At 59.8% G+C, this 57,671-nt stretch carries 41 protein-coding genes and 1 pseudogene (1 of these 42 running past the window's edge); 19 read left to right on the top strand and 23 right to left on the bottom strand.

Annotated features, from left to right (window positions below; translation table 11 throughout):
- Window positions 1-317 carry the beginning of an AraC family transcriptional regulator gene (locus tag KCG87_RS06720; RefSeq protein WP_210557378.1) on the bottom strand. 781 nt of this gene lie to the left of the window's left edge, so only the first 317 of its 1,098 coding nucleotides appear in the window; the start codon lies at window positions 315-317; its stop codon lies beyond the left edge, outside the window.
- 210 nt (window positions 318-527) lie between these two features.
- On the opposite strand from KCG87_RS06720, the gene KCG87_RS06715 reads away from it, so the two are divergent.
- The 3 genes from KCG87_RS06715 (at window position 528) to KCG87_RS06705 (ending at window position 2,197) form a co-directional block, all read left to right on the top strand.
- Window positions 528-1,475 carry a transporter gene (locus KCG87_RS06715; protein WP_210557379.1) on the top strand — a complete coding sequence of 316 codons (948 nt, stop codon included), beginning with the start codon at window positions 528-530 and terminating at the stop codon, window positions 1,473-1,475.
- A 253-nt stretch (window positions 1,476-1,728) separates the two neighbouring features.
- Entirely contained in the window at window positions 1,729-1,923 is a 195-nt protein-coding gene (locus tag KCG87_RS06710; protein WP_095136765.1) for a stability determinant, read from the top strand.
- Entirely contained in the window at window positions 1,829-2,197 is a 369-nt protein-coding gene (locus KCG87_RS06705; protein WP_349237876.1) for a type II toxin-antitoxin system RelE/ParE family toxin, read from the top strand. The genes KCG87_RS06710 and KCG87_RS06705 overlap by 95 nt, the downstream gene beginning before the upstream one ends.
- 48 nt (window positions 2,198-2,245) lie before the next feature.
- Here KCG87_RS06705 and KCG87_RS06700 read toward each other — a convergent pair whose 3' ends face one another.
- The 9 genes from KCG87_RS06700 to gspG all read right to left on the bottom strand — a co-directional run bounded on the left by KCG87_RS06700 (window position 2,246) and on the right by gspG (window position 24,907).
- A complete protein-coding gene (locus KCG87_RS06700; RefSeq protein WP_210557380.1) occupies window positions 2,246-14,743 on the bottom strand; it encodes a filamentous hemagglutinin family protein in 12,498 nt (4,165 codons plus the stop codon).
- Between the two features lie 191 nt (window positions 14,744-14,934).
- Complete coding sequence (locus KCG87_RS06695; protein WP_210557382.1) at window positions 14,935-16,044, bottom strand: substrate-binding domain-containing protein; 1,110 nt, start codon at window positions 16,042-16,044, stop codon at window positions 14,935-14,937.
- A gap of 489 nt (window positions 16,045-16,533) precedes the next feature.
- Window positions 16,534-17,745 (bottom strand): type II secretion system inner membrane protein GspF, encoded by a 1,212-nt coding sequence (gene gspF, locus KCG87_RS06690; RefSeq protein WP_003225634.1) that lies wholly within the window; start codon window positions 17,743-17,745, stop codon window positions 16,534-16,536.
- Window positions 17,745-19,151, bottom strand: coding sequence for a type II secretion system ATPase GspE (gspE, locus tag KCG87_RS06685; protein ID WP_210557384.1), 1,407 nt, complete (start codon window positions 19,149-19,151; stop codon window positions 17,745-17,747). Before gspE ends, gspF begins: the two co-directional genes overlap by 1 nt.
- Window positions 19,152-19,386: 235 nt before the next feature.
- Window positions 19,387-21,768: a type II secretion system secretin GspD gene (gene gspD, locus KCG87_RS06680; RefSeq protein WP_210557386.1), complete on the bottom strand. Its 2,382-nt coding sequence runs from the start codon at window positions 21,766-21,768 to the stop codon at window positions 19,387-19,389.
- On the bottom strand, window positions 21,765-22,313 hold the full coding sequence (gene gspM / locus KCG87_RS06675) for a type II secretion system protein GspM (RefSeq protein WP_210557388.1): 549 nt from the start codon (window positions 22,311-22,313) through the stop codon (window positions 21,765-21,767). Before gspM ends, gspD begins: the two co-directional genes overlap by 4 nt.
- Window positions 22,306-23,490 (bottom strand): type II secretion system protein GspL, encoded by a 1,185-nt coding sequence (gene gspL, locus KCG87_RS06670; RefSeq protein WP_210557390.1) that lies wholly within the window; start codon window positions 23,488-23,490, stop codon window positions 22,306-22,308. The genes gspM and gspL overlap by 8 nt, the downstream gene beginning before the upstream one ends.
- Window positions 23,487-24,440 (bottom strand): type II secretion system minor pseudopilin GspK, encoded by a 954-nt coding sequence (gene gspK / locus KCG87_RS06665; protein WP_210557391.1) that lies wholly within the window; start codon window positions 24,438-24,440, stop codon window positions 23,487-23,489. Before gspK ends, gspL begins: the two co-directional genes overlap by 4 nt.
- 8 nt (window positions 24,441-24,448) lie before the next feature.
- Window positions 24,449-24,907: a type II secretion system major pseudopilin GspG gene (gene gspG, locus KCG87_RS06660; RefSeq protein ID WP_282597928.1), complete on the bottom strand. Its 459-nt coding sequence runs from the start codon at window positions 24,905-24,907 to the stop codon at window positions 24,449-24,451.
- 148 nt (window positions 24,908-25,055) lie between these two features.
- On the opposite strand from gspG, the gene gspI reads away from it, so the two are divergent.
- A complete protein-coding gene (gspI, locus tag KCG87_RS06655; protein WP_210557392.1) occupies window positions 25,056-25,430 on the top strand; it encodes a type II secretion system minor pseudopilin GspI in 375 nt (124 codons plus the stop codon).
- A gap of 232 nt (window positions 25,431-25,662) precedes the next feature.
- Here gspI and KCG87_RS06650 read toward each other — a convergent pair whose 3' ends face one another.
- Window positions 25,663-26,022, bottom strand: a complete 360-nt coding sequence (locus KCG87_RS06650) for a hypothetical protein (protein WP_007968533.1) — start codon at window positions 26,020-26,022, stop codon at window positions 25,663-25,665.
- A gap of 554 nt (window positions 26,023-26,576) precedes the next feature.
- On the opposite strand from KCG87_RS06650, the gene KCG87_RS06645 reads away from it, so the two are divergent.
- Window positions 26,577-26,963, top strand: a complete 387-nt coding sequence (locus tag KCG87_RS06645) for a hypothetical protein (RefSeq protein WP_210557393.1) — start codon at window positions 26,577-26,579, stop codon at window positions 26,961-26,963.
- Between the two features lie 423 nt (window positions 26,964-27,386).
- Here KCG87_RS06645 and KCG87_RS06640 read toward each other — a convergent pair whose 3' ends face one another.
- The 6 genes from KCG87_RS06640 to KCG87_RS06615 all read right to left on the bottom strand — a co-directional run bounded on the left by KCG87_RS06640 (window position 27,387) and on the right by KCG87_RS06615 (window position 34,390).
- Window positions 27,387-28,517 carry a PIN domain-containing protein gene (locus KCG87_RS06640; RefSeq protein WP_210557394.1) on the bottom strand — a complete coding sequence of 377 codons (1,131 nt, stop codon included), beginning with the start codon at window positions 28,515-28,517 and terminating at the stop codon, window positions 27,387-27,389.
- Window positions 28,518-28,945: 428 nt separating this feature from the next.
- Window positions 28,946-30,994 (bottom strand): hypothetical protein, encoded by a 2,049-nt coding sequence (locus KCG87_RS06635; protein ID WP_210557395.1) that lies wholly within the window; start codon window positions 30,992-30,994, stop codon window positions 28,946-28,948.
- The gene (locus KCG87_RS06630; RefSeq protein WP_210557396.1) at window positions 30,981-31,463 is read right to left on the bottom strand and encodes a hypothetical protein; all 483 of its coding nucleotides are present in this window, start codon (window positions 31,461-31,463) and stop codon (window positions 30,981-30,983) included. The genes KCG87_RS06635 and KCG87_RS06630 overlap by 14 nt, the downstream gene beginning before the upstream one ends.
- Entirely contained in the window at window positions 31,460-32,368 is a 909-nt protein-coding gene (locus KCG87_RS06625) for a hypothetical protein (RefSeq protein WP_210557398.1), read from the bottom strand. Before KCG87_RS06625 ends, KCG87_RS06630 begins: the two co-directional genes overlap by 4 nt.
- 346 nt (window positions 32,369-32,714) lie before the next feature.
- Window positions 32,715-33,611: an EcsC family protein gene (locus KCG87_RS06620; RefSeq protein ID WP_210557400.1), complete on the bottom strand. Its 897-nt coding sequence runs from the start codon at window positions 33,609-33,611 to the stop codon at window positions 32,715-32,717.
- 347 nt (window positions 33,612-33,958) lie between these two features.
- The gene (locus KCG87_RS06615) at window positions 33,959-34,390 is read right to left on the bottom strand and encodes a type II secretion system protein N (RefSeq protein WP_210557401.1); all 432 of its coding nucleotides are present in this window, start codon (window positions 34,388-34,390) and stop codon (window positions 33,959-33,961) included.
- 133 nt (window positions 34,391-34,523) lie between these two features.
- On the opposite strand from KCG87_RS06615, the gene gspH reads away from it, so the two are divergent.
- Both gspH and KCG87_RS06605 read left to right on the top strand, forming a co-directional pair.
- The gene (gspH, locus tag KCG87_RS06610) at window positions 34,524-34,976 is read left to right on the top strand and encodes a type II secretion system minor pseudopilin GspH (RefSeq protein ID WP_027613110.1); all 453 of its coding nucleotides are present in this window, start codon (window positions 34,524-34,526) and stop codon (window positions 34,974-34,976) included.
- The gene (locus tag KCG87_RS06605; RefSeq protein ID WP_210557403.1) at window positions 34,973-35,581 is read left to right on the top strand and encodes a prepilin-type N-terminal cleavage/methylation domain-containing protein; all 609 of its coding nucleotides are present in this window, start codon (window positions 34,973-34,975) and stop codon (window positions 35,579-35,581) included. Before gspH ends, KCG87_RS06605 begins: the two co-directional genes overlap by 4 nt.
- A 402-nt stretch (window positions 35,582-35,983) precedes the next feature.
- On the opposite strand, the gene KCG87_RS06600 is transcribed toward KCG87_RS06605, so the two are convergent.
- From KCG87_RS06600 to KCG87_RS06590, 3 genes are read right to left on the bottom strand one after another with little or no spacing between them, the layout of a single operon-like run.
- A complete protein-coding gene (locus KCG87_RS06600; protein WP_210557405.1) occupies window positions 35,984-36,922 on the bottom strand; it encodes a FecR domain-containing protein in 939 nt (312 codons plus the stop codon).
- Between the two features lie 31 nt (window positions 36,923-36,953).
- A complete protein-coding gene (locus KCG87_RS06595; protein ID WP_027613107.1) occupies window positions 36,954-37,505 on the bottom strand; it encodes an RNA polymerase sigma factor in 552 nt (183 codons plus the stop codon).
- Window positions 37,502-38,167 carry a secretin and TonB N-terminal domain-containing protein gene (locus KCG87_RS06590; RefSeq protein WP_348983735.1) on the bottom strand — a complete coding sequence of 222 codons (666 nt, stop codon included), beginning with the start codon at window positions 38,165-38,167 and terminating at the stop codon, window positions 37,502-37,504. The genes KCG87_RS06595 and KCG87_RS06590 overlap by 4 nt, the downstream gene beginning before the upstream one ends.
- 207 nt (window positions 38,168-38,374) lie before the next feature.
- On the opposite strand from KCG87_RS06590, the gene KCG87_RS06585 reads away from it, so the two are divergent.
- Window positions 38,375-38,719 carry a hypothetical protein gene (locus tag KCG87_RS06585; RefSeq protein WP_210557409.1) on the top strand — a complete coding sequence of 115 codons (345 nt, stop codon included), beginning with the start codon at window positions 38,375-38,377 and terminating at the stop codon, window positions 38,717-38,719.
- A gap of 218 nt (window positions 38,720-38,937) precedes the next feature.
- Here KCG87_RS06585 and KCG87_RS06580 read toward each other — a convergent pair whose 3' ends face one another.
- Window positions 38,938-39,378, bottom strand: coding sequence for a carboxymuconolactone decarboxylase family protein (locus KCG87_RS06580; protein ID WP_139053756.1), 441 nt, complete (start codon window positions 39,376-39,378; stop codon window positions 38,938-38,940).
- A gap of 313 nt (window positions 39,379-39,691) precedes the next feature.
- Between KCG87_RS06580 and KCG87_RS06575 the strand changes: the two genes are divergently transcribed.
- The 4 genes from KCG87_RS06575 to KCG87_RS06560 all read left to right on the top strand — a co-directional run bounded on the left by KCG87_RS06575 (window position 39,692) and on the right by KCG87_RS06560 (window position 43,096).
- A complete protein-coding gene (locus tag KCG87_RS06575; protein WP_210557411.1) occupies window positions 39,692-41,125 on the top strand; it encodes a PLP-dependent aminotransferase family protein in 1,434 nt (477 codons plus the stop codon).
- A 123-nt stretch (window positions 41,126-41,248) separates the two neighbouring features.
- Window positions 41,249-41,542: a putative quinol monooxygenase gene (locus KCG87_RS06570; protein ID WP_003225668.1), complete on the top strand. Its 294-nt coding sequence runs from the start codon at window positions 41,249-41,251 to the stop codon at window positions 41,540-41,542.
- Window positions 41,543-41,739: 197 nt separating this feature from the next.
- Complete coding sequence (locus KCG87_RS06565) at window positions 41,740-42,141, top strand: cupin domain-containing protein (protein ID WP_210557413.1); 402 nt, start codon at window positions 41,740-41,742, stop codon at window positions 42,139-42,141.
- A gap of 241 nt (window positions 42,142-42,382) precedes the next feature.
- Window positions 42,383-43,096, top strand: a complete 714-nt coding sequence (locus tag KCG87_RS06560) for an ATPase (protein WP_098964257.1) — start codon at window positions 42,383-42,385, stop codon at window positions 43,094-43,096.
- Window positions 43,097-43,261: 165 nt separating this feature from the next.
- Here the strand turns inward: KCG87_RS06560 and KCG87_RS06555 are convergent, their stop codons facing one another.
- Entirely contained in the window at window positions 43,262-48,157 is a 4,896-nt protein-coding gene (locus tag KCG87_RS06555; protein ID WP_095136367.1) for an NAD-glutamate dehydrogenase, read from the bottom strand.
- Window positions 48,158-48,662: 505 nt separating this feature from the next.
- Here KCG87_RS06555 and KCG87_RS06550 point away from each other — a divergent pair.
- From KCG87_RS06550 to KCG87_RS06520, 7 genes are all read left to right on the top strand, one after another.
- The gene (locus tag KCG87_RS06550; RefSeq protein WP_098964262.1) at window positions 48,663-49,016 is read left to right on the top strand and encodes a hypothetical protein; all 354 of its coding nucleotides are present in this window, start codon (window positions 48,663-48,665) and stop codon (window positions 49,014-49,016) included.
- 268 nt (window positions 49,017-49,284) lie between these two features.
- A complete protein-coding gene (locus tag KCG87_RS06545; protein WP_003218556.1) occupies window positions 49,285-50,244 on the top strand; it encodes a MoxR family ATPase in 960 nt (319 codons plus the stop codon).
- Window positions 50,245-50,249: 5 nt separating this feature from the next.
- A complete protein-coding gene (locus tag KCG87_RS06540; protein WP_027613096.1) occupies window positions 50,250-51,194 on the top strand; it encodes a DUF58 domain-containing protein in 945 nt (314 codons plus the stop codon).
- The gene (locus tag KCG87_RS06535) at window positions 51,191-51,688 is read left to right on the top strand and encodes a DUF4381 domain-containing protein (RefSeq protein WP_027613095.1); all 498 of its coding nucleotides are present in this window, start codon (window positions 51,191-51,193) and stop codon (window positions 51,686-51,688) included. The genes KCG87_RS06540 and KCG87_RS06535 overlap by 4 nt, the downstream gene beginning before the upstream one ends.
- The gene (locus tag KCG87_RS06530) at window positions 51,681-52,760 is read left to right on the top strand and encodes a VWA domain-containing protein (RefSeq protein ID WP_098964263.1); all 1,080 of its coding nucleotides are present in this window, start codon (window positions 51,681-51,683) and stop codon (window positions 52,758-52,760) included. The genes KCG87_RS06535 and KCG87_RS06530 overlap by 8 nt, the downstream gene beginning before the upstream one ends.
- A complete protein-coding gene (locus tag KCG87_RS06525; protein WP_210557414.1) occupies window positions 52,757-54,493 on the top strand; it encodes a tetratricopeptide repeat protein in 1,737 nt (578 codons plus the stop codon). Before KCG87_RS06530 ends, KCG87_RS06525 begins: the two co-directional genes overlap by 4 nt.
- Entirely contained in the window at window positions 54,490-56,127 is a 1,638-nt protein-coding gene (locus tag KCG87_RS06520; RefSeq protein ID WP_210557415.1) for a BatD family protein, read from the top strand. Before KCG87_RS06525 ends, KCG87_RS06520 begins: the two co-directional genes overlap by 4 nt.
- An 88-nt stretch (window positions 56,128-56,215) precedes the next feature.
- On the opposite strand, the pseudogene KCG87_RS06515 reads toward KCG87_RS06520, so the two are convergent.
- Window positions 56,216-57,671 (bottom strand): annotated as a pseudogene (locus KCG87_RS06515) (hypothetical protein); the annotation flags it as partial.

The raw sequence follows: 57,671 nt of genomic DNA, 5'->3' as shown, positions 1-57,671 counted from the left end.
AAGGCATCGCGCAAGGTCTTGCACAGCGACAGCACATGCCCGAGCAGCCCCAGCGTACCCAACACATTCTGCGCGCCGACCCACAGCCCCAGGCCCTGATTGGGCAGCACTTTGAGCGCCCGTTGAATCATCGCCACGGCCTGGCGGTAGGAAATCCGCTGCGCCGGATCCTGCAGATCTTCGAGGGTGAAACCCAGGCCACGACACAGGCTTTCGGGGTCGATGCCTTTGTTGTGCACGACTTCAGCGAGGGTTTGCAGGAGAAACGGCGAAACCAGCGCCAATTCAAAAGTGGGGTCTTGGACTTTTACGTTCATGGGGGCTGACATTCCGGATCACGCTTGATTGTTATTTTTGTAACCGGTTATGTCGAAGGAAGTTAGCACAGGGTTGGCCGACTGTCCGCAGAAGTCCCCCTAACTGTCCGCCAATACCCTGCCCCAGCGGGCGCCAAGCGCTTATTTCTATGGTGCCGGACGTTCTGCGTACCGGCGCCACGTCCCACCACAATAATAATGAGGACAGCCATGAGCCCGAACCGCGCCACTTTCCCCTTGCGTCTGGCACTGACTTTGCTCGGATGCACCGCGTGCCTGCCGGCCCTGGCCACCGAAGCCGGCGTCGACAACATCGGCCCCGGCACCGACGGATTTTTCATGCTGCCGCTGGAAGTCGACAGCCTTCCGCAGAACATGGTCGCGTTCAACCTCTACTACAACCATTACAAGTCGACCAAGCTCAACATCAGCTCGTTGGGCGGCAAGGTGCCGAATGTCGAAATCGAATCCACGGCGGTGATCCCGCGTATTGATTACCTGAGCCCGGTGCGCGTGTTCGGCGGACGTCTGGCCGGCTACATCGCCCAGCCCTGGCTGAAGCAGGAAGTCTCGGTCTACGGCGTCAGCGATACCCGCGAAGGCATGGGCGATACCACGATTGCGCCGATCATCCTGTGGGACATGGGCAAGAACCTGACCCTCGGCGCAGCCATTGAAGTCACGGTGCCCACGGGGGAATACAGCGTCGATCGGCTGGCCAACACCAGCAACAATTTCTACACCTACAAGCCGCTGTTCTCCTTCACCTGGTTGCCGACCGACAAGACCGAAGTGTCGATGAAGACCACCTACAGCTTCAACGAGAAGAACAAGGACACCGACTACAAGTCCGGGCAGATCTTCCACTTCGATTACTCGGCCAGCTACAAGATCACCGACGATGTGATGCTCGGCCTCAACGGCTACTACCTCAAGCAGACCACCGACGACAAACAGTACGGCCACACTGTGCAGTTCGCCGGGCAGGATGTGGACGACGGCGTGCGCGGCAAAGTCTTCGCGATTGGCCCGGCGTTGCATTTCACCTTTCTCAAATACGCCAGCGCGGAGATTCGCTGGGCCAAGGAGTTTGACGTGGAGAACCGGCCAGAGGGGGAAATGTTGTGGGCGAAGGTGAGTATTCCGTATGCGTTCTGAGTGCATTTGTAGGAAGGTGCGCGCGGATTTGTAGGCTGGAAACCTGAAAAACAGAGTGGAGGAATAGGCCTACAACGGCGGTCGAGATTGCCGGACAACGGAGGGAAACGTCCGGCAGACTCCAAAGGGTCGATTGCAGATACTGGGCTTCGTTATCCCATGGTTCTTCGAGAGCTCATGGGGTACATCGTCTGCCAGTGATGACAATGGGCCATTCCCCCTTAAACTGCTGAGATTGATCACGGAGATCACTATGAGCTTATTACTTTCCCCGTTTTACTCTGACTTCGAATCCGAAGAAGAGGCAGAGAGCTACGATCGCTGGTTTCGTGCCAAGGTACAGGAGGCACTCGATGACCCCAGCCCTGGCATTCCCCATGATGAAGCTATGGCAATGCTTGACCAGATGCTGGAAGAGATGCGCAGGAAGCGCCGCGCTGCTGCTTGAATGGAGCGCTCAAGCTCTGAACGATCTGGCTGACATTATCGATTACGTTGAACAATACAATTCCAACGCTTCCGTGGCTCTACAGCACAAGGTTGGTGCAGCAACGCAAAGGCTTTCATCAATCCCCTATGGTTACCGGGCCGGTCGAGTGCCAGGCACTCGGGAAATGGTGGTCAATCCGAACTATCTGCTGGTCTATCGAGTGAACAGGCGCATCAAAATACTGACGTTAGTCCACACCCGACGACAATACCCACGAACCTCATCAACATAAAAAAAGGGCGGCCAAAAGGCCGCCCGAAGCGTACTACACGAGAGTCTTTTACAGCGTCAGTTGCCCCCGCTCCTCCTCGGTCAACTGCTGCTTGGCCTGTTCATCCAGCGCGCCGGCACCCAGTACCTGCACCGGGCTATTCGGGTTGTAACCCGGCGCCGGCGCACGACTGGCACCATCACGGCTCGGCGCCAGTTGTTCGTTGCCGAAGCTCAGCACCTGCACGGTGAACACCGACGCCTGGTTCTGCCGCGCCGCTGCTTGCTGCTGACGCGCCACGTCCTCAGCGGCCTGGGTTGCCGAAGATGCCGCCGAACTGGCCGAGGTGATCGCCCCGGTGTTCACCGCAGCCACCACCGGTACGCCACTGGTCTTGCCTTGCACGGCGATGTTGGCGGCATTGACCACGGTCAGCGCGGCGATGTTGACGTTGCCCGAGACGCGAATGCCCGCCTCGCCCGCATCAATGGTGCCCAGCGGCGCGATCAGGTCGATGTCTCCCGGCGCCACTTCGGCAATCGGGTTAAGGGTGGCGATACCCGCACCGGTGCTCGGCACCGAAGGCGACAGGGTTACATTGCCCCAAGTGTCGTAAACCCGTTTCGGCGGGGTGTAGACCACGGTGGTTTTCGAGCCGCGACCGGCGTTGATGTCGCCCTCGGCCGACCAGCCGAGGATCGAGCCGCCGAAGGTGGTCATGATCCGGCTCTGGCCGAGCAGAATGCTGCCCTGCGAGTAGAGCTGAATGTTGCCCGAACCCTGGGTGATAATCCCGGCGGTGGACGGTGGTGCTGCGCCTTCGATGCCGAACACCTGACCGCCGCCCGGCGTGAGCATCTGGATATCGCCGCCGAACAGCGTCTTGACCCCTGCTCCGCCATACAGCGTGATGTCGCCGTCGTAACGGAGTGGATTGCCCGCCACATCGGTGCTCGGGAACAGTGCGGCAATGGCGTTGCGACCGCGCACATAACTGCCTTTGCGCGGACCGTCAGCGTCGTTGTATTCCAGGCCGCCGGCGCGCAGTTCGGCGAAGTACACCTGGCGCGCAAAGATCGCCTGCTCGGCACTTGGCAGCGCGGTATAGAACGCCTGTGCCTGCTCTGCGTTGCCGCTGAAGCCGTAGCCGAGCGTCAGCCAGCTCTGCAACTCGTCGAGGTAGGTCTTGACCACTTTGCCCGGCTGGCCGTTGAGAGAGGCATTCGGGTCAGCAAGGTTCTGCGGGGTCAGGTAACGCGCGATGAACCTTGTGTAATCCGGCCCCTGCGCGCCCACGCCCGCCTGCAATACCACGCTGGCGCCAGGCCGCGAATCCCCGGCCACTATCGCGCCGAGGCTGGTAATGCTGGCGCGGTTTTCCATCAGGATGTTGCGCCCGGCATTAATGTCCAGCGTTCCAGGTCCGGCGATATCGAAGCTGCTGTAGAGAATGTCGCGGCCCGCCGAGACGCGCGATACATCTCGCAGGTCATTGTGGACGAACAGGTTGCCGGTGGAAAAAATGTCCTCCTTGCCGCTACTCATTTCCACTGTCGGCACGGTCGCAGGCTGCCCCAGGGCAGTGCCAGAGGCAACGATGTCGCGTCCGGCGATCATCCACACAGGCCCCGCCGCTTCGTACCAGGTGCGTCTGGAAGTAGAAAAGCTCAACGTTTCGCCACTGCGAATGCCCACCAGGTCCCCCGTCAGCGCATAGAATCGCGCCGGCCCCTGTACGTCGTTCGATCCCGAGTAGGTGTTGGGACCATAGGCAAACAGCGGATATCGCACGTTGCCCTCTGCCGCCACGCCATCGTCGCTGTAGTTGGTGCGCAGCGGTTTTCCGGCGTTGCTGTTGGTGTAAGCATTGAATGCCGGGTTGAACGGGGTAGCCACGGCCATCGGGCTGGCCCCCGACTGGTTGATCGCATAGCCACCGGCGTAGATAGAGTCACCTGCCAGCAGTTCAAGCTGCCCCGACTTCGACGGCGCCAGAAGCAGTGAGTAACCTTGCAGCGGGTAGTTGTTTACGCCAATGAATGTCGCGGATGGCCCTGCATAAACGGACCCTTGGCCCGCCACCGCGCGCAGAATCGATGGGTAGACAAATCGGCCGTCGGTAGGCGAGGTATTGCGGCCCGTGATCAGGCCGTTGGATGTACTGAATTCTGCTATCTGTGTGCCCGGCGTCAGGTTCCCGCCAGCCGAGAACAGATCGATTGCCGTGTGGTCAGTCCACAATGAAAAGCCACTGAGGATACCGCCCTGCTCAACGCTTGCGTCGGCCGCCATGATCGGGCTGGCGTTCATCAGACTCACTCGCCCAGGATCCGCGGCACCGCCCAACACCAGATCACCGCGGCTGCTCAGGCTCATGCCCGAGTCACCCGGAATCAGCACCACGCCTCCGGAAGCACTACCGGTGGTCGAGGTAAACGGATCAAGTGCGCGGGTTTCCCGAAGATCATTGAACACAGCGCCGGCGCCGTACTGCAGGTTGATGCCGCCGAGTGCTCCACCCGTCATGTGTGCCGCGCCGCGCAGGTTGATCAGCGCGCCCTGCAGATCATGATTCGGTTGGCCGAAGCCGGTTTCTCCGGCCCGCGCTTGCAGCGAAGGGTTGAGCGTGCCGCCGATACGAATGTCCATGTCACCACCACCGGTCATCTGCACGCTGCCATCGCTGGCGACTCGACCGGTGCTGCCTACCGCGACGATCAGCCCCTGACCGCGCGGGTAGTTAACGGCATCGCCTAGCGGTTTGAGCATGCCGGCATCACCACCAGCCCGCAGGCTGATATTGCCACCGCCCAAGGTACCGAAACCGGTGAAACCCACCAGGTAGGGTTCAGTGTTGATCACCCGATCTGAGTTCATTTGGGTGGAATAACTGCCGAAGTTGATCCACCAGGCCGTGGGCACATCCGGGTTTCCCGTGCCTTGACGCCACAGCCAGTTGCCCACTGCCACACTGGCCATCTGCTCGCGGAACCCGCTCGCTGTCGATTGGGCTTTCGTCCCGACCGAATCACCGGAAACCGAGCCACCGGCATTGATTGTCAGGTTGCCGCCCATCTGCGGATACCAGGCCTGATAGAGGCTGTCGCTGCCGCCGTCGACCCATTTTTCATAAGCGGCACCGGCCGTACCCAACACCGAATCGTTATCCGAAAGATGCCCGCGCGGCAGGTTATAGAGCGGATCGATATTCGTTGATTGGGTGCCGGCGGTGTATACGCCGAACGGTGAATCCATGCTCAGATTGCCGGCGGCGATCAGGTCGAGATCACCCGTGCCGGTGCGCAGAACACTGAACATCTGCATATGGGCCTTGGCCGTTTTCCCGGGATTGTTGCCGATGCACAGTTCCGGCTGCAGATCACAAATGAATTGGGCCTCCTCGGGAACCGGTTCGTAGTCCGGCCCCATTCCACTGCCTGGCGCCCAGACCCAACGGGCCATGGGTACGCACAAGTCGGCAATCTGCTGGCAGTACTCGAGCATGTCATCAGGGACCGGCTCGTAGGGCGTAAAGAAGGGATTATCCGGAGCCCAGACCAGCTTGCCCGCCGCCGTGGTGATGTTGACGCCGTAATGACTGTCCGCCAGCCGCAGATTGCCATCGGTGGTGACAGGCTTCACGGCACGACTATCGGCCGCAGCCAGATCTGCACCGGCGACCACGCGCATCGACCACGACGCACTGCCCGACGGCAGCATGCTGGCCAGCGCCCAGTTCTTGCCTTGTTGTGTGCCGTTGAGCGGCCGCAACTCGATCAGCGAAGTGCCTTCGGCGAGCTTCACATCGGTCATCGACGGAATCAGCGAACCGCGCAGCAAGGCCAGTTCGCCCTTTAATTTCACCCCGGCGAACGTAGTCAGATCTGCATCGTAAACGCTGGGCAACGGCACACCCTTGGGCCAGTTCATCGCTTGCAGGGCGGTGGCCTTGTTCAAACGGATCCCGGCACCCAGGCGAGTGTCGGCAGGAAACGTCACGCTGTCGCTGAGCAGCGTACCGGCGGCGTACAGCAGATGACCGTTGCTGTCGTGAATCGCCCCCGCCAGCACGGTGCCGGCGCTGAAGGTATACGCCTCAGCCAACACTGCCTGAGTCGGCAGCAACGTGCCGCTGGCCAACACCGCGCCCTGAAGGGTCACGTCGTAATTGAGCGTGGCGCCTATCGGGAACTGCGTGCCTTCGGCCAGCGAAACACCGCTGCCCGGCACAATCAGGTCGCCACCGAATGGCTGCACACCGGCAATCAGTTTCCAGCCGGCATCGTCCTGGGTTTCCGGCGGCGGCGCGAACCCGTCGTTGATGCTGCCGTAAATATCGAGGTTGCCACCGGCGCGAATCACCAGGCTGCCAGCTTCTCCGGAACCATATACGGAGGGGTTCAGCTGCGTGTGCGGATTGAGACTGGCGTAGCGGTAACCGGACAAATCCAGATCGCCCTCCACCACCAGATCACCGTCGGCAGTCTTGCTGGCGATCTCCACACCGGGCCGCAAATGGAACGCATCGGCATACGTGGCGTTGTTCAACCCGGCGAGTTTGCGTTGCAGCAGATCGTTATTGCCCAGTGCGGCGTTGATAAAGTCATTGCTGTCGCCGTGAATACGTTCGAGCATGGCCTGATCAATCACCTGATACGGTCGGCCACTGACCGCCGGATCGACGCCATCGCGGGCATCGGTATAGCGGCGCAAACCGTTGAGGCCGATGGAGCGAGCGCCCTGAATGGTCAACACACCACTGGCGTCGATGGCGATGTCATTGCTGCCCAGACGCGGCGCGTTCAGCTCCAGCGTACCGCGCAGCATTCCATCGTGTTGCCCGGCAAGGAAACCGGGCACGGCATCAGTGCCGTGGCGCAAATCGATCCGCACGCCGTTGCCCAGCATGAGCAAACCATCGCCGGAACTCAGTTCAACCGTGGCACGGTTCGGCGCATCGATGATCTCGCCGTAGCTGTCGACCCGCAGCACGCGACCATGGGCATCGAGCACGCTGCTGCCAGTCAGCGTCAGGCCATTTTTCGCCGACAGACGAATGCTGCCGACACGTTCGCCACTGGCGTCGATCAGACCAGCCACCGTCAGGCTGCCATTGTCCACCGAGACATTGATTTCGCCGGCCTTGAGACCGTCGCCGATCACCAGATTGCCTTGTTTGAGTTGCAGGCTGCGGCTGCCGTACACCTGCCCGGCATTCAAGCGCTGGTTGAGCGCGGCAAACTGCTCAGTGGCGTCACCGCCCAGGCGTTGCGCGCGAATGTCCACGCCACCGGCCTTGTACGGCACCAACGTGCCCCCGGCGTCGTAGTAACCGCTGCTGCCGCCGACAATCTCGCCTTGCAGATCGACCATCCCGGCCGCATCGGCCAGAGCGACGACGCTGAGGTTACCGACCTGATTGTTCTTCGCCGACAGGTCGATCCGCGAGCCCGCAGCCTGACGGATATTGCCGTTGGCGCTGTACAGCGAGACATCGCCGCCCCAGCTGTATTTGCTGACATCGTTGAACGGCAAGGTCCGTCCGGCCATGTCCAGCACGGCACTAGTGCCCAGCGTCAAATCGCCCTCGGACTTGACGGTCAGCTTGCCGCTGCCCAAGGCGATACGGCTGTCCAGCACGATATTGCGGGCTTCAAGGTTCAACTCCGCCCCCAAGGCATTGGCCACCCCGGCAGCCCCGGCGCCGCTGAGCGTCAGGCTGTTGCCGGCCTTGAGCAGGCTGACCGATGCCGCCTCACCGGTGAGCAACGGCGTGCGCAGGTTCAGATTGCCGCCGCTGTAGCGGTAACCCGTGAGCGGATCGTAGGCGCCCTGCTCCTGATACACCGCCAGGCTGCCCTTGTGATTGGCGGTGATGCGCTCGCTGGCGCTGAGGTTGACGTTGGTGAACCCCAACGCCAATCGATTGTTCTGATCCAGACCGCTGGCCTGAGGCATCGGTCCGTAACCCAGCTCGATCCGCTGGGCCTGAATGTCTAGCGTGCCGCTGCCCGTACCGGCGCCACCGGTAATGACGCTGCCGGCGCTTTGCATCGCGCCGTTCCAGATCAGGTTGGCCGTGCGGATACTCGCCACATCGTTGGCATCGCCCAGACCGTAGATCGCCGGGGTGACCAGCACCAGGTTCTGCAGTTTGCTCTGACCGGTCTGTGGATCGATCGTGTCGAGGCTCACGCTGCCGTAGAAATTGAAGGCGTCGCGAGTGGTCAGGCTCAGGGTTTCCAAGGCCGGCGCGGCAAACTGCGTATCACCGCGCAGCAAGCGGTCGAGTACGTTCTGGTTGAGCGTGAGGCCGGCGGGCACGCGGCTGCCCGCCGCTGCAAGTGCTTCGGCGCTGCCGGTATTGACCGAGCCGACCGACAATGCCAGATGACGGGTGCCGAAACGCACCGCTTCACCGAGTTCGAACTGGTTATCCGTAGCGGCCGTGATACTGCCGTTCGAATACAGCAGGGCCGGATTGTTGCACGCACTCGCTGCGCAAGTGCCGATCCGGATGCTGCCCGCGCCGCTGATTCCACTGGCCCGTTCCGGTGCCAGTACCTGCGCCCAACCGTTGGAAACCAGCAGCAGGCTGGAGCCTTTCGGCTCATAAACGTAACCGGCCAGCGAGTCGTATGCCACGTTGCCACGGCCCAGCGTATTGATCCCGCCCCCCGCCTCGACGGTGATCCCGCCAAGCGTTGACGTGGTGCGCAGCAAGACTTGCGGCGCGGATAGAATCGCCCCTTCACGCAAGACAATACTTTCACTCGCGCCCAGGAAGCCGATGATGTTAGCGGTCGTGTTGTACAAGACATTCGGCATCGCACCGATGGTCAGCCGCCCCGCGTTGAGGCTGTTGAGCGTGTCGGCGTACAGCGACACACCGTTGAAACCCGGTGTCGATGCACGGCCCGCACCCAGTATCTCGAAGCTGCTCCCGGCGTTGCCGCCACGTACCACCGCTGTGCCGGCCATGCCGCCCTCGGCAGCCTCGAACAGCGTGCGCCCGTTGAACTGCAAAGCGATGTCTTGCTTGCCGCCGGAGGCCAGGCGCAGATCCAGTGTCTTGCCGTCCATGGGTGCCAGCGCACGCGGCACACCGCGCCGGGCGGCGTCGCTCTGGATGAATTGAGAGAAACCGGTTTCGTTGTACTGCGAGTAACGACGCAACACATCGGCTGACGTGAGAATCAACTGACTGGCCAGGCTGTCACGCAGGCCGGTATTGGCAATCGACATCTGCCCGCTGCTGGTCCATGAACCATTGCGCAGTGGCAACGCCCCCGTTGTCACGCCGGGTGCTGCCTGACCGTTTACCTCAACCCGGAACGCACCAGGCATCAGGGCAAACGTTGACGGCAACAGTGTGTAAGTACCCGCCGCCAACCCCGGCACGCCAGCACCAATAGTGACCTGCTGGCCGATGCGCGGATCGACTGCACCGGCCTCGGCCAGCATCGGCGCATAGCTGCTCTGGTTGCCGGGCACGATGGCGTAGACCGGGTTGCTCGCCAGCCCCGGCAGGCTGAAGGTGCCGTCAGTCGCAGTGCGCACCAGCGGGTTGAAACGTGCATCGGTGGAACCCCCGCGACCGGACACGAAACCGGCGCCACGCAGATCGCCACCGCCGGACAGGTCGATGACCGCACCGCTTTGCACATCGGCGAACTGCGTGCCAATCGACACGCCTGATGTTTCGCCGGAGATGCCGTTGAGCACCACGGATTTGCCGTTATAGCGATAGTCGATACCGTCCGTGGTGCCACCGTACGGCATGACCAGACCGGCACCGCTGACCGAAGTCAGACTGCCCGGCAGAAGACGAACCTCGTGAGTGGTGCTGAGCAAATCGTCACCCAATACGATCTTGCCCAGCGGTGCACGCAAGACACCGCCCTGTTCGATGTACGCGGCGGAAAAAATCAGCTTTCCGAATGCCGAATACGGCACCGCAGTCGGTGCCGCGCCGTGGCCGCTGATCCGCAAGGTGTGTTCGGAAACCGGGACGGCGCCCTGATAACCGGCACGCACCTCAGCCTGAATGCCGGTGGCGGGATAGATCTGCGCCGCACCGAGGTTCAAGTCGCCCGGCGTCCACAGCCTGGTTTTCTCCGCACCATCATTCGGCGCGAGGAAGCGCAGGTCGCCGCTGCTGTCGAGGCTCACCAGACCGAAAGCCCGACGGCTGTATTCAACGGCCGGCGCCTGCCGTTGCAGGATCGAACCCTGAGTCCCGAAGGACAGGCCATTGCCCACGTCCAACAAATTCGCGGAGGCATTGAACGTTGCATCGGACGATCGGGCCGTCGGGCCTGGGAGCAACCGTGGACGCATCATGTTGAAGCCGGCGAAGTAGGTGCCCACCCCTGACAGACGCAGGTATGGAGCACTCAAATCAACCCGTGCCGAGCCTTTGGAATTCTCGGCGAGAGACAGCGCTGCGGCGAACAGACTGAGGCTCTGATTCATGCGCAGATTGACGTCACCGTCAAACGACAACAGACCGTTGCTCAGCAGGCTGAGATTGTCGAAACCGCCCGTCATCAAGCCATCGGCACTCAAGCGGGCCTGACCGTAACGCAAGCCATCGGCGCCTTCGCCGGGTTGCAGGTTCGCGGGCAGCAGCTCGTTTTCTGCCGCTTGACCAATGATCATTTCCCTCGGCGAGCGCACCGCGTTGCTCGCCGAATCGGAATACAACGGCGTCTCCAGCGCCAGTTCCAGACGACCACCGGCCGCCCCGACGCCACCCGCCGCCGCACGCAAGTTGCCTTCAACGAAAAGACCGTTATAAGAACTCAAACTGATGCGCCCGCCGTCCGTTGCGATACGCGTCGGGCCTTGACCGGCGATATCCAGAACAGCCTCGGTGCCCGAGGCATCCAGCCGCGCGCCCGGACGCACAATCACGTAGGCATCGGCAGCCGTGGCGGTTGCCAGTTTCGAATCGATCTCGCCGCCGATGATGAGGCTGCCGCCCTTGCCGACCTGCCCGTAAGTGCGGCCCAGGGTGTCGGTCGCCGTATTGGCACGCCCGGCGACATCCAGCACAGCCTGTTCACCGATCCAGATGGAACGGTCATGCGCGTTCGGATCGGCCACGACAATGGAGCTCGCCGGTGTGTTCGAACCGAACTGCTGCTGCCGGATATCAATCGCACCACCCCAGGCATTCAGTTCACCGTCCACGGTGATCTGCCCGGCACCGCGCAGCTTGATGCTCTGCCCCGGATCGACGCTGATCCGCGAACCGCGGCCCAGCGTCAACGTGCTGTTGGCGGCATCGATCAGACCGATCAGGCTGGCCCCGCCCTGCAAGGTCAGGCTGGCGCCGGCACGTTGAGTCAGCAGGCCCTTGGTCGGGTTTTCCTGGAACAGCGTCGGCGTCCACAGCTCCAGCGCCGTTTGCGGATCGACACCACTGACCTGATTCGGCGCGGCATCAGCGAAACGGTACACCGGCATGTGCACATCGATCGCCGTACCTTCAGCAACGCCCAGCTCATTCAGGCCAATCAGGTTGTAGGCGGAAAAGCCCTTGCGCAACAGATCGGCAGACAGCTGCAGTGTATCGTCGGCCAGCGCCTTGTCGGTCTGACCGATGAGAATCCTGTTGGCCTGTACCGTCAGCGTGCCGCCGCCCGTGACACCGTAGCCACGCAGATCGCCCGCAAGGTTCAGGTGGGTTTCACCGGGCGCCGAAATCGCACTGGATTCCAGCGTCAGGTCCCCGCCCTTGCCACCCCGGGTCTTGCCGTTGGCCAGCACAGCGCCACCGGAGGACACATCGAGCAGACTGCCTGCGCCCATATCGATGTCGCCACTGCTGCGGATCGACAGCAAACCGCCATTGAGGTACGCCAGACTCGCACCATCGTCCGGGTTGGTGCGCAGGTTGCTCCACACGCCACGGGTATCGAGTTGCACACCGTCGGCCACGTTGACCTGCGTCGCCTTGCCGACCTTCGCCGTGAGCCGAGTGTCAGCGGTGTCGCTACTGAGAAACTGATTGAGCACGTTGCCCAGACGCAGGCTACCGCCACGCGCGGTCAGGTCGGCGCCGATCTGCACATCCGGGGAATACAGGGTAATGTCGCCACCGCTATCGACCGTAAGCGCACCGTCAACGGCGATCTGATCCTTGGCCGAAACCTTGAGCGCACCGAGGCGCAACCCGCTGAGCTGATCGTTATCAAGATACAGCTTGCCCTTACGGGTATCGGACACCGCGCCGGTGAGGTCCGGATCATTTCCGGCAACCGGGCGCTCGCCACCAATCTGCACCTGACCCAGCGTCGGATTGAGGGTGTAGAGCAGGCCATTCGACGCCGCGACGAAGGTCGGGTCGTAACTGCCGACGATCAACTGCGCACGCCGGGCCAACGCGCTCTGGCTCTGCTGATAGCCGTCGAGCACCGGTTTCGGCGCCTGGTTCTGCCGTTCGCCCTGATACACCTCGCCGATCATTTGCCCGTCGAGTAAGGCGTTGGCCGTGGCGATCACCAGTTGCCCGGCATCGCGGCCCACGGTGTAACCCGACTCGAAACGCGAGCGCGGGGCAATCAGCGGGCTGTAGTAATAACTGGTCTGGCCCCAGCGTTCGCTGCTGTCTTCATAACCTTTGTAGAGGCCGGTGTAGAGCAGGTCCCCCGGCGCGCGCGACACTTCATACAACTTGCCGTCGGCGCCACGCAGCCAGCTCTGGCGAATCTCGCCGCTTTGCACATCCAGGGTGCCGCCGGACAGGTTGATCAACGAACCTTTTTCCGTGACCACGTCGTTGCCGGCAAAACTCACCGTGCCGCCCTGAGCCATCCATTCGCCGACGCTGTGGCCCTGAGTGCCGAGATAACCACCGACTTCCAACAGGCCACCGGCGGTGTACCAGCGATCCGTGGCGTAGCCGTTGGTGCCGGCCGGCACGTACACCAGATCGCGCACATCGACCCAGATGTCATTGCTGTTGAGCGCGCCTTTCTCGCGGTTGACCGAGGCATCGCGCTGCTCGTTGCCTTGCACGTTGATCTTGATGCTGTTGTTTTCCATTGCCACTTTGACGCCGAGGGCACCGGACACATCGATCATCGCGCCGTCGCGCACCAGGCTGCGGCGCTGTGCGCTGACCGCGACCTGGCCGCCGGTGGCCAGGGTGATCGAGCCGTTCTGGAACTCGACACTGCCGCCGCTCTGAATCTCGACGCGTGACTGATCGCCACGGATCCGGTTGTTGGCCGTGACGCCCGTCAGCGCGGCCTGATGCTGGCTGTCGAGGGCGGTCAGGTCACTGCTGTCGAGCATGATCGCCGTCGCACTACCTTGCCCCAGCGTGACGCTGCCGCTGCTGTCGGTGTTCGGGTTGGTCAGGTGAATCGTGCCACGCGTCGCCACTGACGTGCTGGCGAGCAATACACCGTTCTGCACCACCTCATGACCGCTCAGAGTGATGTCGCCGGTGGCGGACTGGATCAAGCCGTTGTTGGTGACATTGCCCGCCACGGCACCGGCCTTGAAACCGGGGATGACTTCGTTGCCGAAGGTGGTGGACAGCGCATTGCCCTCGGTGCCCGAGCCCTTGCGGATATAGAAACGGTCACCGGCGGCGAGCACGGTCTGGCCCTTGACGGTACTGATGCTGCCGTCGTTCTGTACGTCACTGCCGAGCAGCAAGGCATAACCACCGGCAGCGGTAGACGATGCCGGCTTGTGGGTGTCGATGGAGGCGCCACGTTCCACCAGCACCTTGCCGGCGGCATCGGTGAACGTCGGCTGGGTGCCGGTGCTGTCGAAATACAGCCCACGATCACGGAACTGGATATCGGTGATGTTGGCGGCAGCGGCCACCAGGTTGCGCACGTTGACCTGACTGCTGCCGCTGAACACGATGCCGTTGCGGTTGATCAACATCACCGTGCCGTCGCCCTTGATCTGGCCCTGGATCTGGCTGGCCCGGGCATTCGGATCGTTGACCCGGTTGAGCAGCGCCCAGTTCGACTGCTGGGCGAAATCGACCGTGGTATTGCGACCGACGTTGAAGGTTTCCCAGTTGAGGATCGCCTTGTCGGCGGTCTGCTCGATTGTCACTGTGGTTTTGCCATCGACCTGGGTCTGCTGCGGGCCCTTCGCGTTCTGCCAGCCTTGAGTCAGGCTGTTATCGACTTTCAAACCGCCCTCGCCCAGACCGTCCGGTACAAACTGTACCGTGCCCAACGCCGCCGTGCGTCCGGCCGCCTGCGCCGCCTGTTGCGCAGCAATCGCGGCAACCGTGTTGTTCAGGGTCTGAATCGAGCGCTGCAACTGCGCATTGGCTTTTTGCTGCTGGGCCAATGGCGGTGTCATCCCCGGCAACCCGCCAACGCTCGGACGCGCAGCCGCGGCCTGCTGCGCCGCTCCCTTGGCGGCAAACCAGTTCGAACTGAACGCCGTCTGCGCCTGCGCACTGCCCGCCACCAGACACAACGCCACCGCGTGCGCCAATGGCTTGAGCAGCCACAGCGTCGGCTCCACGGCATCACGCTGAAAGGACTGAACGTGGGTACGACGACGGGATGGGCGAGCGAGCATCACTACGAGATCCTTTTTTGATTGCCACATATGGCCGCAGGCGCGCAAAAACCTGCTGTTACGACATAGGCCGTTGGCGGAGGGCGCGACCGAACGGATGTCACACAAACTTCATGTTCGGCGTGTATCCGAGCCAAAAAAAATGACGGCAACCCGAAGGTTGCCGTCATCGGCGTTACGACCGCGCGAGCTTACAAAGGACGACCGATAGCGTTGCAGACGCTGGCGTTGTTGATGTCCAGGTTGTTGCCCGAGGTGTTGGTGATGAAGTTGGCGGTTACAGCGGTTTTCCAGGCGTTAGGCACGGCGACGAACTTGTGGGCCTGAGTCGCAGTGTTGTTGCCCGGGTTGCTGTAGTGCTGAGTCAGGAAGGCTTTGACGGCCGCAGCCACGGTTGCATCCTTGTAGCACTGACCGAAGATGAAGTTGGTGTAGGCAGCCAGTTTGTAACCCGAAGTCGGGTTAGCAACCACTGGCGACCACTTGGACGGATCGGCAGCATCGATAGCATTCGCCGGAGGATTGACCGACGACAGCGCCAGCGTCACGTTGAGCGCAGTCGGCTGAACACCGTTGACGCGAGCAACAACAGCGTTGCTGGTGGCATCGACGCCGTCCGGACCTACATAACCGATGGAACCGTCAACCGCGTTCACGGCAGTGGCAACTTCGGAAGTGTTGGCGACGCCGACCCAGTTCGAAGGCAGAGCGATGCCGCCGATACGAGCGCTGGTGAAGGTGGAGTTGGTCGCAAACTGAGTCGGGCAGACCGAGTTCAGGTGACGAGTCAGGATTTCCGAAGTGCCGCTGGAAACGTTGCGATAAACAACGCGGATCGTGGTCGCGTCGGAAGTACCCAGCAGAGCACCCCAGGTGGTTTTCTGGCCCGAGAACACTTCGCACAGCTGAGCGCTGGTCAGGTTCAGCGCGGTCTGGCCGGCTTTTTTGTACGGGATGGCAACCGAAGTGGCCACCGACGGCAGTTGAATCAACGGGCCGTACGAAGCGTTGTAAGTGTTCTTGTAGGTGCTGATTTCCGCAGCGCTGAGGATCGAGTCGCTACCGGCGAAGTGCACGGTGCCGGTGGTGCTGAAGCCGGCCGGGTTGTTGGTCAGGAAAGCGGTCTTGCCACCGCCGCTGCCGATGGCCGCGTAGCTGAAGTTGGCAGGCAGGATGCTGTCGGCCGAACCTTTGTACAGAGCGGCTGGCAGAGTGGCGCCACCACCGGTAACGGCCATGGCTTGAGCGGAAGCCAGAGCGGCGACGGTCAGGGAAGCGGCGATCAGAGTGCGCTTGAACATGAAGAATCTCCTTTTCAACGATGGTTGTGAACACAGGTTTTCAGGGGTCTTGCATGACACTGGGAAGACTCACCGCTGACCTTCGCAAGCGGGGTCCGTGGTTAAGTCGCACTGAGAAATTCGCATCTTGCGGTGACAGATAAAGGAAAAAACCTCGGGAGCTGCGAGGGGTTTTTCAGGGCGTTTTCTCGGGTGTTTGCGGCGGATTGCGAGGGGTCTGGATCGTGGGTTTGGCTGAAACTGGCTGCAGCCGTTGCGGGGTGGTTGCAGATGACAGAAAGGAGAACCCGAGGATGGTTCTTTTGAGGGTCGGGTGATGCTGAAGTATTGGAAAAAAGTCTGAATTATTTGTTGTTCTGACGGGCGCCTTCGCGAGCAAGCCCGCTCCCACAGGTTCTTGCGGTGTGACATATATTGCATTAACAACTCTGTCCCCTGTGGGAGCGGGCTTGCTCGCGAAGAGGCCAGACCAGGCGACCTCGGAATCAGCTACTGCACCAACTGGTTGATCTCAATGATCGGCAACAACACCGCCATCACAATCACCAGCACCACCCCGCCCATCACCACGATCATCAGCGGTTCGAGCAACGCGGTCATGCCCATCGCCCGCCGTTCGATATCGCGGGACAGCGTTTGCGCCGCACGTTCGAGCATCGGTGGCAGTGCGCCGGTTTTCTCACCACTGGCGATCAGGTGAATCAGCACCGGCGGAAACACGTTCTCCACTCGCAGAGCCGCCGCAAGATTCACCCCTTCGCGAACCTTGGCTGTCGCATCGCTGACACTCAGACTCAGGCGATCATTCGATAGCGTCTGCCGCGCCGCCTCCAACGCGCGCAACAACGGCACCCCGGCACCGCCGAGAATCGCCAGGGTCGAGGCGAATCGCGCAGTGTTCAGGCCCAACACGAACCGTCCGATCAGCGGCAGTTTCAACACCCGATGATGCCAACTCAAACGTGCCGCCGGATTGCGCAGATACAGGCGCCAGCTCCAGAACGCCCCGGCGATCAGCGCCGCACACAACCAGCCCCACGCCCGAATGAAATCACTGGCGGTGAGCATCGCCAACGTCAGCCCCGGCAAGTCCTGCCGCGCCTGGGAAAACGCACTGACCACCTGCGGCACCACGTAACTCAGCAGAAAAATCACAATGCCGATCGACACCAGCCCGACCACACCCGGATAGATAAACGCGGTGAGGATCTTGCCGCGCAGGTTGTTGCGCTCCTCGATGTAATCCGCCAGCCGCTCCATCACCTGCGCCAGATCGCCGGACTCCTCCCCCGCAGCGATCAACGCGCGGTAGATCTCCGGAAAGTCACGTGGTCGCGCGGCCAGCGACTCGGCCAGACGCATGCCGCTGCGCACGTCGGCGCGCACCGCGCTGAGGGTGTGGGCGATGTGTTTTTTCTCGGCCTGCTCCACCGTTGCGCTGAGTGCCGCTTCCAACGGCAGGCTGGCACCGAGCAGGCTCGCCAGTTGGCGGGTGGCCCAGGCCAGATCGTTGTCCGACATACGCGCACTGAACAAGCCACCGCCGCCATGCTGGGCGACGTTGCTTTCCTTGTGCACCGACAACGCGGTCAAGCCACGGCTGCGCAACACGCCGAACGCCGCGCCCTGGCTGTCCGCCTCCAGGTGCCCGGACTCGATCTTGCCGGTAGCGTCGGCGGCTTCAAAACGATAGCGATTCATCAGGCGTCTCGGGTCACACGGAGGATTTCTTCAGGGGCGGTGGCGCCGCTGCGAATCCAGCGCTCGCCGTCCTCGCGCAGGCTGAACATCCCGGCCTTGGACGCCGCCGCACGCAAGGCCTGCTCCCCTGCCCCCTGGTGAATCAGGGTGCGGATGTCGTCGTCGATGCAGAACAATTCGTGGATGCCGGTGCGACCGCTGTAACCGGTGTGATTGCAGGCGGTGCAGCCCACCGGGCGCCAGGTGCCCGGCGCTGCTGAATCTTCCTGTTTGCACTCTTTGCAAAGGCGCCGCACCAGCCGCTGGGCCAGAACGCCGAGCATCGACGAAGCGAGCAGAAACGGCTCGACGCCCATGTCGATCAAGCGGTTGACCGCGGACACCGCGTCGTTGGTGTGCAGCGTCGCCAGCACCAGGTGACCGGTGAGCGACGCCTGCACGGCGATTTGGGCGGTTTCCAGGTCGCGGATTTCGCCGATCATGATGATGTCCGGGTCCTGGCGCAGAATCGCCCGCAAGGCCAAGGCAAACGTCATGTCGATCTTGGCGTTGACCTGAATCTGGCTGATCCCCGGCAAGTCGTATTCCACCGGGTCTTCGACGGTGAGGATGTTGCTGGTGCTGGCATCGAGGCGTGCCAGCGCGGCGTAGAGGCTGGTGGTCTTGCCGCTGCCGGTGGGGCCGGTGACCAGCACGATACCGTGGGGCTGGCGGATCAGGTGATCGAGTCTGGCCAGCACCTGCGCGTCCATGCCGAGGGTTTCCAGGTGCAGACGCCCGGCCTGTTTGTCGAGCAAACGCATCACCACCCGCTCGCCATGCCCGGTGGGCACGGTCGACACGCGAATATCGATCGGTCGCCCGGCCACGCGCAGCGCGATACGACCGTCCTGCGGCAGGCGTTTTTCGGCGATGTCGAGTTGGGCCATGATCTTGATACGCGACACCAGCGCACCGTGCAACGCCTTGCGCGGCGAAACCACGTCGCGCAGGGTGCCGTCGACCCGGTAGCGCACCACCGAATGGGTTTCGAACGGTTCGATGTGAATGTCGCTGGCCTCATCGCGTGCGGCCTGGGTGAGCAAGGCGTTGATCATGCGGATCACCGGTGCGCCGTCCTGAGTGTCGAGCAGGTCGGTAATTTCCGGCATGTCCTGCATCAGCCGGTCGAGGTCGACTTCGTTTTCTGCTGCGCCGACTACAGCGGCGGCGCTGCCGGTGTCGGCGTAGGCCGTGGCGAGCAGGCCATCGAGTTCGTCGTCGCGCACGCGCTTGAGCGACGTCCCACCGAACTGCCGCCGCACCTCGCTGATCGACCAGCCCGGCGTCGATGGACACACGGTCAGCACGCCGTCGCACAACAGAATGCGCTGGGCCTTGGCCCAGGCGTAGGGCAGTGAACTCATCTCAAAACCTCCCCAATCTCTCTGCCTGGAGGTGTTCCTGTGGTGAGGGGATTTCTTATGGAGAGCGGATTTCTTGTGGTGAGGGGATTTATCCCCGATGGGCTGCGCAGCAGCCCCGAAACCTGATATCCGAATACATCTGACTGACCGCGTGCATAGGCTTTAGGGCTGTTGCGCAGCCCATCGGGGATAAATCCCCTCACTACAGGGTTACTTCTCAGATTGAGGATTCTGTTCAAAAGCGTGTGCTCCCTTCAATCGGCACCGCTTTGATCGTCGCTCTCGGCCCCGAAGCCGGAACTGGGCTCGGCACCCCCTGCGCCGCCGTCGGCAACTGCGGCGCCTGCATGTCCGGCATTGCCCAGCTGCGTTCCGGTTGCAGCCCGCCCTGGGCGCGGCGCATGAAGTCGTAGCGGTTGAGGGTGATGCTGCGCCCCGCTTCGCTGTCGCGGATGATGTACGGGCGCAGGAACACCATCAGGTTGGTTTTGGTGATCGCCCGGCGTTCGTTGCGAAACAGCGCGCCGATCCCCGGCAACGTCCCCAGCCATGGCACCGCTTCATTGCTCTGGCTGTAGCCGTCCTGCAGCAGGCCGCCGAGGACCATGATCTGGCCGTCGTCGAGCAGGATGCTGGTGTCGATCGCGCGCTTGTTGGTGACGATCCCCGCCGACGTCGCGCTGGCCGACGCGCGTTCGTCGATGCTGCTGACCTCCTGATAGATATCAAGCTTGACCGTGCCGCCCTCGGAAATCTGCGGCCGCACATTCAGCTTCAAACCCACCTCTTCCCGGGTCACGGTCTGGAACGGGTTGTTGCTGGTCCCACCGCCGCCAGTCACGTAGCTACCGCTGACAAACGGAATGGTCTGGCCGACAAAAATACTCGCCGCTTCGTTATCCAGCGTCAGCAGGTTCGGCGTCGACAGCACGTTGGTGCCGCCCTTGCTCTTCAGCGCTCGGGCCAGTACTTTGAGGTCGAGGATCTTGCCGATGCCGGGGATGTCGACAGTGCCATTGACGTAACCGAGGTTCAAACCCTGCGGCAGCACATCGAGACTGGTCTTGCCGTTGAGATTGATCCCTGACCCACCGAGGTTCGCCCCACCGATCACGCCTTTACCGCCGAGATTGCCGGTCTGCCACTGCACACCGAACTCGCTGGCATCGTCCTCCCCGACCTCGACGATCAGGCTCTCGATCACCACTTGCGCACGGCGCTGGTCGAGCAGATCGATGACCTCGCGCAGGTTGCGATACAACGGCTCCGGCGCAGAAATCAGCAAGGTGTTGGTGGTCGCGTCAGCCTGAATCGTCACTCCGCCGGCGCTGAACGCAACGTTCTGCTCACTGGCCTGACTGCCGCCGCTGCTGGTCGAACTGCTGCCCTGGGCATAACTACCGCCGGTGCTGCCAGTGCTCGACGTGGTCGAGGTGTTGCCACTGGTTTGCGTGCCGCTCTGCGCGCTCGAACCGCCATTGTTGTTGCCGTTGCTGCCCATGGCACTGAGCACCGAGCGCGCACTGTCGCTGCTGCCGCTGTCGCTCTCGCCAGTCAGCAGTCCGCGCAAGGCCTGCGCCAGTTTCGCCGCTTGCGCGTTACGCAAATAAACCACGTGCAGATTGCTCGGATTGCTCTGCGCGTTGTCGAGTTTGTAGATCAGGTTGCGCGCCAGTTCGGTGCGCTCGGGGCTGCCGGCACGGATGATGATGGTATTGGAGCGCGGGTCGCCGATCACCGCGATTTTCTGCGTCGGATCGTTGCCCGGCGCGTCGAGCAGATCCGCGACCATCGGCGCGATGTCGGCGGCGATGCCGTTCTGGATCTGCACCACGTCGGTGTCGATCGCGCTCGGCGTGTCGATGGTCTGGATCAACTGGGCGACGCGGGTCAGGTTCTCCGCGTAATCGGTAACCACGATGGTGTTGTTGCCGGGATAGGCATTGATCGGGTTGTTCGGTGACACGATCGGGCGCAGCACCGGAATCAGGTTCACCGCGTTTTCGTATTGCAGGCGAAAGGTGCGGGTGAGCATGCCGTTGCCGGCGGGTTTGTCCGGGCTGTAGATCGGCCCGCCGAGCAGTTTCGCATCGGCCTCCGGCACCACCTGGGCGACGCCACCGACATCGACCACGCTGAAACCCTGCATGCGCAACGCCGCGAGCAGCATGTCGTAAGCCTGCCGCGCCGGCACCTGACCTTCCGAGACCAGCGTCAGGCTGCCCTTGACCCGAGGGTCGACCAGAAACTGCTGGCCGGTGGAACGCGACAACGCGCGCACCACCGCTTGAATATCGGCATCGACAAAATTCAGCGTCACCGGTTGATCACCCAACGGGTTGCTCGCCAGCGTGTTGCTGCGCGGAGCCGCGCCACTGCGCGCACGCTCAGTGATGTTGTGCATCTGCCGTGGTTGCGGCGCTGCTTGCGCCTGGGCGCGTTGACGATCGAGCAGCGCATCGCCGCTGCGCTGGGTGTTGGCCAGTGGCCGGCCGAGTTCGCTGTCCACCAGCAACGGCGGCTGGTTCGGCGGCGTGGTGGTGTTGCTGCACGCGCTCAACGCCATCAGCAGCATCGGCAACGCCATGCGCGCCTGTTTGGATCCTGACCCCTTCATGAAGCTTCCTTAGCGCCCAGCGCCTGATCCATGCGAACGGTGCCTGACAATGTGCCGGCAGTGACTTCGGTCGAAGCGTTGTCGGCGCGTTGCAGACGGGCCTCGACCACTTGCAGAGAAAGTTGTGCCGGGTTGCTCAACAGCCAGTCGAGCAGCGCATCGGCCGGCGCCGCGTCGAACGTCAGCTGCCAGGCGCCAGCCTCCGCGACTTGCAATTGGTAGTGCCCGGCCAGGCCGCTGGCCTGCAGCGTTTGCTCAAGCGACTGCTCGATGCTTTGCCCCTGCGGACGCACGCTGACCTCGCGCAACAGCACTTCAAGGGCTTCGGTCTGGGCGCGTAACTTCGGGGTTTCGGCTTGCCAATAAGTGATTTTTTTCAGCGGCGGCTGAATCAATGCGACCCACACCAACAGCGCCAGCAGCAGCGCCGCCATGCCGCCGACCATGCGTTTTTCGCGCAGGGCCAGCGCTTGCCAGCGCGCCTGAAGTTGCGCGCTGAAACGCTGCCAACGGGCGCGATACACCGCGAGCGATGCCTTATTCATCTTCTGCTCCGCTGTCGTCAGCGCTTTCGTCGGGGGTGGTGACTTCTTCGCTCGGTCGCAGCAGCCAGCCCTCATCATCGGCCGTCGCACTGATCCCGACCTGGGCCAATGCGGCTTGCCAATCCTTGTCCTTGTCATTGGCGCTGCGCCGGGCATCCGCCAGCAGACTCAACTGCAAGGTGCCGTCGACAAAGGTCAGGCGCTCGACCGTGCCGGCCATGAACGGCATGCCACTGCCGGCCTGCAACACCAGCCGATTGAACGGCTGCGCCGGGTCCTCCGCCGCGCCCTTCTGCCGCGCCGTCAATTGCTGACGCGCCTGTTGCAACGGATTGAGGATCACCGGCAACTCGGGAAAGGCCTGCTTCACCCGCAGCGCCATCTGCGCCTTGTACTGCTGACCCTGACTGGCTTCGCGGGCGGCATACAGGTTCAAGCCGATGACCCATACCGCCACCGCCAATGCGCAAAGTCCCAGCGCCCGGCCCCAACCGCGATGCTCGCTGCGCTGCTGTTGCACCGCACCCTGCAGGCCCCAACCGGGCAACGGCCCTGTCCAGCGCTGCGCCTCAGCCATCGGCAATTGCGCTTGCGGCGGCGGTGCAGAACCGATCCAGTGCAGCGGCGTGCCGCAGGTCAGCAGCCAATCGCCAATCTCCTCGTCGAACAGCGGCTGCACCCGCGCCACCTGCACGCTTTCGCGCAGCAACAAATGGCCGTCCTGCCGACAGGCCACCGTGCCCGGCAGCACCGGCAAGCTGTACGCCGCCGGGTACAGACCGCGCAGATTCAGACCGGCCTGTTTCAGCATTTGCCCCAGATGCTGCAAACGCTGACGCGGCGCCCAGGCAATCTGCACCTGCCCCGCGTCGTCCCGTGGACTATGAGCGATGTACATGTCGTTGCTGTCGCCGAGCATCAGGGCCTGCGCCGCGCATTGCACGGCTGCGGCGGTCTTGTTCGCCGGCAACGGCGGCAAGTCGATGCTCGCCAGCAGACTGTCCGCTGGGTGCAGAAAAGCGCTCAGCGCTGGCTGCTTCGGTAACTGCCCCAGTTGGGTGAAGGTCAGGCGCTGCTCACGAATGACCTGCCCCTGCCGATCCAGCCACGCACAATCCATCTCACTGTCGAGACTCAACCCCGCCAGTGGCGGCAAACTCACACGCAACTGACTCATACGCCCACCCGCGACCAGATCACTTGCGGCAGACGATCCTCGCTGCGGTGCAGCAACGCATCGAGGCTGACCCGACGCTGATCCCGCCGCGCCTCGCCACGCAGACGAAACCAGTCACTGGTGATGCCGACCTTGACGCTGGTCAGCTCCAGATTGGGCATGCGCAAGCGGTTGACGAAATCGCCACGGTTGATGAACCAGCGCCCGGCGTCGCGCTCATTGATCAGCGCCTGCGCCCGCTCCAGCGACAACCCCGGCACATACGCGGCCAACACCGGCGCAGTGGCGGTATTGCCATTGAGCCAAGTGGTCGCCGGGATCACCGTCAGGTACGGCGCCAGTTTGCCAATGACCGCCTCATTCACGCCCTCGATGCTGCGCAGATCCTCGACACTGCGCAGCATCGGCAACTTCGGATTCTGCGGTTTGCGCGACGCATTCGGCGACGTGGCGCGGCCACTGTCAAAGGCGTTTTTGCTCGCGGTGTTTTCGGCAATCTGCGGATTCAACAGGTACGGATAAGAGCCGATCACCCGCTGACTGATGCGCTGACTCAACCCGGCGCTGATACCGATCAACTCGCACAGCCGCTGAAACGCCTGCACCTGCGCCTCATCGACACGCTCGTTGGCCACCAGATTGCGCAGATTGAACTTGCCCTGTTCATCCTCCAGCCGCCCCTCGAAACCGTGCGCATTCAAGCGCTGCGCCCACGGCTGATCGAGCCGGGTCAACGGATCACGCTGCCGCGCATCCCAGAGCAATTGCCGGCTGATCTCCAGCCCACCGTGCAACACCCAGCGCCCCTGCACCCGCTGTTGGTCCGCCTCCAGCGCACGAGTCGAAACGCTCTGCCGGGTCAACATCCCCGCCGCAATCACCGCGACCACCGCCGCAATCAACAGCGCACTGATGATCGCCATCCCCTGCTGGTTCGATTGGCTATTCATCACCGGCCTTACAGCTGCCAGGAACCGATATCGGCATTCACGCCGTCGCCGTCAGGCTGACCGTCGGCACCGAGGGAAAAGATATCGATCTCGCCATTCGCGCCGGGATTGAGGTACTGATAAGGACGACCCCACGGGTCATTCGGCAGGCGCTCCAGGTACGAACGCCAGTTACTGTTCTTCGCATCCGCCGGCCGCTCCACCAGCACTTTCAAACCCTGACTCTGGCTCGGATAATTACCGTGATCGAGGCGATACAACTTCAGCGCCTGCATCAAACCACCAATATCCTGCTTGGCCGCCGTGGCCCGCGCCTGATCCGGCCGGTCGAGCACCTTGGGCACCACCATCGCCGCCAGAATCCCGAGAATCACCACAACCACCATGATCTCGATCAAGGTAAAACCCTGCTGCCCACGGGGCATCCGGCTCGGTCGTCCGGGCTGTTTGAACTGCGCGATATCCATCTCGACATTCCCTTGGCTTGATTCGATTCGACGCGCAGTGTTGCAAGAAGATATGTCAGGGATGTTGAAAATCCTCGGGAGTTTTCGTCGTCAAGCCGTCAAGGACGGGGGTTAGGGTCGAGGGCTGTGTTTTGGTTTTGGGCCTTATATGCCTACGCGCTCCCGAGAAAGCGGATTCACCCTGATTGAAGTGCTGGTGGCGCTGGCGATCATTGCTGTGGCGATGTCGGCGGCCGTGCGCGTAGCAGGGCTGATGACCCAAAGCAGCGGAGTTCTGCGGGATCGCTCGATTGCAATGATCGCAGCGCAAACCCGCATGGCGGAGCTGCAACTGGAAGGCCGATTGCCGACCGGTGTGAAAGCCGTTGATTGTGATCAGGGACGCCTGCTATTGCGCTGCGAACAAGCCATCGCCACAGCCGAAAACGGCCGATTGCTCAAGGTCGGCATCCAGGTCTTCGACCGCAACCAAGACGCCCCGCCCCTGGCCCGCCTGGAAACCCTACTAAATCGCCCCCTTTAGGAGCTGCCGAAGGCTGCGATCTTTTGATCTTGTTTTTAAACATCAAAATCAAAAGATCGTCCAATCGCGGCCCGATCCTCCGGCAGCTCCTCCACAAACAACTCAGGCAACAAAAACAACGCATGCCCCACACGATATCCGCAATCAGCCTGAAACCCTGTGGGAGCGAGCTTGCTCGCGAAGGCGCCAGAATGAACACCCGATCAATAACCAAGTGTCCCCGACACCTACATCACCCCGGCAACTGCAAATTATCCAAAGCCCGATTCACCGCCAACTCCCCAAGCATGATCAACTGCGCAATCCCCGCCAGCGCGTGACGCTGCGACACCGGCAACAAACTGGCAATGTTCTGCGCGAGGGTTTTGGCCGAAGCGAGTGTTTCACTGGCATCCACCAGTAGCTCTTCGGTTTTGTTGTCCGCCGTCACGGCATACATCCCACGGTGTTTACGTGGCGGCGGCGTGGAACCGGGCGGACAGAGGTAATGGTCGAGCGCGCGGTCGGCGGCTTCGTGGAGTTTTTTGGAATCGATGGATTCGTAGGGGGAAACCGACGCGGTTTCGGGTGGGTTGGGTGTTGGTTTGATCATGAGTGAATCTCCAAATCATAGAAAAGGAGCCATCATCTTTCGCTACCAAACGAAGGGGTGGTGGCCATACGAAGGTTGGTAGACCGGTGACTTGGAAAACCGGCGCGCCCGAAGACGCCCTGCGCATGGCCACCATAAATACACAGCCCCAAAAGGGCCTGTATCGGGTGACGCAATGCGCCAAGTCTAAGCCGGGCTACCAAACCCGATCGCTGATTCGTCAGCGACCGAACCACAATAGAACCCACCCCCAAGGCGCACAAGCCGGCGGATTCTGGCGTAGCTGTAGGCAATGGCGCAAGGACGTGTAGCCTGAGTGAGTATCTAGAGATGTCTTTTTAAACGTCGATGTTTACCTTGATCTTACTGCGGAAAATATCCCCTAAATAGATCCATCCACTCATCAGGCCAGCTGACTTGCGTTTTTGGACTACATTTCACACCCGATGGCTGCTTTCGGCCAGAAGCGGACATTCATACCGCTAGTCAAATACACTGTCGCGACGATCGCATTCAAATTTGGTGCAAGTGTTCATCGGGAAAAGGGAGGATTGATGAGTCTTGATCTGTGCTTGGAAGCTGATAGTACGCTCACAATTTTGACATTGAGCAATGCCCTTGAGAATGCTGGTGCTCGAAAAGTCGAGGTAACAGAAAATGGGCTATACGATGAATTTAGCTCAGGACTTAAATTAAGTACCGATGACGCTTTCGGTGACCCCACGATTTATGCTGAGAATACAATGGGTATCGACTTTCCTGTCGCTGTGCGTTGTACCATCAGAATTAAAGGCCCCGAACCAGAGGGAGAGTCGGCTATGGAGGATTTGGAAAAAGTCGCCCAATCAATATCTCAGTCGTGTTCCGCCTTCTTTCTAGTTAGCTTTCAGTTCGAACAAACCATGTACTGGCGGGATGCGACTGGGCTACATCGTCCTTGAGGTCGGTGCCTGCGTGTCGCGCTACAGATATTTTTGAATGGTGCTTTCCGGACAAAAGCGCTTTTGATTGATGGGCCGCAATTGGCCGACTGCTGTCTTTGGGAAGGTCCGCAGTCGGCCAAAAACGGACATCAGCATTCTTTTAGCCAATAAGGCCTCAGTAACTACCGACTAAGCCTTTTCTCCGTGGATGTGATATGAGCAATCTGTCACCGAGCATTTTCACTTTAGAGTAAAAAAGCGATCTTACCGTTGCCGTTATAAAAGGGTCGGAGGGAAAATTTTTTACGCATATTGCTAGTATTCGCCCCTAACTGCAGCAGAGAAATCATCGGCAAGAATATATATCTTTAAAAAACTTGAGCGTCATGCAAATTAATATAATTCGACACTTAAATATCCCACGACGCCAAATGCGCGATATTACAACCTGGAGACAGAAAGATACAATGTGTCTAATTCATCAGTCACACCTTCATTGCTCTCAACATAGTTAATATCAATGTATTCGAACAAGAACTCCTTGCTAAACTCAACATTAGAAAAGTTTTCAGACCATTCTCCGCGCCAAGGCAGGCGCTCTTGAAAAACTCTATCTTTTACCTGCTTCATAAAAACGAACTGATCGTCTACTATTTTAACCTGCACATCAAAGTTATCCACAGAAAACTTACATCGAAAGGAGATTTTGATGATGCCCTTAGCCTCCATGATTTCCGCCTCATCATCAACTTGGATCTGACTTTCAATAACTTCGCAGCTGATAGTATCTTGTTCAATGCTCACATCCAAAAAAGCTCCAAACAAGTCCAGCAATAGTTCCGCGTCCAAATCGGAAAGCCGCTTGCTAACAGCTCTTACCAATTTCTCATTGAATGTGTTTATGACCTCACTGCTGCATGATTGCCCAATATTCGAACTCAGCGCACTAAAAAGCACCGTCGCCGAGCGAGCCACATACACATTAGACAAGCCATACTGGTCGTCCAACGGTAGCAACGGGTTTTCTTTCTTAGACAATGCCTTAGCGCAGGCAAAATCGGCAACATTTTCAGTAAGGAGAAGCACGTTATCTTGCACTCCCTGCTTCAGGTAATCCTCAATAGATGCAATGATCAAAAAATCCTTATAGCCTTTCTCCCGCACCCCACCATCCGTAAACGGCTTTTTTTGCTGATACATCCTCTCCACGACATCCTTATGCCTTACAGCAGGATAAGGAAGTAACTTCACACCGTTAACAGCAATAAAATCGTCCAGCCGGCGTGCGTATTTTTGACGCGATGAGTCGATTTTTTTAATAGCAGTATTTTTGCTTAATACCCCCTGTAAGCCTAGCCTATCAAATTTATCAGATAGTCCAATTAGTTCTTTGCTTGCAGCTTCCATGTCCTCGGCATAGTTTCCGATACATTCATCGCGAACAACTTCTGGAATACAAATCTCCAACGCGTAAAAGCTCTTGGTTTTTATAATTTTTTGCAGTGCGTTGCCGCGTAACGGATAGTCGCGCATGAGAAAATTTGTATCAATGACTACGGAGTGAAATTTCATAAAAAACTCTGCATTAGACAATAGAGCGCTACGCTATCATGGGGCAAAAGGCACAAGCGAATCTTCCTTTAACGTTGCGAACATGATGTACATCAGTTACGCGCTTCTAGTCGGGTTTTCCCCTTATGAGAGGTAGCCTGCGGACGCAGGCAGCCTATCGTGCTGGGCAGAAAACGATCCGAAGCCGCCCTTTGTGAAGGGCAGCTATCGGCCAGAAGCGGACGTTGAAAGCGACACCTTCCGGCCAGAAGAGGACATTAGCAAGCGACCACCTTCGGCCATTATCAGTTATTCGCGAATCGTTTGACCCAAAGCGGCCTTTTTTCCTTAAGTTAGTTTGATGCTCACTCGGTTTTTGTGCTTTGGCGCGAAGCAGCAGAGCTTTGCTGCCCGCGCGACGCACATTGGCCTCCATAATCATATCCAAGTTAGATTTTAGAAATTAGAGGCCCTTGGAAATCAATTACATTAACAGGCAATCCTTCAATCATTTCCTTCAAGTCATCATATTTTTCACTAGTTGCAATTATGACCTGCCGCTCCATACTGCGCGTTTCAGATGCTCTCTCAATAAACGTTTTGAAATTTACTTCTTTTGTCTCTTGCTGGCGCGGTTCGTCCAGCATTAGCACCCCTAAATGATTTGTGGCAAGCCCATTCAGATGAACATCCAAAGTCAGCAAGGAATATAAATATGCCCAAATCACCCGAATGTTATCACTCGCAGATGCCTCTGACCCAAGATCAACGTCGTCAATAGCGGGTTTATAGGTCCGCTTTGAGATCTCAAAGTCTTCTATAGGTGTACTTTTGTATTCAAAATCGCCTAGATTCTTCTTGAACTGCTCAGTTAGCACACTAAATTTTATATAGTCATTTCGACTAAAGCCATCCCAGGGTAGCTTAGAAATTGCGCCCGCTACATTCGACCACTCTAGTTTTGTGGATATCATTTTTTCTTTGATTTCGGACTCAATAGTCAGGGTTCGCTCGATCGCCTCTAATTTCTCCTCCAGTAGAATTTCCTTTCTGAGCTGCGCCCTAGATGGAGCACCTTTAACATCAATAAGGCTTTCCTTTAAGGAGCGGATTTCAGATCGAGTGAGATTGACCCTGTCTTGCGCTCTGAGTATTAAAGTTCTCTTAGCTAAGGCCTTGCTCTCTTCGCCCGCTCTAAGAGACTCAAAGACAGATACTTGCTTTTCCAAATATTTAATATTGTCGTCTATTCCTAACGCCGACTGATTGTGCATATGAGGAAGCAACGAGTCCTGAATAGGTTGATTGCAAGTGGGACACCGGCCTTCCAGGAATTTGAAGCTCTCGGCAGAACCGTACTCTTGTATCTTCTTTATATCTCGATACTTTCGCAGCCCTTCTTTAACTGACGAGATGCGTTTTTCTATCGAGCGTACATAGTCCTCGCTGACATCAATATCTGATAGCAATATTGAGATAGCGGACTCCTCTTCCGAGAGCCTATTCATTAAAAGGCCAAGTTCTTTTTCTTGCGCTTGAACTCTCAAACCATGCCCTACACTTGAAGCAGACTCTTTTTTAAGGACCAATAGTTCCGACTTCAGAGAATCAAGATGATCGAGAAGATTAACCTTGTGCAAGTGAGGGTCTAATACATAGAGATCAGTCGCGCTATTTACTGAATCTTGCTTACCTATTTCATCACTTATAGACGAGCCAACGAATGCATATACCTGCTTCGCCGCGGACACTAGCCTCTCGACAGATAAGACCCAAGTAGTCTCAAGATTATTTTTCTTGACAGCTAACTGCTGTCTCTTTCGATTATTCTCTTGAATATCTAAGGCAAGGTTATATTCCAGAACCCGACTTGCCAAATCCTTGATGCCAAGATAAGTAGGAAGCACGTTGAGAATCCCTCCCCACCCCCTAGTTTGCTCGACATAATTGACCGAAAATATAGATTCCAGATAAAGTGGACAAGTATTTCCATCATACTTGACAACTTGGGGATCCTCTATACCAAGAAATTTCTCAAGAAAATTATGAAACCCTCGCTCTCTAGCAGCCGAGCCTGGATCTCTAACAAAGAAATCAGAAAAGGAAGAATCAGACAGGAAATTGATTTCATCAATCGGCTTATCATATACCGATATGACCCTGTTTTTTTCTTCTACACTACTTCTGACGACTGTGATTGCCTTGCCGTTAATATTGGCAATCTCTAGATAGATTTTTGATTCTGTTACTAACGCATAGCCTCCATCCGCTTTTTTTAGTCTCGTAGTCAATGCTGACTTTAAAGGGCTCTTTCTACTCGGGCCTAAGGTACCCTCTAGCCCCAGCGCATATACAATACTCTGAACGCAGGTTGATTTACCGAGAGTGTTGTCAGCTCTAATAATATTCAGCCCATATGAAAAAGGGATGTCCGTACCAAAATCCCCTTCATTTGTTCTGGATATTATCTTTAGCCTATTTATCTTAAGCTTGCTCACGGAAATCACCAGATATGAGTTTATCTACGACAGCGTCGGTAAAGAAAGACTTGCTGAAATTTTTCATAAACTCCTTTTCCTTTACAAAAACTTCCTTATCTGTATCAATTGCCTTCGCAAAAGCCATGCCCTTATCCGACAATTTTATACTTTTCGACGGCTCCAGCTCAAAAACCCCCTCACCCAGCCCCATATCAATAGCTCGGTCTACAAGCGGATCAAACCTAACATTAACACTTGTGAATAGATCTTGGACCTCAGAGGAGTAGTTCTTCCGCTTTTCATTGGATGAGATAACGGAGCTAAGAGCTTGTATTTTTTTGGCGCCAGCCTTGTTTCCGGAACTCAGCCTAAGCAATATTAGCGCAATTAAAGAAAGCCTCCACAACGGCCTGAACTCTGGCTCTACTGGAGTTCCGCTCTGGCGAAAGACAACTTTGCTTGGTACGACATCAAGAATGTCCATCATTCAAAGTCCAAATTACAGCGCATAAGCCAGTCAGCTACCGTTCCAGCAGCAATACAGTCTAAATTATCTTCGTGCAGCTTGCTCTTTTTTGCCAAAACTTCTTTGAGAGCTACTATTTGCTGAGCTGGACTTTTCTGTTGGCTTTCAAAATATTCGATATGTAACCTTTCCTCTCTCTCTATAACTCCAGAGACAATTTGAGAGTGGTACTCTGGGTATTCTTGTTTTAAGCTACCAAGCATGTTTTGAGCGTAGATCGCCTGTTTAAGCATAACATCTCTCGCTTTCTCAATTTGAGCAGGAGATGCTGGCTTTAACTTGGTCAGCTTTACCTCTACGTTATTTACAAAATCTGACTTGTCCGTCTGAAACGCATTGACCTGAACATCAGATACCGCCTCTCGCTCCAACCTGAGAACCCTAATCCCCTGCTCAAGCAGCTCTGCCTCTTCACTCTTGAACGTATTTCTATCCCAAACCAATACATGAAAATCGTTATTATCAACGTAAGCCAATTTGGCCTTGACAACTTCGGCAGTTTTAGTGGATGCATGAGAATTCAAATGTTTCGAGAGATGATTAGGCACGACCAAAATCCAGCGTTTTATTTTCGTCCCGCCCAGTATGCTCGACAAAATACTTTTTTTATTTTCTATAAATTTGCTTATATCGGTTGTCATTTTGTCGCGCTGCTTATCATAAAGCTGCTCCATGGTGCAGAGTTCTTCCGGGCAAAAAGCTTGATAAGCATTGCCACAGAAGGAAAAACCCTCAATCCCAGCATCACCATTATGCCGGTCTGGTATAGGAACATAGTTTTCTTGACCATGCTTTATTCTGAGCAGATCATTTACATGCTCTTCCCATTCTTTTCTTTCCCAGACTTTATTAGGACTAATTTCCATAAATTACCCGTCATGCCGACTATATAGGCCTGTAAAATGGCAGACCTCAAAAGAGAGGCTAGAAATTTCTATTTGACAGAAAATATTTTGGCGATTGAAAGAATCCATTCTCTATAACTCATAATTTCACTAACTGGAACAGGCCCAATGCCATCATACAAGACTAGTCGAGGAGGGCAGTATGCGACAAGCTCTTTGACCAAGCTGCTGACAGGCAGCTAAGGATAGGAAACGGGCATTCGCGAATGACTGATCATGACCGAAAACTGACGGCTACGACCGATCGCTTTTGGCCGAAAGCAGCCGCTTATGCGCGAAAGCTTTCGGTCAGACATTGCTAGAGTTCTCACACGGCTTGTGAGGCTTCAGTGTAGTGCGGGTCATAATCCTTGGCAGGTTTTACGGTCACCTCAATCACCTCTGGGCCATACTTGTTCGCCAGGAAGCGTTCCCGGTAAAGGTAGAAGGCTGCATCACAGACTTTCATAGTGAAGTACGCGTTGAAACCTCCGCCAACAGCTGCGCCCATAGCGGGAATTGTTTGTGCAAGCTTTGCTTTCGTAAGACGTATGCCCAGAGCCTTGGCGATTTCTTGGATGATTTTCACGAAAACGCTTTTTTCCAGCTCCTTCCAAGTCGCTTTCTTTGCTACATCCTGAGAAATCTTGATCAGTTGGGCCATGGCAAGTGCCTTCGAACTGTCGGTGGGAGAGGAAGCAAGGCCAAGCACGTTGAAGGCGAACAGTCGCTCCTCCTGACGTGAGGTATCAAAACCGTAATAGGCAGCGTACTCGCCAATCGCCCGAAGGTTGAGTGTGATCAACGCCGGGATATCGACTGCCAGACCAGGTAAGCCCACGGCCCCTGCCCCTGCCCCTTCTACCAGAGCGATACCCTTATATTTAGCGCCAAGGAATCCGACGACCTTATCGATTTGCTCCAGATCCAGATCGTGAATATCTTTATGAGCTTTAATCGTGCTGTGCCCGTCGCCACGAAACTCTTCAAAAATTGCTTCTGGTCTTACGCTCCACTGGGCTGCGTCGTGGCAAACGCTCGTCAAGCCCTCAATTGCGCCTTGGATCGCAGGGCCTACACCGGGAGCCTTGAACAAAAGGTCACCTGCTTTGTCCAGCGGCTGGTTTATCACCTTCAGTGCTTGGCCGAACCAGCCAATGTCAGGCTCCTTCCAGCTGTGAATTTCCTTGAGTGCGTGTTGCTCATATTTGCTTAGCTTCGACATTCTGAATCCTTGGATGGTGAATCAATCATCAATGATCTCGAAAGGCCATTATGCCGTGATTCAATTTCCGCTGCCTATTTTCCAGATACTGCGGCTACGCAATGAGCATAATTCCGTGCGTTTAAAAGTACGCAGAAGCATCGTTCCTGACGCTGGAGCACAGAAGATGCGTTTGCCGACCACTTACCAAGAAGTGTCCGCTTCTGGCAGGTAGCGGACATTTTCGACTACCCGCATCAGCCCGGGAGCGACAAGAAGCACTCGCTTGCGTCTATACTCCCTGTTTTTAGAGGCCCTTGAACCGCCGTTCAACTGAACGGCAAAAATAACGACTCCGATCCAACAAATCAGGGCCTCACGAGGCTCGGCAAAATCACCCCCTCCCCCAACCTCTCCACCCCCAACCGCACCCTCTCCCCCCCCTGCTCAATCACCACCCCATCCCCCTCCACCTCCACCAACTTCACCCCAGGACCCACCCTCTCCCCCTGCAAAAAACTCCGCGGCGGCCCATCGTTCAAACTCAAAATCGCCACCGCCCCGCGACTCCCTGCCATCACCCCGCTCACCTTGATGTCCATCGGTGCCGTCTGGTTGGAAAACCACTGCAACGCCGGGCTGTCACTGCGTTCCGCGAGCATTTGTGGAGGCGCTGGTGGGGTGTGGGATTCGGCGGAGGTCAGGAGCAGCGACGACCAGGTCGCCACGCCGATCAGGGCGGCGAGCAGTGCGAGGCCCTGGACGGTTTGCGGGGGGGATATGCGGGTGGTGAGCATCATGGGCTGAATCTCCTTTTAGTCCCTGCTGACAGGCTACGCGGCAATTCTCACGGTTTTATTTCACACGGCTTACATGTTGGCCGTGCAGGATGTTTTTTTGGGACGGGGCTGGACGCAACGGAGCGCGCAACCGATGAATGTGGGTAAGCAGCAGGGCTTTACGCTGATCGAGTTGATGGTGGTGCTGGTGATCATCGGGATCGCCAGTGCGGCGATCAGTCTGAGTATCAAGCCGGATCCGCTGCAGTTGCTGCGCAAGGACGCCGAGCGTGTGGCGCAGTTGCTGCAGGTGGCGCAGGCGGAGGCGCGGGCGGATGGTCGGCCGATTGTGTGGGTGAGTGATGGCAAGGGCTTTCGGTTCAGTCGGCGCAGTGACAGTGGTCGGGGTTTTGAGCATTTCAAGGATGACCCGCAGTTGCGGCCGCGCACCTGGCAGAGTCCGAAGCTGGAGGTGCGGGTAGAGCCGAAGCAGAAGGTGGTGCTTAACGCCGAGTGGATCAATCCGCCGCTGCAATTGACCTTGTCTGATGGGCTGAATCGACTGAGTGTGCTGCGTGATGCCAGTGGCAGGATCAGTGTGCAATGAACGCTCAACGGGGCTTTACCCTGATCGAGGTGATGGTCGCTATTTTGCTGATGGCGGTGGTCAGTTTGATTGCGTGGCGCGGGCTGGACAGTGTGACGCGGGCGGACAGTCATTTGCAGGCGAGCAGTGAGCAGAGTGACAGTTTGTTGCGGGCGTTGAATCAGTTGCAGCGTGATGTGGAGATGCGCGCGGGTGTGGAGTTGAGTGAGCCGAAGAAGGTTGGCGTGGATGATGAGCCGCCGAGTGCGCCGCCTGCGTTGACGGTGCGCAGCAGTGATAGCAAGGGGTTTCGGCTGGATATCATTCGCAGTGCGGCGGATCAGCCTGGGGCTTTGCAGCGGGTGCGCTGGTGGGTCAAGGGGGATACGTTGTATCGGGCGGTGGCTGAGGCGCGCAGTCGGTATCCGTTGCCGGCGCCAGGGGCTGGGGTGGCGGTGTTGCATGGTGTGAGTGATGTGCAGGTGCGGGTTTGGGAGGTGGATAAGGGGTGGCGGCAGTTGAGTGGTAATCGGCGGGAGGATCCGTTGGGGTTGGAGGTTCGGTTGACGCGGGAGACGGCGCAGGGGGTGGAGCGGTATCGGCAGGTGATGGGGCCGCTGCAGTAGCTAGCATCACTGAAAAACTCTGTGGGAGCGGGCTTGCTCGCGAAGGCGGTGGGTCAGTTGATGATGATGTGGTTGAACGGGCGCCTTCGCGAGCAAGCCCGCTCCCACAATTGGATTGGGTTTGGTCAGTTGGGGAATGGTTGGTTTGCGAGCTGTCATCGCTGGTAGAGGCCAGCACCCACAATTGGATTGGGTTTGGTCAATTGGGGAATGGTTGGCTTGTGAGCTGTCATCGCTGGTAGGTCAGCTGCCACAAGCCGGTAGATATTGGTCGGCTGTCGGGCCGTCATCGCGAGCGGGCTCACTCCTACAAGTGGATGGTATGCAGTCTGAGAGAGATGAGTTGGCTGGAAGGCCGCCTTCGCGAGCAAGCTCGCTCCCACAGGTGGTGGTGGGGTTGGGTTAGCTGAGGACGACTACTCCGCCGGGGAGTTCGGTGCATTTGACGCCGTAGGCGTCGCGGATCAGCAGGGCGACGCCGGCGAGTTGGTCGAGGCTGAAGCGGGCCTGGACGCGGCGCTGGCCGAGTTCGCGGTTGAGCAGCAGCAACATGCCTGGGCGGTAGCGGTTGATCTCGTCGATCATCTGGCTGAGGGTCGCGCCGTTGAATACCAGCACTTGTTGGCGCCAGTTCATCACTGCGGCGGTGTCGACGCTTTGCACTGCGCCCACTTGCTGCGCGTCGTAGGTCAGTTGTTCACCCGGCTGCAAGCGCAGGCTGCGGCCATCGACATTGACGTCCACCGAACCATCAAGGCAAGTCACGCACACTTGCTGATCGGTGTTACGCAAGTTGAACCGCGCCTGACTCGCCCGCAACCACCCTCCTCCGGCCTGCATCGCCAATGGCAGCCGCGCGGTTTGCACTTCGACTTCGCCGCTGACCAGTTCGAAACCCTGCACACCATCATCGCCGGAGCGCTGGTTGATACGGGTCTGGGTGTTGAGTTCCAGGCGCACGCCGTCGGCCGGTTCGAAGCGCTTCTGCTGGCCGACTTCAGTGATGTAATCGGCGCCGAGCCCTTCAAAGCCACCGGGGATCGTCCCGCGCACCAGCAAAAACGCCGCCGATGCCGCGATAGCACCACCGAGAAACGCGCGCCGGCCAAAACGCCGAGGCGATTGCAGCATTTCAGCGGCAGGCTGCAGGTTGTGCCACAACACCTTGGCCTCTTCGAAAGCGCGGGCATGTTCGGCGCTCTGCTCGCACCACTGGCGCAACGCCCGGGCGTCGGCCACGGTGGCGCGGCCGGAGGTCAGCAGGACCAACCAGTCGTGGGCTTCACTGTGCAGATTGTCGGCCGCCGATGGCTTGGCAGGTGTCAGTCGAAAGATGTTCAAACGCGCAGATTCTCAACGAATTGATCGGGCACTATTCAGAAGACGGTTTTCCGGCCCCGCGACCGAACCGCTGAAACACTTTTCTTTCCAGTTTCGCCGCGCAGAAGCCCAATGCAGCTTTGATTTCCTTCTCGACCATGCGTGTGGAGATGCCGAAGCGCTGGGAAATTTCCAGGTGCGGCGCCTCTTCCAGACGCGCCGCGATGAAGATTCGGCGACGCCGCGCTGGCAGTTCGTAGAGGGCGCTGAGCAGCGACTGGATTTCCTTCTGCCCACCCACCACCCGCGCCGGGTCCAGCGCCTCGTCGCCGATCTGCAGCAGCTCTTCGACTTCCTCGCCGGTGAGCAGGCGCGCATCGGCCTGACGGCGGTCGGCAGCGATGTTCAGGGCCATGCGATAGAGGTAGGCGTTGGGCCGTAGCAGGTTCGGCGGTGTTTCCATGCGGTCGACCCGCAGGTAGGTTTCGTGCAGCACGTCGTTGGCCAGATCCTCCGAGCCGAGACGCCTGCGCAAGCGCACCCGAAAGTCCTCGTAGGACGTCAGGAACAGCTGGACCATCGAACCTTGTCCGGTGTCTTTCATCCCCCGGAAACTCCTTCCCATTTGGTGCATTCCATGCGTTTCCCTGACGACTCCGGTAACAACAGCAACGTGACCGGCTGACGCAACGCGCTGGGCGTCGGCCGGTCGATCCTGAGATTGCGAAAGCTCTCCACCAGCGCGGTATCGCGCCGTACATCGCCGGTCGAAGTGACCAACCGGTTGTGCTGCACCACGCCGTCGCGCCCGACCCAGACCTGCAACACCGCGCGATAACTGCCCGGACGGGTCAGCGGCGAACGGCACAGGTTGCGCTCGATCGCCGCTTGCACGGCGGTGGCGTAGCTGCGACTGACGGCGGCACTGGCCGGGGTGGTTTTGTCCAGGGCCGACGGCACGTCCTCGACCTGCGCCACTTGTAGAGTGAACGCATCGTCGCGGGCATAGCGCGCCATCAGGCCACTGCCGCCGAGCAAACGGCGCAGCGCATCGGCAGCGGTGTATTCGCCATCGACCGCCAACGAGCGCCGGCCACGACTCAACTGACTGTCGACCAGCACCGCCACACCGGTGGCATGGCTGTACTGATCCAGCGCCCGGGCCAGGTCTTGCGCCGGGATGTGCAGTGTCATGCGCAAGTCGGCGGGCGCGGGTTCGGCTGTCGCAGCACTGCTCAACCAGCCAAGCAGCAGCCCCAGACTCACCCGGTGCACAAGAGTCGCTGAACGCTGAAGACCGTCCCTGGAACTGCCTCGCTGCACGGCTGACGTACCCCTGAAAACCGTCATCCTGATGGCTGTTTATGAATCTGGTGTGACGGGCGGTGCAAAAAAACCATCACGGGATTCGCACAAGGCTTGCACTAGACTGCATTCAGAGAACGGCCGCTTCGGGCCGGCCAGGAGGCTTGCATGAAATCACTGTGGAAATTCGCCCTCGGCGGGCTGCTGCTGAGCGCCATCGCCAGCGCCCAGGCCGAGCAGCCGCTGGGCTGCGTGGAGGTGACGGTAGGCGGTTACAAGGCGCCGAATTACGACTGCCTGAGCCAGCAGATGGGCAACAATCCCGAGGGCGCTGCCGCTGCGCAGAAGAATCAGGAAGCAATGAACGTTCCCGTGAACAAACGGCCACCAAATCAGGTTGGCCTCGCAACCCCGGCCGCAACTGGAACACGCATGGGCAACACCTTCGGCACCTCAGTCAAACCACAACGCCCACCCGCCAATAACGGAACCTCCCCATTAACCAATAAATGAGTCAAAACACCTGAGGCTAAGAAACTCACACACCTAAAGGAAGGGGAAACACACCTGTGGCGAGGGGATTTATCCCCGATCGGCTGCGCAGCAGTCGTCAATCCCGCTGACTCGGTTTATCTGAAGGACCCGCGGCGGATTGTTATAGGCCTGCTACGCAGGCCATCGGGGATGAATCCCCTCACCACAAGGAACACCTCAATCACAGGGTATGCACGTCAGTCGCTTGGGGTTTGGCGGAAGCTTACGGCCAGGCGATTCCAGCTGTTGATGGTAGTGACGGCCATGGTCAAATCCACCAGTTCAGCCTCACTGAATTGCGCTTTGGCCATCTGGTAAACATCATCCGGCACATGACTCTCGGCCAACAACGTCACGGCCTCAGCCCAGCCCAGGGCGGCGCGTTCACGCGGATTGAAAAAGCCGCTGTCGCGCCACACCGCGATCGCATACAAACGCCGATCACTCTCCCCGGCCCGCCGCGCGTCCACCGAGTGCATGTCGGTGCAGAACGCGCAGCCGTTGAGCTGCGAAGCGCGGATCCTGATCAGTTGCAACAGCGGCGCCTCGATGCTCAGGTCGCTGGTCAGCGCCTCCATGGCGATCATCGCTTTCATCGCCTTGGGCGATGCGTTGTAGTAGTCCAGACGCGGGGACATGGCAGCTCTCGGGAAGCGGAGTGATGAGTTCACGGTAATCGCAGCGCTGTCGGCGTTACAGCCCCAATTCCACGGAATATCGCTACACCACTGTCCCCCGGCCAAACACACAACCTTGTAGGAGTGAGCCTGCTCGCGATAGCGGTCATTCAGTCACCGCCATGTTGGAGGTGCCGACCTCATCGCGAGCAGGCTCACTCCTACAAGTGGGGACGGTGACCAATTTCGGGTTTTTGTGCTGCGCAACTACTGCCAATCCCCCAACAGAGTTAATCTGGCCGACACTTCAATCGCCTCCCGGAGCCGCGTCGGTATGGAACTTCACGTCGTGATCAATGGCCGCAAGGACCTCGCCGGCCAGCTATACAACCAGCTGCGCGGCGCCATCGAGTCCGGGCGCCTGGCCGCCGGCACGCAGTTGCCGCCCAGCCGTCTGCTGGCCGAGCAACTGGGGATCTCGCGCAAGACCATTTCCGACACCTACGCGCAGCTGACTTACGAAAATTTCCTCACCGGGGTGATCGGCAAAGGCACCTACGTCAACGCCCGCCCGGCGCAGATTCAGCGCAAGCAGAGCCACACCGAACTGGCCAGCGCCGAGGTGATCGAGCGTTGGCGCAATCTGCCGGTGTTCTTGCGCCACCCGTCGCTGGAAGGTTCGTTGCGCTATGACTTCATCGGCGGCGCCACCAGCAAGGGCCAATTCCCGCATGACGACTGGCGCCGATGCGTGTCGCACGCGATGCGCCAGATGGCCGGCTCCAAAGGCTTCTACAGCGTGCCCGAAGGCCTGCCGGCGCTGCGTAATGCGATTGCCCGGCACATCGCGTTTTCGCGCGGGATCAACTGCCAGGACGAAGACATCGTGGTGTGCAACGGCGCGCAGCAGGCGCTGGACCTGATCACTCGCGTGCTGATCAGCCCCGGCAGTCGGGTGGCGATGGAAGATCCGGGGTATCCGCCCGCGCGGTTGCTGTTCGGCACCCACGGCGCCGAAGTGGTCGGAATCCCGGTGGATGCCGAAGGGATTGTGGTCGAACAGATTCCCGAGGGCACGCGGATGATTTATGTCACGCCGTCGCACCAGTTTCCGCTGGGTATGCCGATGAGCCAGGCGCGCCGCGAGGCCTTGCTCGCCCGCGCTTATGAGCTAGGCGCGATCATCATCGAGGACGACTACGACAGCGAATTCCGCTACGAAGGGCGGCCGACGGACTCACTGTTCAGCCTTGATCAGCGCGGCATCGTGGCCTACGTCGGCACCTTCTCCAAGACCTTGCTGCCGGAGCTGCGTCTGGGTTACGCGATCCTGCCGCCGGCGATTCTCGAAGCGGTGATCCGCGCCAAACAGCTCACCGACCTGCACGCCTCGACCCTGCCGCAATGGGCGTTGGCCAAGTTTATCGCCGAAGGTTGCCTGCTCAAGCACATCCGCCGTTGCCACGGGATTTACGCCCAGCGCCGCGAGCGAATTCTGGCGCGCATGGCCACGGATCTGGCGCCGTGGCTGGAAGCGATACCGCCCAGTGCCGGCTTCCACATGGCGGTGCTGTGCAAGGTGCCGATCGACCTGGCGCTGGTGATCGAACTGGCGAAAAAAGTCGAGGTCGGGCTGTATTCCATCGACGGATTCCATTACCGGCAACCGGTGAAAAGCGGCCTGTACTTCGGCTTCGGTGCCATTGAAACCCTCGACATCGACACCGCTCTGGATCGCCTGCGCGACATTCTGCAACAAGTGGCGTGAATGATTGGTCTGGGCGATTAACCGCCGATTGGTTATTGGTGATCACGGGGTGCAGGCCTATTCTGCACAGGCGTTATCCCTCAATGAGCAGGATTCGTCCGGCCTGATTCAGGAGTGTGAGCAATGTCCAACGAAGTGATCAACACCGTCCAGGTGCGCGCCGCCGCCGGCCGTTCTGAAGAGCTCGGCCGGCAGTTGCAGAAGATCGTCGACACTTTGCGCCAGACACCGGGCTGCGACGCCTACATGGTCGACCGCTGCCCCGAGGACAGCCAACGCTGGACCGTGAGTGCGCGCTGGCAGTCGGAAGCGGCGATGCAGGCGCACTTCAACCGGCCCGAGGCGCAGGGGTTTATTGACCTGATTGATAGCCGTCTGGCCAATAGTGTGGATTTCAACAGCTTCCCCATCGTCTGACCGGACGCCTTCGCGAGCAAGCTCGCTCCCACATTTGGAATGCGTTCAACTGTGGGAGCGAGCTTGCTCGCGAAGACGTATTCAGCTGCACCGCCGAACGACTGATTGGTCACCCGATCTTCCCGAATATTGGCCGTTTGAATACCCCACCCCGCAGACTACTGTGGTCACCACCCCTCCCCAACTGGTGATCGAACATGAAAGCCCTGCACCTCTTCACCGCCGCTCTCGCCCTGTCCGTGTCTGCCGCCGCCCTGGCTCACGACCCATCCGAGAAAGTCACCGTCCTGCAAGACCAGATGCTGAAAAACGCCCCCGGCAAGAAAGCCATGATGATCGAAGTCGACTACAAACCCGGCCAGTCCTCGATCGCCCACAAACACGACGGCACCGCCATGGCCTACGTGCTCGAAGGCGAAGTGATTTCCCAGGTCAAGGGCGAACAGGCGATCACCTACAAGAAAGGCCAGTTCTGGTACGAACCGGCCGGCTCCGAACACCTGGTGTCGAAAAACGCCAGCAACAGCAAACCGGCGAAGTTGCTGGTGTTCATGGTATTGGCCCCGGACGAGCAAGTACTGATCCCCTTGAAAAACTGATGGTTGTTGGCACAGCCATAAATAAAAAGGCGCAAAACACTGTTTTGCGCCTTTTTATTTCCCCAGGCAATTAACCGCTTTGCTTTAAAGCCAATAAAACTAATGCATCGCCACAACTCGAAAAATTGTCAGCTTATTTACAGGTTGGCGGGTTTAGTCTGAATCAACTGTCGTGCGCCCGTCACCCACAGCCGCGACAACGCTGACTTTCCGACTGAAGTTGCTTCACGGGAGACTCATCATGAAACTTGCTTTTGCCAGTACCTTGGCGATATCGGTTTTAGCCTTGTCCGCCTGTTCAGTACCCACCGCGCCGAAAGCGGTGTCGTCCCTCGATACCCTGTTCACCCAACCGGTCGGCCGCAGCAGCGCCGCCCAGGTGCAAAGCGGTCCCGGCGTGTCACTGGGCGTGGTCTACAGCCCGAGCACCCAGACCAACCGCGAATACCTGCGTGACTATCAGGCCAACGCCGGCACCGGTTTCGGCCAGAGCCTGCTGGTGCAGCCGATCCACGACGCCTACGTCAACACCTCGAAACCGGACATGGCGGTGGACTGGGTCAAGGCCTCGCTGCAACGTCAGTTCGGCTCGGTCACGGTGTACCCGGACATGCAGAGCCTGCGCGCGGCGCATCCCGATGTGGTGGCGATCGTCGACGCCCACAGCCAGTTGATCACTTCGCGCAGCTCCGACATCAAGGCTGATGTCAGTGCGGATTTTTATGATGCGAAGTTGAATTACATCGGCACGGCGAAAGGTTCGGAGGCCAAAGAACTGACACCGGTTTGGGCGGACTTCAAACGTTCGGAAGAGATCGTCGCTGATATTAATCAACAGCAGGATGTGCAAGTTCGGGCGCTGCAGAAGTTTGATCAGTCGCTGAGTAATTTATTGACCAGACCGACAGATAAAGTGTCGATGCTCGATAGTAAACAAGCACATAAGTTGTATTGATATAAAGGGCGCCATCGCGAGCAGGCTCACTCCTACAGTTGGAATGCGTTTCCCTTGTAGGAGTGAGCCTGCTCGCGAAGGGGCCAGACCAGGCAAAACAAAACCCACAGACACAAAAAAGCCCCGGCATCTCACGACACCGGGGCTTCTTCATTCAACCACTACTCAGGCCAGTTCAAGCTCGGCATTCGCAGCAGCCGCAGGCACCACCGCCTGACCGCTCAACGCGAGGTCAAGCAGTTCACGGTTGGCTACTGCATACATGGCGTAGTCAGTGCCGCTCGCCGCACGGATTTCCACCAGCATGGCGCGCCAGCGCTCGATCATGCTTTCGTGCTGTGCCATCCACAGCGCCAGGCGTGCTTCCACGTCCTGAGTGCCGTCGCCCTGTTGCAGGACAGAGATGGTGATCGCACGTTGCTGCCAGTCCACATCGTCACGGAACGCTTCACGGGCCAGGGCCTGCCAGTTGTTTTCAACCGGCAGCGCGCTGATCTGTTGCAGGTACCAGGTGATGTCCAGCGCACTGCCCACGGCGAAGTAGGCCTTGGCCACTTCGGCCGGATCCTGGCCAGTGACGTCGGACGCTTCGATGATCGGCAGCAGGGTGTACAGGTGCGAGGTACCCGCCACCATACGCGCCAGCAACTCCGGAACACCGGCCGCGACGTAAGCCTGATAACGCGCCTGCCAGTTTTCACGGATTTCGCCGCTCAGCAGTTCGTCGAGCTTCAGACCCAGTTCCTTGAGGTGCGGACCGAAGTGCGCGACGTCACGGGCAGCGTTCTGCTCGTTGCGACGGGCGCGCAGGAACCAGCGGGTAGCACGGCGGCCCAGACGCATCAGCTCGTCCATCAGCTCCAGTTGCACGTCAGCGCTGACCTGATAGTCCAGCGCTTCGATCTGACGGAACCAGTGCGGGAGGTGGAAGATGTCACGCACGATCACGTAAGCGCCAGCCACGTTCGCCGGACTCATGCCGGTCGACTCTTTGAGTCGCTGAACGAAGGTGATGCCCATGTGGTTGACCAGATCGTTGGCGATCTGGGTGCTGACGATCTCGCGCTTCAGACGGTGACGACGCATGGCTTCGGAGAACTTGCTGACCAGGGTCGGCGGGAACGCCGTTTCCATGTCGCGGGTCAGGTAGTCGTCGTCCGGCACCAGCGAGTTCAGCAGCTGTTCCTTGAGGTCGATCTTGCTGTACGAGATCAGCACCGACAGCTCGGGACGGGTCAGACCATGGCCTGCCGCAACGCGCTCGTTGATCTGCTCTTCGGTCGGCAGGAACTCGATGGCACGGTCCAGCTTGCCACGGCCTTCCAGATCGCTCATCAGACGCTTGTACTCGGCAATGCGCTCGTAGGCACGACGCGCCGCCAGGGACAGAGCCTGGGTCTGCTTGTAGTTGTTACCCAGCACCAGACCACCGACTTCGTCGGTCATGCTCGCCAGCAACTGGTTGCGTTGCTTGTCGGTCATGTCGCCGGCCTGAACCACTTCGTTCAGCAGGATCTTGATGTTCACTTCGTGGTCGGAGCAGTCCACGCCACCGGCGTTGTCGATGAAGTCGGTGTTGGAGCCGCCGCCATTCAGACCGAATTCCACGCGACCCAGTTGGGTCATGCCGAGGTTACCGCCCTCGCCCACCACTTTGCAGCGCAGCTCGTTGCCGTTCACGCGCAGTGCGTCGTTGGCCTTGTCGCCAACGTCGGCATGGCTTTCGGTGCTGGCCTTGACGTATGTACCGATACCGCCGTTCCACAGCAGATCCACCGGCGCCTTGAGCAAGGCGTTCAGCAGTTCGGTCGGGGTCAGCTTGTCGGCCTTGATGTCGAAGCGTTCTTTCATCTGCGGCGAGATGGCGATGCTCTTCGCGCTGCGCGAGAAGATGCCGCCGCCTTCGGACATGATGCTGGTGTCGTAGTCGGTCCAGGCCGAACGCGGCAGGTCGAACATGCGCTGACGCTCGACGAAGCTGGTGGCCGGGTTCGGGTTCGGGTCGATGAAGATGTGCATGTGGTTGAAGGCCGCGACCAGTTGCAGCTTGTCGGACATCAACAGGCCGTTACCGAATACGTCACCGGCCATGTCACCCACGCCGACCACAGTGATGCTGTCTTCCTGGACATTGATGCCGCGCTCGCGGAAGTGGCGCTGTACGCCGACCCACGCGCCCTTGGCGGTGATGCCCATTTTCTTGTGGTCGTAACCGGCGGAACCACCGGAAGCGAACGCGTCACCCAGCCAGAAGCCGTAGTCGATGGCGATGCCGTTGGCGATGTCGGAGAAGGTCGCAGTGCCCTTGTCCGCGGCCACCACCAGGTACGGGTCATCGTCGTCATGCCGCACGACGTTGGCGGGCGGTACCAGCGCGCCGTCTTTCAGGTTGTCGGTGATGTCCAGCAGACCGGAGATGAAGATGCGGTAGCAGGCGATGCCTTCGGCCGCGATCTCGTCACGGCTGCCGCCCAGTGGCAGGCGACGCGGCAGGAAGCCGCCCTTCGCCCCCACCGGCACGATGACCGAGTTCTTCACTTGCTGGGCTTTTACCAGGCCGAGGACTTCGGTACGGAAGTCTTCTTCACGGTCGGACCAGCGCAGACCACCGCGCGCAACGTTGCCGAAGCGCAGGTGCACGCCTTCGACGCGTGGCGAGTAAACGAAGATTTCGAACTTCGGTACCGGCTTCGGCAGCTCAGGGATCGCGTGCGGGTTGAACTTGAAGCTGAAGTACGACTTGTTCTGGCCGTTGGCATCGGTCTGATAGAAGTTGGTGCGCAGGGTGGCTTTGATCAGGTCCAGGTAACGACGCAGGATGCGGTCTTCGTTGAGCACCTGAACGTCGTCCAGTGCGGTCAGAATCGCTTGTTCCAGACGCTGTTGCTTGTCTTCCAGATCGTCGCTGCCCAGCTTGCGCGCCAGGTAGAAACGGGTCTTGAACAACCGGGTCAGCTCGCGAGCGATGTCGGTGTGGTTGTTCAGGGTGCTGGCGATGTAACCCAGGTCGAAGCCCAGACGAATCTGCTTCAGGTAACGGGCGTAGGCACGCAGCAGCGCCACGTCGCGCCATGGCAGACCGGCGGTCAGCACCAGACGGTTGAACGCATCGTTCTCGGCATCGCCACGGACGATGTGGACGAACGCGTCCTGCAGGGTGTCGTTGAGTTGCTGGATGTCCAGCTCCAGACCTTCCGCCGCGGTGAACGCGAAGTCGTGGATCCAGAACTCGCGGCCATTGGTGTGACGCAGACGGTACGGGAACTCACCCAGCACGCGCAGGCCGAGGTTTTCCAGAATCGGCAAGACGTCGGACAGCGCCAGCGGGGTGTCGGCGTGGTACAGCTTGCAATGCAGCTCGCGCTGACCGGACACCTGGCCCAGCGGCTGATAGAAGCTCATCACCAGCGGATTTTTTTCGTTCAGGCTCAGCAGGTGCTGCATGTCGACCACGGCCGAATGCGCCGCGAAACGCTCGCGGTAACCGGCCGGGAAGCCTTTCGGGAAATCCGCCAGCACGTTGGTGCCGTGGGCTTCGCCGAAGCTTTCGACGGTCAGTGCGGCGTAGTCGTCCTGCCAGCTGCGGCAGGCCTGTACCACTTCTTTTTCCAGCAGCAGCGGGTCGATGTCGATGCGGTTCTTCGGATCGACGCGCAGGATCAACTGCACGCGAGCCAGCACGGACTCGGAGAAGAAGGTCCAGAACTCGCAGTCGGTGGCCTTCAGACGCTCCATCAGCACCTGCTGGATTTTCTGGCGAACTTCGGTGGAATAGATGTCGCGCGGCACGTAGGCCAGGCAGTAGCAGAAGCGACCGTATGGGTCTTTGCGCAGGAACACGCGGATCTTGTTGCGTTCCTGGATCTGCACGATCGACATCACGGTGCTGAACAGCTCGTCGACCGGGGTCTGGAACAGGTCATCACGCGGCAGCACTTCGAGTACCTGCGCCAGTTCCTTGCCCAGGTGAGCCTTGGACTGGAAGCCGGAGCGGCGTTCGATTTCTTCGACCTTGCGACGGATGAACGGAATGACCCGCACGCTCTCGCCATACACCGAGGAGGTGTACAGGCCCATGAAGCGGTGTTCCTTGATGACGTTGCCGTCGGCGTCGATTTCACGGATCGACACGTAATCCGGGTAGGCCGGACGGTGCACGCGGCTCGGGTGCGCAGCCTTGGCGAACGACAACAGGGTCGGTTCGCGCAGGTAGTTCACCGCGTAGTCTTCGATGTGCCGGTCTTCGTTGGTCAGGCCGGTACGCAGCAGTTTGGTCAGACCGAGGAAGGAATTCTGGTCGTATTCGATGTGGCCGCCATCGGCCTGATCGACAACGGTGAACTCTTCGTAGCCGAGGAAGGTGAAGTGGTTGCCCACCAGCCATTCCAGGAAGCTCTTGATTTCGGTCTTTTCGTCGGCATCGACGGCGAATGCGCTGTGATCGAGCTTGGTGAGGATCTCCTGCACCTTGGCCTTCATCGGCTCGAAATCAGCGACCGCGACGCGCACTTCACCGAGCACCTGCTCCAGTTCTTTGCTCAGCACATTCAGTTCAGCCGCGTTGGCGCAGCGGTCGATTTCCAGGTACATCAGCGACTCGTGCAGCACGCCTTCGCCGGTGCTGCCCTTGGGCAGGATTTCCAGCAGCTCGCCCTTGCTGCCACGACGTACGCTGAGCACGGTGGTCTGCAGGGTGTGGATGCTGTAGCCGCGACGGTTCAGCTCGGTGCGGACCGAGTCGACCAGAAATGGCAGGTCGTGGTGCAGGACTTCGACCGCGGTGTGGGTCGACTGCCAGCCATGACGCTCGTAATCAGGGTTGTAGACGCGCACTTGCGGTTGCGCGTGATCGAAGCGCTCAAGCAGGCGCCACGCGGAAAGAGTACAGCCAGCGAGGTCGGAGAGGCGACGTTGAGTCAGCTCGTCCAGGGAAATGATGCCGAAGAATTGTTCAGCGAACAGCGCCACTTGTGGCAGTGCCTGTTCACTGATGTGCTGCGCCAGTGCCGCTTGCAGTTGGTGCTGGAAGTCGGCTTTGCTGGCTGCGGTGAAGAACGCCATCTGTGGTACTCCGCTTAAGCTTGTTATTGATGGAAAGCGTCGCGTGCAACACCCCTTTCGGGGCTTGTGTCGCCCTGTTCCTGATTCTCGGGCAGAGGAAACAGGGGGACAGGTGGGTGAAGCTGGACGAGACACTCAGGTCACATTCACCTTCCATTGAATGGGCATCTGCAAAAACGACTGTCGAGGCCGCCGACAATGCCTTTACGGGTGCTCATCCGTTGCGCAGCTTAATGGGTGCGACAATGTGTCTGCTTGCGGTGCTGCGACATATTCGGTCATTGGCACGTAAACCAAGGCTTTGGCAACGGTAAACACTAGCATTCATGGCGGAAAACGGCGGCTTGAATGCCCGTATTTACGGTACATCTGTGCCGGAAGTGACCATTGACCTGTGTCGCGTTCACGACACATCCTCTGACACTCTCACATGCAGAAATTCCCGAGGGCTGGCAGAATCGCGCCCAATTGCGACCAACACGCCCGCCGAGGCAGGAATTCCCCCATGCAAATGACCACCGCCCTACTGATCGTCAACCCGTGCGACGACGAAGAAGACAACATGGCCATGCTCTGCTGCCATAGCGACAAGGGCGACATGTTTCTGATGAGCCGCTATCCGGACGAGGACGAGCTGGAGATCACCCTGGATGGCGAGCCTTCGACGCTGGACGGCGTGAAAGTCACCCTGTCCAAGACTCTGCTGAAGATTGAAATCGCGGCGGCGGATGCCGATGCGCTGAATGGCGATGATGTGCTGGAAATTACCTTCAATCCGGACATGGTTGATCTGGCTGAAGTTGAAGAAACCCTGAAGAATATTCTGGATGGGACTGGCACTTTCATTAGCCAGATTTGATGGCGTCTTGAAGGGCCTCATCGCGAGCAGGCTCACTCCTACAGTACGGTGTACGACGCCCCTATGTAGGAGTGAGCCTGCTCGCGATAGGGCCGGAACAGTCAACCAATCACTTCCCGGCTACAAAATTCCAACAAATCCCCCAGTCATTTCCCGCACTTTGCGCAAAATGCCGTTAGTCGCCACCCCCCTCGATGGATTAAAGTAACGCCCCCAGCCCCGGCGTTATCCGAACGCCTGCGGCCACCCTTTCCAGGAACAGTCACCGATGGAACATCGTGAAGCGCTGCTGGCGCTGCGAACCTTTCTTTCAACGCAGATTCTCGGCCAGGAAAAACTCATCGAGCGTTTGCTCATCGCCCTGCTCGCCGACGGCCACATGCTGGTCGAGGGCGCTCCGGGTCTGGCCAAGACCAAAGCGATCAAAGAACTCGCCGAGGGCATCGAAGCCCAGTTCCATCGCATTCAGTTCACCCCTGACCTGCTGCCGGCCGACATCACCGGCACCGAGATCTATCGCCCGGAAACCGGCAGTTTTGTGTTCCAGCAAGGGCCGATCTTCCACAACCTGGTGCTGGCGGACGAAATCAACCGGGCCCCGGCCAAGGTGCAATCGGCGCTGCTCGAAGCCATGGCCGAGCGTCAGGTCAGTGTCGGGCGCAGCACTTACGAGCTGTCGCCGCTGTTTCTGGTGATGGCCACGCAGAACCCGATCGAGCAGGAAGGCACCTACCCGTTGCCCGAAGCCCAACTCGACCGCTTCCTGATGCACGTGAAAATCGGTTTCCCGGACGCCGCCGTCGAACGCCGGATCCTGCAGCAGGCCCGTGGCGAAGCGCTGAATGGCGAAACCAAACCGGAACGCCGGGTCAGCCAGCAGGCGATCTTTGCTGCGCGCAAGGAAATCCTCGGTCTGTACATGGCCGACGCCGTGGAGGAATACCTGGTGCAACTGGTCATGGCCACGCGCACCCCGGCCAAGTTCGACCCGGAAATGGCCGAGTGGATCGCCTATGGCGCCAGTCCACGTGGCTCGATCGCCCTCGACCGCTGCGCCCGGGCCCACGCCTGGCTGGCCGGTCGCGACTTCGTCAGCCCGGAAGACATTCAGGCGGTGCTGTTCGACGTGTTGCGGCATCGCATCATTCTGTCGTTTGAAGCCGAAGCCGCCGGCATCGATCAGGATCGGGTGGTGCAGCGGATTCTCGACGTCGTAGCCGTCGCTTGACCCCCATGAACGCCCCCCTGCCGTCCGAACCGGGCATCCGCATCAGCCTCACCGATCTGATCGAGATGCGCCACCGTGTGCGCGAAGTGCAGCTGTTTTCCACACCCAGTCAGCGCAGTCCGCTGATCGGTCTGCATCACTCGAAATTCCGTGGTCGCGGGGTCGACTTCGATCAGGTGCGGGTCTATCAGGCCGGCGACGACGTGCGCACCATCGACTGGCGCGTGACCGCGCGTACCCAGGAGCCACACACCAAGCTGTTTCATGAAGAACGCGAGCGACCGATTTTCATCATGGTCGAGCAAAGCACCCGGCTGTTTTTCGGCTCCGGGCTGATGTTCAAGTCGGTGCTTGCAGCGCAAGCGGCGGCGCTGATCGGCTGGGCGGCGCTGGGGCACAATGATCGGGTTGGCGGACTGGTGTTCGGCGACAACGAGCATTACGAAATCAAACCGCGCCGCAGCAAGCAGAGCCTGCTGCAATTGCTCAACCGCCTGGTGAAAGTCAATCAGTCGCTGCACAGCGAACGCGAGCCGGACCGCGACGCCCTCGGCGTGGCGCTGCGCCGGGCGCGTGAGGTGTTGCGTCCGGGCAGCCTGGTGATCGTGATCTGCGACGAGCGCGCGCTGTCCGACAGCGCCGAGCAGCAACTGAGCCTGCTATCGCGTCATTGCGATCTGTTGCTGTTGCCGCTGTCCGATCCACTGGATCACGCCCTGCCTGCCGCCGGGCTGCTGAGATTCGCGGAAAGAGGCGCACAACTGGAACTCGACACCCTCAACTTCGAGCTGCGCCAGACCTATCGCGCTCAGGCCGAAGCACGCATCGCCCGTTGGGAATTGCTCGCGCAAAAACTGCGGGTGCTGCTGATGCCATTGAGCACGCAAAGCGAAATGGTCGAGCAGATGCGCGAGTTCCTCAATCCGCAGCGCCCGGGGAGCAGTCGATGAACGGCCTCGAACAACTGCAACCGCTGATTTCGCCGCCGCCGATCGACTTCTGGCCGCCAGCGCCGGGCTGGTGGCTGCTGCTGTTATTGCTGCCGCTGCTGGGCTTCGCCGTGTGGCGTTTGCGCCGGTTCATTCCGATCAAGAAACGCCCGATCGTGCGCGCCGAACAACCGCTCGACCCCGTGCGCATCGCCGCACTGGCCGAACTGGCGCAGATGCCCAAACCCTACGACGGCGCACCCGCCGGTGCCTGGCTGCAGCAGCTCAACGGTCTGCTCAAACGCCTGTGCCGCAACCACTACCCCTACAGCCAGAGTCACACGCTCAACGGCCGCAAATGGCTGGCGTTTCTCGACAACCGTTGCCCGGCCGCCGGCCTGACGCGCTGGATGGTGCTGGTCGAAGGCGCCTATAAACCCGAATGCAAACTCGACGACAAAGCCATCGCCGGCCTGACCCAAGCCGTCGACACCTGGATTCGCAAGCATGTTTGAATTCGCCTGGCCGTGGATCTTCGTGCTGCTGCCGCTGCCGTGGCTGATGCGTCTGGTGCTGCCGGTGGCCGACAGCGGCGAGCCGGCGCTGCGCGTGAGTTTCCTCTCCGACCTCGAAGGTCTGGCACGGCGCCGGGCCCGCGCCAACCTGCCGGCGTGGCGCCAGCAAGCACCGTTCCTGCTGCTGTGGCTGTTGCTGCTGAGCGCCGCGGCGCGTCCGCAATGGCTCGGCGAACCGTTGCCGATTGCCGCCAGCGGCCGCGATCTGCTGGTGGCGGTGGACGTGTCCGGCTCGATGGATTTCCCCGACATGCAGTGGCAGGACGAAGACGTCAGTCGCTTGTCGCTGGTTCAGCATCTGCTCGGCGATTTCCTTGAAAGCCGTGATGGCGACCGCGTCGGTCTGATCCTGTTCGGCAGTCAGGCCTATCTGCAGGCACCGCTGACGTTTGACCGGCACACCGTGCGCGTCTGGCTCGATGAAGCGCGCATCGGCATCGCCGGCAAGAACACCGCCATCGGCGATGCGATCGGTCTGGCGCTGAAGCGCCTGCGCATGCGTCCGGCACAAAGCCGGGTATTGATTCTGGTCACCGACGGCGCCAACAACGGCGGCGAAATCGATCCGTTGACGGCGGCGAAACTGGCCGCCAGCGAAGGGGTGAAAATCTACCCGATCGGCATCGGTGCCGACCCGCAAGACAGTGGCAGCACCGGCCTGCTCGGGGTCAATCCGAGCCTGGACCTCGACGAGCCGGCCCTCAAGGCCATCGCCAACGCTACCGGCGGCCAGTACTTCCGCGCCCGCGACGGCAAAGAGCTGCAAGCGATCCGCGACACCCTCGATCAGCTCGAACCGGTGACCCAGCAACCGACCCAGGCGCGCCCGGCGCAAGCCTTGTATCAGTGGCCACTGGCGTTGGCCCTGCTGCTGAGCCTGTTGCTGGTCGCCCGCGAATTGTGGCCGGACAACCCGCTGCAACGCCTGTTTACCAAGGAGCTTTATCTGCAAAGTCCGTTGCCTGACTGGCGCGAGCGTCTCAAGCGCCTGCGTCTGCGGAGGCGCCGATGATCGCGCTCTGGCCGCACTGGTTCCGCCCCTGGTGGCTGCTGCTCCTGCCGCTGCTGGGCTGGCTGATCTGGCAACTCTGGCACCGGCAGAAACGCGCCGGACGCTGGCAAATGATTCTGCCGCCGGCGTTCCACGCGACGCTGCTCAGCGGTGGCAATGGCCGCGCCAGCAAGCTGCCGTGGGTCGCCCTTGGCGTGGCGTGGCTGCTGACCATCGTCGCCCTGCTCGGGCCCAGTTGGGAGCGCGTCGAACAGACCAGCCAGAAACCTGCCGACCCGCTGGTCGTCGTTCTGGAGCTGACCCCGGAAATGCTCGCCACCGACTCGCCGCCAACGCGACTGGAACAGGCCCGGCGCAAGCTGTTCGACCTGTTGCAGGCACGCAGCGATGCGCAGACCGCGATCGTCGTCTACGCCGGCAGCGCGCACACGCTGGTGCCGCTGTCGGATGACCTGGCGACCAGCCACAATCTGCTCGACGCCCTCAAGCCCTCGCTGATGCCGGAAAGCGGCCATCGCGCTGATCTCGGCGTGAGCAAAGCATTGGCCTTGCTCAAGCAAGGCGCCCTCGGTCAGGGACGGATTCTGCTGATCGGCTCCTCGCTGACCGAAGAAGAACGCCAAGGCATTCGCCACGCCCTCGGCCAGCAATCGGCGCAACTGCTGATGCTCGGCATCGGCACCGCTGAAGGCGCGCCAATCGCTCAGGAGGACGGCAGTTTCCTCAAGGACGAACAAGGCGCGATCCGCGTGCCGCAACTCGACAGCCCGGGCCTTGGCGCATTCCTCGCCAGTGTCGGCGGCGAGTACCACAACGCGCGACTGGACGAGTCCGATTTGCGCGCCCTCGGCCTGCTCGATGGCCCGCGCAGCCTGCGCGACGATGGCCAGACCGTGCGCCTCGACACCTGGGCCGATCAGGGTTACTGGCTGTTGTTGCCGCTATTGCTGCTGGCTGCCTGCGCCGGACGACGTGGCTGGTTGTTTTGCCTGCCCTTGCTGCTGTGCCTGCCGCAGCCGAGCTACGCTTTTGACTTCGAAGACCTGTGGCTGCGCCCCGACCAACAGGGCCTGCACTTGCTCAAGCAGAAACGCCCGGCCGAGGCTGCCGAACACTTCGAAGATCATCAGTGGCAAGGGGTGGCGCTGTACGAGGCCGGCGATTACAGTGGCGCCGCTCAGCGTTTTGCCGAGGGCAGCGATGCCCGCGCCCACTACAATCGCGGTAATGCGCTGGCGAAAAGTGGTGAGCTGGAAGCGGCCATCGATGCCTATGAGCAAGCGCTGGAACTGCAACCGGATTTGCGCCCGGCACTGACCAACAAGGCCTTGGTGGAAAACCTGCTCAAGCAGAAGAACACCCCGCCACCGGTCGAACCACAGCCACAACCGGCGCAGCCAAATGTGCCCGGCGATGAACCACCGCCAGCGACCGCGCCGCCACCCGCGGTGAAAAGTGACACCCCGAGCGAGGCCCAGCCCGGCGAGTCGGCCAGCGAACCGCCACCGACCACCCCGCCGCAGCCGGGCCCCAACGAAGTGCCGGGCAGCGATGAAGCGGAAGAAACCGACACCGTACCGACGCTGCGCCCGAGCGAGGACAACCTCGAAGGCGAGCAGCGTCAGGCACTGGAACAATGGCTGGGCAAGATTCCGGACGACCCGGGCGAACTGCTGCGACGCAAATTCTGGTACGAACAGCAACAACATCAGGATCAGGAAAAAACTCGATGACCCGTTTCACCGCTCTCTTGCTGCCCCTGCTGCTCTGCATGGCCAACGCACAGGCGGCCGAGCTGACGGCCAGCGTGGATCGCAGTCGCCTGAACTCCGGCGAGACGGTCGAACTCACCCTCGAAACGGATGATGTCACGCAGTTCGGCAAACCCGACCTGACGCCGCTGGAACCGCTGTTCGAGGTGCGCGGCACACGTCAGGTCAACCAGTTGAACACCCTCAATGGCGACAATCGCGCCACCACGCGCTGGATCATCACCCTGCTGCCGAAAGAGAACGGCAGTGTGGTCATTCCGCCGTTGCAACTGGGTGAGGTGCAGAGCCAGCCGATCACCGTGCAAGTAATCGAGAGCGACAGCCGCGAAGAGAAAAACAATCCGGATCCGGTGTTCATCGAGGCCAGCCTCGACCAGTCCAGCGTGTATGTGCAGGCGCAAGCGATCCTGACCCTGCGCATCTATCACTCGGTGTCGCTGTACGACGACAGCAGCCTGACCCCGTTGCAGATTGCCGACGCGCGTATCGAGCAGTTGGGCGACACGCGCACTTACGAGAAAGACATCAACGGCGTGCGCCATGGCGTGATCGAGATGCGCTATGCGATCTACCCGCAGCACAGCGGCTTGCTGACCATCGCCCCGCAGACTTTCAGCGCCACACTGGTCGACACTCAGCCGGCTCAGGACGCGACCGCGCAAGGCCCGAAACCGGGCAAGCTGCTGCACGTCAGCTCCTCAGAGATTCCGCTGACGGTCAAACCAAAACCGCTGACTTACCCGGCCGATGCGCCGTGGCTGCCGGCACGCAGCCTGAGCCTGAGCGAAAGCTGGAACCCTGAGCCGGATCATCTTCAGGTGGGCGACTCCCTGACCCGCAGCCTGACGTTGAAGGCCGAAGGCCTGGCCAGTTCGCAGCTACCGGCCCTGCCCGCCACAGAGGCCAACGGCCTGCGCCGTTACCCGGATCAACCGGTGCTGAGCAACCAGAGCGGCGAGCGCGGCCTGATCGGCAGCCGTGAAGAACGCGAAGCGCTGGTGCCCAGCCGTAGCGGCAGCATCGAACTGCCGACCGTCGACGTAATCTGGTGGAACACCTTCGAAGATCATCTGGAACACACCAGCCTGCCGGCGCGCACCCTGCAAGTGGCCAACAACCCGAGCCTGCAGGTCGACACCCCGGCCGGCAACCTGCAACCGGGCACCGTCGATAACGATGTGCTGTGGTGGTGGAAACTCAGCACCCTTGTCCTCGCCTGCACCACCCTGCTCGGCTTCGGCCTGTGGTGGCGTGCGCGCTGGCAACCGGCGGTGCATCGCGCCGCCCAAACCGGCCCAAGCCCGCGCACCTTGATGGACGACATCAAGCGGGCGTGCCAGGCGAATGATCCGCAAGCGACGCGCCAAGCGCTGGATGCATGGGCGCGGCAGCAGCCGGAGACACTGGCGGACATGGCGGCGCGGTTTGTGCCATTGTCGGATGCCCTCGACGGGCTCAATGGCGCGCTGTACAGCGAGACCGGGCAGCATTGGCAGGGCGAGGATTTGTGGAGGGCGATCCGTACCATTCCGGCGGCGGAGCGGGTGCAGGATCCGGTGGGTGACAGCGGGTTGCCGCCGCTTTATCCGAAGTGAAAGGCAAAAGATCGCAGCCTGCAGTAGCTCCTACAGGGATCACGTGTAGGAGCTGCCGCAGGCTGCGATCTTTCATGCGTTGAAGGTGTTATGACGTTTGTTCACTTTCTGCCGCTTCAAGCAGTCGCGTCTCACGCATTCCCAGACCACGGGACAGCGCTGTGGCTTCGTAGAAGATTTTGCCGTTGAGCTGGTCGGCGACACCATCGCTGTTACCGCCGGCCGGGCCACGCCCCCAGGTCACGACTTCACCGCTGGAGGTCAGCGCAGCGAAGGCATGGGTGTTGCCATAAATGGCGCGGACGTTGATCAGTCGGGCCGCAATGGCCTCCGGGATTTCACCACCTCGATCAGCAGTCCCCCAGGCTACAACGGTGCCGTTGGCCCGCAGCGCGGCAAAAGCAACTCCTGCGCATACCACCTGGACGATGTCAGTCAATGCTGCAACCGGCGCCGGAATAGCCAGGTTTCCCCATCCCACTACACGCCCGCTGCTGAGCAGTGCGACGAATGATCCTTTGTTACCCGTTACCGTGCGGATATCTGTCAATAAGGCGATCGGCGCAGGAACGCTTGCGCCAGCTGAAGGGTACCCCCAAGCAACAACACTGCCATTGCTGCGTCGTGCGGCAAAGGCTGCTTCGGCCCCGCTCAGTTCCACAATGTCCGTAAGCAGTTTGATCTTGCCAGGCACGGATCCCCCGTAACCGTAGTCTCCCCATGCAACTACAGCACCATTGGCACGCAGGGCTGCAAAGGCGTAGCCGGTAGCGACTACATCAACAACGTCAATCAATGCCGCGATGGCCGCAGGCACATTACCTCCATAGGTTTGGTGCCCCCAAGCCACCACCGAACCATTAGCCCGAAGCGCAGCAAAGGCGTAGAGGTTGCCAATCACTCTGACGACATCCCTCAGGGCAGCTACCGGCTCTGGAAGAGCTGCACCCCAAGTAGGGCTTCCCCACGCCACCAGACTCCCATCACGACGTAGCGCGACAAACGCATAACCGTTGCCGCTTACCGCTACGATATCCCGTAAAAGACTGATAGGTTCCGACACCTCTCCTCCGTTTCCACTCAGCCCCCAAGCCACTACCCCACCAGTGGCCTGTCGTGCCGCAAAGGCATAGCCGCAGGCACTCAACGATATGGCATCGGATATGTCCGGTAACGAATCCCCCAGATCCCCACCACGGGCAGGCTTACCCCATGCCACCAGGGCTCCACGCTCAGTCCGTGCCGCAAAGGCCGCGTTGTTTGCTCCCTCGCCGGATATAAAATTCCCGTTCCCGCACAGGTTCTGCGGATTGATCGTCACCTGATCATCGCTGATCCGCACATGCAGCAGCCGGTCCGGACGGGTGTCACGGAACGTCGCACCACTAACCTCGCCCTCCTCGCCGTTATAACGCCACCAGGCCTTGACCGGCTGCCGGGTGGTTGCATCCAGCGCGGTCAACCACGCAGTCCCGCCGCCATACATCTGGTAATTACCCCGCGAGCGCGCGCCCATCACCAGCAAGCGTCCTGTCCCCAGCGAT

The sequence above is a fragment of the Pseudomonas sp. MWU347 genome (assembly GCF_017947305.1).
Classification (GTDB): domain Bacteria; phylum Pseudomonadota; class Gammaproteobacteria; order Pseudomonadales; family Pseudomonadaceae; genus Aquipseudomonas; species Aquipseudomonas putida_A.
The sequence above is the reverse complement of the archived record's forward strand: the minus strand, read 5'-3'. Positions and strand labels throughout refer to the sequence as shown.

Coding starts and splice junctions, on each gene's coding strand:
- KCG87_RS06550 (WP_098964262.1), top strand. CDS start 48,663: ATGCAAATGACCACCGCCCTACTGATCGTCAACCCGTGCGACGACGAA.
- KCG87_RS06585 (WP_210557409.1), top strand. CDS start 38,375: ATGAAATCACTGTGGAAATTCGCCCTCGGCGGGCTGCTGCTGAGCGCC.
- KCG87_RS06535 (WP_027613095.1), top strand. CDS start 51,191: ATGAACGGCCTCGAACAACTGCAACCGCTGATTTCGCCGCCGCCGATC.
- KCG87_RS06640 (WP_210557394.1), bottom strand. CDS start 28,517: ATGAAATTTCACTCCGTAGTCATTGATACAAATTTTCTCATGCGCGAC.
- KCG87_RS06545 (WP_003218556.1), top strand. CDS start 49,285: ATGGAACATCGTGAAGCGCTGCTGGCGCTGCGAACCTTTCTTTCAACG.
- gspL (WP_210557390.1), bottom strand. CDS start 23,490: ATGAGTCAGTTGCGTGTGAGTTTGCCGCCACTGGCGGGGTTGAGTCTC.
- KCG87_RS06605 (WP_210557403.1), top strand. CDS start 34,973: ATGAACGCTCAACGGGGCTTTACCCTGATCGAGGTGATGGTCGCTATT.
- KCG87_RS06570 (WP_003225668.1), top strand. CDS start 41,249: ATGTCCAACGAAGTGATCAACACCGTCCAGGTGCGCGCCGCCGCCGGC.
- gspG (WP_282597928.1), bottom strand. CDS start 24,907: ATGGATATCGCGCAGTTCAAACAGCCCGGACGACCGAGCCGGATGCCC.
- KCG87_RS06715 (WP_210557379.1), top strand. CDS start 528: ATGAGCCCGAACCGCGCCACTTTCCCCTTGCGTCTGGCACTGACTTTG.
- KCG87_RS06710 (WP_095136765.1), top strand. CDS start 1,729: ATGAGCTTATTACTTTCCCCGTTTTACTCTGACTTCGAATCCGAAGAA.
- KCG87_RS06620 (WP_210557400.1), bottom strand. CDS start 33,611: ATGTCGAAGCTAAGCAAATATGAGCAACACGCACTCAAGGAAATTCAC.
- KCG87_RS06540 (WP_027613096.1), top strand. CDS start 50,250: ATGAACGCCCCCCTGCCGTCCGAACCGGGCATCCGCATCAGCCTCACC.
- KCG87_RS06555 (WP_095136367.1), bottom strand. CDS start 48,157: ATGGCGTTCTTCACCGCAGCCAGCAAAGCCGACTTCCAGCACCAACTG.
- KCG87_RS06695 (WP_210557382.1), bottom strand. CDS start 16,044: ATGTTCAAGCGCACTCTGATCGCCGCTTCCCTGACCGTCGCCGCTCTG.
- gspD (WP_210557386.1), bottom strand. CDS start 21,768: ATGAAGGGGTCAGGATCCAAACAGGCGCGCATGGCGTTGCCGATGCTG.
- KCG87_RS06525 (WP_210557414.1), top strand. CDS start 52,757: ATGATCGCGCTCTGGCCGCACTGGTTCCGCCCCTGGTGGCTGCTGCTC.
- KCG87_RS06625 (WP_210557398.1), bottom strand. CDS start 32,368: ATGGAAATTAGTCCTAATAAAGTCTGGGAAAGAAAAGAATGGGAAGAG.
- KCG87_RS06615 (WP_210557401.1), bottom strand. CDS start 34,390: ATGATGCTCACCACCCGCATATCCCCCCCGCAAACCGTCCAGGGCCTC.
- KCG87_RS06530 (WP_098964263.1), top strand. CDS start 51,681: ATGTTTGAATTCGCCTGGCCGTGGATCTTCGTGCTGCTGCCGCTGCCG.
- gspK (WP_210557391.1), bottom strand. CDS start 24,440: ATGAATAGCCAATCGAACCAGCAGGGGATGGCGATCATCAGTGCGCTG.
- gspE (WP_210557384.1), bottom strand. CDS start 19,151: ATGAGTTCACTGCCCTACGCCTGGGCCAAGGCCCAGCGCATTCTGTTG.
- KCG87_RS06705 (WP_349237876.1), top strand. CDS start 1,829: ATGACCCCAGCCCTGGCATTCCCCATGATGAAGCTATGGCAATGCTTG.
- KCG87_RS06560 (WP_098964257.1), top strand. CDS start 42,383: ATGAAACTTGCTTTTGCCAGTACCTTGGCGATATCGGTTTTAGCCTTG.
- KCG87_RS06520 (WP_210557415.1), top strand. CDS start 54,490: ATGACCCGTTTCACCGCTCTCTTGCTGCCCCTGCTGCTCTGCATGGCC.
- gspM (WP_210557388.1), bottom strand. CDS start 22,313: ATGAATAAGGCATCGCTCGCGGTGTATCGCGCCCGTTGGCAGCGTTTC.
- gspF (WP_003225634.1), bottom strand. CDS start 17,745: ATGAATCGCTATCGTTTTGAAGCCGCCGACGCTACCGGCAAGATCGAG.
- KCG87_RS06630 (WP_210557396.1), bottom strand. CDS start 31,463: ATGATGGACATTCTTGATGTCGTACCAAGCAAAGTTGTCTTTCGCCAG.
- KCG87_RS06565 (WP_210557413.1), top strand. CDS start 41,740: ATGAAAGCCCTGCACCTCTTCACCGCCGCTCTCGCCCTGTCCGTGTCT.
- KCG87_RS06700 (WP_210557380.1), bottom strand. CDS start 14,743: ATGCTCGCTCGCCCATCCCGTCGTCGTACCCACGTTCAGTCCTTTCAG.
- KCG87_RS06580 (WP_139053756.1), bottom strand. CDS start 39,378: ATGTCCCCGCGTCTGGACTACTACAACGCATCGCCCAAGGCGATGAAA.
- KCG87_RS06575 (WP_210557411.1), top strand. CDS start 39,692: ATGGAACTTCACGTCGTGATCAATGGCCGCAAGGACCTCGCCGGCCAG.
- KCG87_RS06595 (WP_027613107.1), bottom strand. CDS start 37,505: ATGAAAGACACCGGACAAGGTTCGATGGTCCAGCTGTTCCTGACGTCC.
- KCG87_RS06650 (WP_007968533.1), bottom strand. CDS start 26,022: ATGATCAAACCAACACCCAACCCACCCGAAACCGCGTCGGTTTCCCCC.
- gspI (WP_210557392.1), top strand. CDS start 25,056: ATGCCTACGCGCTCCCGAGAAAGCGGATTCACCCTGATTGAAGTGCTG.
- gspH (WP_027613110.1), top strand. CDS start 34,524: ATGAATGTGGGTAAGCAGCAGGGCTTTACGCTGATCGAGTTGATGGTG.
- KCG87_RS06645 (WP_210557393.1), top strand. CDS start 26,577: ATGAGTCTTGATCTGTGCTTGGAAGCTGATAGTACGCTCACAATTTTG.